We start from the raw sequence: 57671 nt of genomic DNA, 5'->3' as shown, positions 1-57671 counted from the left end.
AATTCCAAATTCCAAAATTTGTTTAAATTGGATTTCTACAAATCGGGTTTCTTACGATTTTGTTTTATTTCGGAAGTTGATGATTTGTCTTTTAATCTTTTTTCGATAACTGATTTTGGGATTTTGGTAGCTTTTCTTTCTTTTGGAATTACTAATGATTTTTCTATCAACTCGAGAAATCTTTTTATAACGATTTCTTTATTTTTAAGTTGACTTCTGTCTTCATCACAATTTAAAATTAAAATTCCATCAAGAGTTAATTTAGATTTTAATTTCTTTTGAGACCTTTCTTTTTCTTCATCGGAAAGTGATTGAGAATTGTTTAAATCAAATGTTAAAACTACTTTGGACGAAACTTTATTTACGTTTTGTCCACCAGCTCCAGAGCTTCTAACGGCTTTGAAAGAAAGTTCTGAAATGATTTTATCCTTGTCCATTTGTTGATTGATGAGAAGGTTTTAATAAATCATTTACTGTTTTGACTGGATTGAAAGTAATTAGCGGAACTTCAACAAAAATAGTAAGCCATTTTGCCATTGCTCCATTCCAAAGTCCTGGTAGTTCGAATGCTCTTAATGATTTTCCTTTGTTGTTTTTTTCAACAATAAAGCCTGAATTTTTATCTATGAACTTCATTAAATCAAACTTTTGTCCGTTGTAATCTTTTATTCCACAAACAAGGTCAACTGGATTAAAATGTGTGGCGCTTTCGAAGATTTCTTTTTGCCTTGTATCTTTTGAGTCAATTTGAGAAGATTCTATTATTTGTAAAAATGTTTTTCCTTTTTTATCGATTACCCAAAACGGTCCACCACCAGGTTCGCCTTCATTTTTAACCATTCCGCAAACACGAATTGGACGGTTTAAAATTGTTTTTAAATGATCTACTTTACTTTCTTTGGTGTATTTTGAAAAATCATCTTTTATATCAATATTCAATTTTGATTTTATATAATTTACAATTTCATTCAAATCTTCGTTAGAAACATTTTCACTATTAAGCATTTTCATATACTTAAAAATAACTTCTTGATATTGAATTAAAATTCCAGCCAAAGCTTTTTTGTAAAGTGCAATTTCTTGAATATGATTTTGAATAACATTATCAATATTCTTGATGAAAATCACATCTGCAATTAGATGGTTCAAATTTTCAATCAATGCACCATGTCCGCCTGGTCTGAAAACGATATTATCTTTTTCATCTCTAAAGGGATTTCCGTCCAAATCAACCGCGATAACATCTGTAGCTTTATTTTGGTAAGAATATTTTACATTAATTTCAGTATTGGTTTGCTTTTCAATTCTAGGTTTTACTTCGTTGATAATGGTTTCAAAATCATTTTGATGTTCCTCTGAAACTGTAAAATGAAGATTTGATAGTCCATTTGAAGTAGCATAAAAAGCACATTCATTTAAATGTTCTTCTATCGCAGTAGCAGTATGATTATCGTATTTATGAAAGGGTAAAACACCTTTTGGTTTGTTGGCAAAGTCAAAATATTTAGGCGAAAGCATCGTTTTTATAAAACCAAAATCTCTTGTGTCTTTTTCCCAAGTTGCATATTCTGGTAAAGAGGATTTTGCTGCCTCTAAAACTTCATTGTAGAAAGGAAACTTTTCTTTTGCTACTAAAAAGATAGGTAAATTTTTATCCTTTTTTCTATTAATATAAGCGTTTATACTTTCTTCACCAAGTTTAAAATCATTCAAAAATTCGTTTAAAAACTTGAACATTCTACTTGCTGCTCCAGAAGCTGGTACAAATTTTTTCAGCTTAAGATTAGTCTTTTTCTCATCAAAAAAGTTTGAAAAATACTTAGCTTCGTCATCTGTTATTCTCAAAATTCCGTCATTAATTATGGCCGGTCGTTCTAAATTTATCTTTGGAATACCGCTTTTCAATATTTGAAATTGGTCTTCAATGACATCTAAATTAGTATTTCTATTGTAGATTTTTATATAGTCAAATGAGTTTAAACCTATTTTTTTTGCTTTTTGAAAATCTGAAATGATCTTAGTTGCTTTTTTAAGACGTTCTTCTTTACTTCCAGAAAGTTTAATGAACGGTTTTTTATATTCAACTAATGCTTGCTCGAATATTGCCATTGATTCTTCTCTATCATTTGGCTTATCTCTTAAATCATCTTTTTCCCACGGAACATCAACGTCTGTTAGAAAAATCAAATCATATTTGTGCTTCTTGGCTGCTTTTGCAATTATTGTATCACAAGAATTGTAGTTAATATCAGAAAATACTTTGGTAACCAAAACATTAGTATCACAAAAAAGAATTTTATTAGCATTCTTCAACGCTTCATTCTCAAGTTGCGTTTGTCCTATTGCAATTGGAATTAAATCTTCTTTAATACAAATTTCTTGTTTCAAATTCCATTTGTCTTGAAGATAATCGCGTGCAAACTCTGGAATCCAATTGGTATTGAATTCTTCAGCTAGTTGCGATGCTAATGTGGTTTTCCCTGTTGATTCAGGTCCTACAAAAGCAATTTTGATTATTTCTGTATGTTCTTGTTTAAGATGTTCTTCCATTGAATGTAGGCTAAAATAGCTAATATTGTAAAAACTAAATACTGTAATGATAACATTCCTAAGCCTCTGTGGGCAAATAAAGGAACTGCTATTAAATCACCGATAATCCACAAGGTCCAATTTTCTATTTTCTTTAAGGCCATGTACCACATAGCGGTAAAAAATATTCCAGATGTAAAAATATCAATATAATTAGGAATTTCAAGTTTATAATCGAAAAAAAGATATACTAAATAAGTAATTATCATTGTTAAAATGAATAATCCTACACCTATTAATTTCTCTTTTGTTGAAGTTCTAGTGATTTCTAATTCGGGTTCATCGGCACTTGAAGTCCACTTATACCAACCATAAATACTCATTAATGAATAGTAAAAATTCATAGTCATATCGCCAAAATATTTTGCTTGATACAACAAATAAACCGTTATAATTGTCGAAATTAATCCTGTTGGATACACCCAAATATTTTCTTTTTTGGCAAAATAAACGCTCAATATTCCGAAGACAAATGCTAGTGACTCCAATATAATTTGAAGTGTTGTAGCGTTTTTATATTGTGATATCAGAAAATCTAACATTGATTAACGATTTTTGAATTTTGATTTAAGAATTAAAAAAATTAGTGTCATTTTCAAATGCGGTTCCGATTACAACTAAATCTGCACCTGCATTGTAAGCATTTTCGATTTCTTGTTTGGAACGAATGCCGCCACCAACGATTAACGGAACGTTTATATTTTGTGAAACCAATGTAATCATTTCTTTTGGAACAGATAATTTTGCTCCACTTCCAGCTTCGAGGTAAATTAATTTATTTCCGATGAATTCGCCTGCTTGTGCGGTTTGCAATGCGTATTCGTGGTTGGTTCTATCTAAAGGCTTGGTTTGACTTACTCTTTCAACAGCGGTTTCATTACCACTTTCTATTAAAATATATCCTGTTGAAATGACTTCTAAACTAGTTTTTTTAATAATTGGAACAGCATTTACTTGGTGTTCAATTAGATAATCTGGGTTTCTACCTGATAATAAAGTTAGGAATAAAATTCCGTCGGCTTTATCAGAAATTTGTGATGGATTTCCTGGAAACAATAGAAATGGTAAGTTGATTTTTGATTTTAATTCAATAATTAATTCATCTAAATGGGTTCCATCGAATGAACTTCCTCCAACAAAAATATGTGTTGCTGGTGATTGGTTTATTTTTTGAATCAAATCTGAAAGGTTTCCCACTGCCAACTTATCTGGATCAAGAAGAATAGCTAAGAGTTTTTCACCTTTGGTTTTTGAATTTAGAATATTTTGGTAGCTATTTGTCATTGTTTACTTTCAAAGGCGCAAACAAAGATATAATCTTCTACCGAATCAAATTGGATTTGGAACTTTTCTTCTTTGTTATTAAATTTTAATGTTGCGGTTGCTTTTTTGTCTTCAAAATTGAAATCGTCTTCAAATATATGGTTTGGAAAACTAATTCCTTTTTCGTTTTTGATTTTGAAAATGCTTTCTTTAATTCCCCAAACGATTGTTGCTTTCTTAATTTTTTCTTCTTCGGATAGATTATCCAAATGCGAAACATCCATAAATCTTTTTGCAATTCGGAGTGTTTTTTCTTTCAGTTGTTCTAAATCTAATCCGACTTTTGAATCACTAATTGCGATAGCAGAAAAATCATTGGAATGGGAAATCGAAATTTCAACATCTTTAATACTACAACCTTGTGGTTTCAAATGTGGTTTTCCAAATTCATCATAAAATAAGTCGAAATCCGAATAATCATTATGTTGTAATAACATTCTCACAGCTAAAAATCCTTTTTGATGACTTTCTGATTTCATAGTTTCCAATCGCGCTAAAGAGGAATCTTTCAATTTCACTTGACTGAAAAGCGTGTCAAAATCTTCTGTAATCTTCCAAAGATACAGTTTGGTATTGTTAGACAAATAGACTACTTTATGTAATGGCATTTAGTATTTTGTTGTTTTTCAAAAGATTAAACATTTAAACATTTCACAAATTTTAAAATAAATTATTAAAATCAAAACCTATGTTGTAATTTTGCACCAAATTTTAAAAATACAAATATACATAATAGATGAGTACACAAACATTACCATTTGTAGCTTACAAAGTTAAGGACATTAACCTTGCGGCTTGGGGAAGAAAAGAAATTGAATTGGCTGAAGCTGAAATGCCAGGATTAATGGCTTTGAGAGCTGAATATGGAGCAACTCAACCTTTAAAAGGTGCAAGAATTGCAGGATGTCTTCACATGACTATTCAAACTGCTGTTTTAATTGAAACTTTAATTGCTCTTGGTGCAGAAGTTACTTGGTCATCTTGTAACATTTTCTCAACTCAAGATCAAGCTGCTGCTGCGATTGCTGCTGCTGGAATTCAAGTTTATGCTTGGAAAGGTCTTGACGAAGAGTCTTTTGACTGGTGTATTGAGCAAACGTTATTCTTTGGTGAAGACAGACAACCATTAAACATGATTCTTGATGATGGTGGTGATTTAACAAATATGGTTTTTGACCGTTACCCAGAATTAATTCCTGGAATTAAAGGTTTATCAGAAGAAACTACAACTGGTGTTCACCGTTTGTATGAAAGAATGAAAAACGGAACTTTATTCATGCCAGCAATTAATGTAAATGATTCGGTTACTAAATCAAAATTTGACAACAAATATGGTTGTAAAGAATCGGCTGTTGATGCTGTAAGAAGAGCAACAGATATTATGTTAGCTGGAAAAAGAGTTGTTGTTTGTGGATATGGTGACGTTGGAAAAGGAACTGCGGCTTCTTTCCGTGGTGCTGGTTCTATTGTTACTGTAACTGAAATTGATCCAATTTGTGCTTTACAAGCTGCAATGGACGGATTTGAAGTGAAAAAATTAAACACAGTTGTAGCTAATGCTGATATTATCATCACAACTACAGGAAATAAAGACATCGTTCTTGGTTCTCACTTTGAGCAAATGAAAGACAAAACTATCGTTTGTAACATTGGTCACTTCGATAACGAAATTGATATGGCTTGGTTGAACAAAAACCACGGTGCGTCTAAAGTTGAAATCAAACCACAAGTTGATAAATATACTATCGCTGGAAAAGATATTCTTATCTTAGCTGAAGGTCGTTTAGTAAACTTAGGTTGTGCAACTGGTCACCCAAGTTTTGTAATGAGTAATTCATTTACAAACCAAACGTTAGCTCAAATTGAATTATGGACTAACAGCGCAGCCTACAAAAATGAAGTTTATATGTTACCTAAACATTTAGATGAAAAAGTTGCTGCTTTACACTTGGCTAAATTAGGTGTTGAATTAGAAACTTTACGTGACGATCAAGCTGCTTATATCGGTGTTGACGTTGCTGGACCATTCAAACCTGAGTATTACAGATACTAGTCAAAGTACGAAGTCTTAAAATATAAAACCCCGATTTCAATTGAAGTCGGGGTTTTTTTAATATAGTTTTTTTAAAACTGAAACTTATATCCAAAATCTGGAAACAAACCAATTTGGTCGATTCTATTTACTTGATTTGTTAAACGATTATAACGACTTACAAAAATATTATCATTGTCCGTAACATTCTGAATTTCGCAATAAAATATGTGAGATTGTTTTCGTTTTTTACTGTTAAATTTTATTCCAGTTCTTAAATCTAGTCTAAAATAAGCATCATATTGTTGGCTATACGCATTAGCTTCATCATTAATTTGAAAACCTGCACTTTGCGAAGCAACTAAATCTATTGGCATATAAAATCGTCCTCCAGAGGTTGTTACTTTACCATCGAAAGATAGAATGGTACGTTTCGATTTTCCTACTTTGAATTCCTTTCCTCCTAAAGCGTTGATGGTATATTTGTTATTAAAAGGTGAGTTTCTCTCTATTCCATCGCTTCCTTTATATTTACTTTCAAAAAATGAAGTGGTTAAAAGTGCGTGATATCCTTTGCTGAAAAATTTTTCAATAGTCAATTCAAATCCCATATTGTTTCCTTTTCCATTGCTAACCAATGATGTCTTGTCGGTTGAATAACCAAAATCAGCACCTTCTGTCAAAGAAGAATAACTACTTGAAAAATTTTCAACTGCTGCTTTGTCTATCGCTTGATAATAAATCTCAGCTTTGCCGCGCCATTTATCTGCTAATTTTACATCATAACCCAAAACGAAATGATTGCTTCTTACTAAGTCTAAATTTTTATTGGTTTGTACTAAATTTCCACCGATGTTTTCATTCTGAAATAAAATCGGTGCAGGAACATTTTGATGATGTAAACCGTATCCTAAATTTATAATATTATTGTTATTTATTTTATAGGTTACGGAAGTTCTTGGTTCTAAAACAAATTGATTGTTAACAGAAAATGATTGTCCGTGAAGTCCAGCGTTTAAAGTTAGTTTTTCAGAAAGTCTAATTTGAGCTTGGGCATAAGGTTGCAAAATAGTGTAATCTCCTTTTGTTTGGTAAATAGTATTGAAATCTTCAAATCCATCAGCATTGGCATCAGTTTGTTTGAATCGGTCTTGTAAATTAAAATCTATATCGAAATATTCAAATAAAACTCCTGCTCTAATAGTAAAATTTCTATTTATTTTTGAATTAAATAAAGAACTTACCGTAATTCTATTTTCGTTATTATCGCTTTCTGTATAACGAATTTTATTTTCGGTTGGAGTTCCAATATCAAACAATCGATCTTCTTCATAACTATTTAAAGAATTTGAAGTTCCAATTGTTGTTTTTAGAAATGAATTATTTCCAGTTGCTACTTTATGAGTTAAACCAACAGAATAAAAATCGGAATTTAATTTTTGATTGGCATCTTTTGCTGAAAACAAGTCTTCATCGGTGGCATCTTTTCCAAGAAACTCAATATTAGAAAATCCTGCAATTCCGAAAAGTGTAAAATTACCTAATTTGCTTTTTCCAAAATCAAGATTGAAAGAAACATCATTATAGTTAGGAATTGCTGCACCAGTTCCTGAACCGCCAAGATAACCTGCAATGCCGTAACGACCAGCAACCAAAAATGAACCTTGATTTTTTCCCATTGGTCCTTCGGCGACAAACTCAATACCTGGATAAGCACCAACGCCGGCAGTAAATTCGTAATTATCTTTATTTCCTTTTCTGAAACTCAAATCAAAAACACCGCTTATTGCATTTCCATATTCGGCAGGAAATGCAGAAGTTAAAAAATCGGAATTGGCTAACATATTTGGGTTTAAAGCCGAAACAGGACTTCCTGTTGTTCCTAAAGTTGAAAAATGATTTGGACTTGGCACAGGAATTCCTTCAATACGCCACAACATTCCAGCAGGCGAATTTCCTCGAACTACAATATCATTTCTGCTGTCATTTCCAGTAGAAACTCCAGCAAAATTAGCAACCAAACGAGCCACATCGCTTCTTCCACCAGCATATCGATTTACTTCTTCTACGCTAAATTGTCGCGTTGATACTGCAGCCATTTTATTGATTGCTTTTGCTTTATTATTGTCAGATTTTATAACAACTTCCTCCAATTGATTAAATTTTTCAGTTAAAGCAATGGTTAAATAAACATCTTTCCCTGAAGTTACATCAATATTTGGAACCGAACTGTTTTCATAACCTGCAAAACTAATGTCGATTACTTGCCTTCCGATTGGAACATTTTGCAAAGTAAAATTTCCATTTTCGTCAGTTTCAGAAGTGTTGTTTTCTGAATTAACTAATACAATAATTACACCTTGAAGTGGTTTTTCAGATAATTTATCGGTAATTTTTCCTTTAATAGTTCCGTTTTGAGAAAAAACGGTTAATCCAAATAACAAACACACTAGTAATAATCCATTTTTCATAGCAATTAAGTTTAAATTTCAAAACAAAATTACTTTGAGTTTATATCATAAAACGATAACATTTGTTTATGTTTTAGATATTTTAGTTTTTTTTAATCTACTTAAATGCACTGGCGAAATTCCCAAATAAGAAGCTATCATATGTTGAGGAACACGGTTGTGAATATTTGGAAATATAGATGTAATATTATCATACCGCTCTTTTGGAGTGCGATAATATTGACTATTGATTACATCGTCTTGATAAATAAAATAATATTCTGCAATTAATCTACCTAAACGATCTCCGTAGCGAATGTTTTGATAACCCCACTCTATTGAAGAGCGAGGTGTAACAACAATTTCGGTTTCTTCTAATGCCTGAATACAAATAATAGATAGTTTTTTCAAAATAAAACAAGCATAATCAGCAATAAATTGATTTTCAACTCCAAAAAAAGTAGTGTGTTCTAATCCTTTATTATCAATTAATAATGCCCTAATTATCCCTTTATTGATGAAAAAAATATCATTTGGCACTGTATTAGGAAAACTGATAATTTCATTTTTTTTGAATGTCTTTATATAACTATCTTTAAGAAAACCATCCAACTCTTCATCAGAAATAGAAATCATATCTTTAATAGCATGTCTTATTTTTTTCATTTTAATTTATTGATAGTTGTCTTACAACGTCTCCTTCAACCATTTATAAAATTCACTTTGCCATACTTGCGCGTTTTGTGGCTTTAATACCCAATGGTTTTCGTCTGGAAATAATAAAAATCTACTTTTTATTCCGCGTAATTGTGCTGCTTGGAAGGCTTCTTGTCCTTGTCCTATTGGCACACGGTAATCTTTTCCTCCTTGGATGATTAATATGGGTGTATTCCACTTATCCACCATATTGATTGGGTTAAACTTTGCGTAAGTTTTTTGTGCTACAGCATTGTCTTTTTCCCAATATGCTCCACCATGATCCCAATTGTTGAAAAATACTTCTTCGGTTGTGCCGTACATACTTTCTAAATTGAAAACACCACAATGTGAGATAAAAGTTTTAAATCTGTTGTTGTGAATTCCTGCTAATTGAAAAACAGAATAGCCACCATAACTCGCTCCAACAGCACCAATTCTGTCTTTAGCAACATAACTTTCTTTAGCCACATCATCAATTGCAGAAAGGTAATCATCCATTACTTGTCCGCCCCAATCTTTAGAAATTTGTTCATTCCATTCTTGACCGTGACCGTACATTCCACGACGGTTTGGAGCTACTACAATATAACCTTGTGAAGCCATCAAAGAGAAATTCCAACGGAACGAATAACTTTGTGTCAATGGTGATTGCGGTCCACCTTGACAATATAAAAGTGTTGGATATTTTTTAGTTTTATCAAAATTTGGAGGAAGTATTACCCAAACCAACATTTTTTTACCATCGGTTGTAGTTACATATCTTCTTTCGTATTTTGGTAAAGCCAATTTGCTGTAGGTTTCATCATTTACTTTAGTCAGTTGCAACCAAGTTTTTTTCTTTAAATTATAAGAATACACTTCTAATGCGTGATTCATGTCTGTACGATTTAAAATCGCAACATCACCTGTGATGTCAACAATATCGTGTACATCAAAATCGCCATTTGTTAATTGATTAACGGTAATTGCAATTCTTGTTACTCCAGGAAAATTTACTTCAAACAATTGCGTTGTTCCATCGACTGCTGCAACGAAATATACTTTTTTACCATCTTTACTCCATTGAAAACTATTCACAGAACCATCCCAATTGGCAGTCAAATTCATTTTCATTCCTTTAAAACTAACAATTATGTCGTTTTTATCGGCTTCATATCCATCGCGTTTCATTTGCAACCAGGTTAAATTTCCAGTTGGAGAAAACGTTGGATTGGTATCGTATCCTTTATTAGATTCTGTTAAGTTTTTGGTAGTTTTAGTTTCTAAATTGTATTCGTACAAATCGGTGTTGGTAGAAATAGCGTATTCTGTTCCGAATTTCTTTTTAGAAACATAGATAATACTTTTAGAATCTGGTGACCAAATAAAATCTTCATCGCCACCGTGAGGCTTTTGAGGTGAATCGTAAGGTTCATTTGGCATAATATCAATTGGTGTTGCCTTATCTTTGTTTTCGGCATAAAACACGTGATTATGACTGCCATCGTTGTATGTATCCCAATGACGGTAATCTAACGAGTTATAAACTTGTGCGTTTGATTTATCAAGATTTGGATAAATATCTTTACCTAAAACTTTATTTACTTTCACTTCGTGAGAAGACAAAATATATTTGCCATCTGGAGAAACATTTTTATCGGCAACTAAATCTTTGGTGTCTTTTACTTCGGTTGCATTTCCTCCATTTACTGGAATAGTATAAAATTTGGAATTCGATTTATTTTCTTCTACTGATGGAATGGCAACTTTATAAACCACCGATTTTCCATCTTTTGAAATTCCTAAAACAGAAACTCTTCCTAATTTCCAAAGTAATTCTGGAGATAAAACTTGTTGCGCTGATGCTGCTATACTCATTGTACTAACGATTATAAAAAATATTTTCTTCATTTTATGCTGAATTTAATTCAGCATCTTTCGATACTGAAATAGGTTATTTAATGATTCGTTAAAAGTAATAAAAAAAGCCGTCACGATAAACGCAACGGCTTTTAAAATTAACTGACTAAAAAATTATTGCTTAATAAAACGTTTTGATGTTGCTCCATTTGCATTAGAAACTTCAATTAAATAAGTTCCTGCAGCTAAATTACCAACATTAATACTTTCGTTTTCAATTTTACCTTTTCCTAATTCTTGTCCCATCATGTTGTAAATTCTATAGCTTGAATCTGCTTCAAGGTTATCAATATTTAAGACATCTCCTTTTACAGGATTTGGATATAAGTTAAAAGAAATTTGATTTTTAGAAACCTCTTCGTCTTGTCTTGCTGTTGAAGTAATATTTACTGTATAATCTTCTACTTGACCAAAATCGAATGTTCCACAAGGAGTTGTTGGAGTAGTGTTATATCTCATGATTACTCTCATTCTTGTAGCTCCAAGTGTTGCTGTTGTTGGAACAGTAAATGAACCTGAAACTGGAGTTGTAGTTGTTCTAGCTCTAGAATAAACGCTTTCACCTGCATCAACAAAATCTCCATCTTTATTGTAATCGATATAGACTCTATAAGCTTCACTATATACAGTACTTGTCCATGATGGTGTAATAGTAATAGTATTAGCCGTTCCTCTTACCAAGTTTGTTGATAAAGCTGTAAAGTTTTCATAACCTGCAGTTCCAGTTGATGGATTATTAATTGTTCCTAATTGAACTCTTCCTATTCTTTCATCTACTGTACTATTTGCAGAAGCAGTACAATAAGTTACTGTAGCAACAGCTAAAGTTGTTACAGAAACAGTATTACTATTTGCAGAAATATTTCCAGCAGCGTCTTTTGCTCTAACATTAAAAGTATATGTTGTAGAAGCTGTTAAACCTGTAACTGCGAAAGTTGTAGCTGTAGTTGTAGATCCAATTACAACTCCGTTTCTTAATACATCATATCCTGTTACCCCAACGTTATCAGTAGCGCCAGTCCAAGATAAATTTGTAGTAGTTTGAGTTGTTCCAGAAGCTGATAATGTTGGAGCTGTTGGAGCTGTTGTATCAATTACTGGATCTAAAGTAGTTACAGAAACTGAGTTACTATCAGCAGAAACATTTCCTGCAGCATCTTTTGCTCTTACAGTAAATGAGTAAGTAGTTGAAGCTGTTAAACCTGTAACAGCAAAAGTTGTAGAAGCTGTTGAACCTAATAAAGTAGCTCCTAAATAAACATCATAACCTGTTACAGCAACGTTATCTGTAGCACCTGACCAAGATAAATTTGTTGTAGTTTGAGTTGTTCCAGAAGCCGCTAATGTTGGAGCTGTTGGAGCAACAGTATCTGTTACACCAGAAGTAATAGTGAAGTTAGTATTAGAAACATCAAAGAAAATATGATTTGTTCCTTTTACCATGATTCTATTGGTAGTACCAGGTGTATTTGGAATTGTTACCGCTTGTGTTCCATCATTTGGAGTTGCTGCTAATAAAGTTGACCATGTTGATCCTCCATCAGTAGATAATAAAATATCTACGTTAGCACAATTAACGCCATTTGCCGTTGTTCCTGCTACAGCCCATGTTACTGTTTGAGAACTTCCTCCAACATAAGAAACTGCTGTATTTGGTGCACTTACAGAAAATGGCCCAGCTGTTCCGTTTACTGTCACAATCATATCATCAGAATTATTTGCAGAACCACCAGCTCTATTATCACGAACCGTTAATCTAAAATTCATAGTTCTTGCTACAGATGGTAAAGCTTCAACTGTAATTTCAGTTCCTGCTGTTGTAGTTGCACCAGCCAAAACTCTTGTCATATTTGGAAAATATCTTACCGGAGAAGTTGAAGAATTATAAGATCTAAAAGTTGGTCCTGAAGTTCTTGTTGCACTTGCTGCTGAACTTGCTCCTGTTGCAGTAGATGCTGCATTATCAAATTGTTCCCAGTTGTAAGTTAGTACATCTCCGTTAGCATCAGTTCCTGAACCAGTTAACATAAATGGAGTACTTTTAGGAATAGTGTAATCTAATCCAGCTAGAGCAGTTGGTACAGAATTCCCTGTTGCTGTATTCGTTTGACAAGTTTTAGTTTTAACATTATTAGTTACTTGTTGAATACTAATTGCATGAAAATAAGCATCTGAATTAGGCTGAACATCTTGACTAGTAATACCTGCATAACCCATAATTGTTGAACCTGAACCTGGTTCCATATTTGCACCTGTTCCTTCATTACTCATAGAAAAAGTATGATTTGCACCAAACTGATGTCCAAATTCGTGAGCAACATAATCAATATCAAATGTATCTCCTGATGGGATTCCATTGTTTGGAGAAGTGTAAGCACTTCCTTTAGAACCATTTACACAAACACAACCGATACAACCAGCATTTCCACCACCACCAGAAGCACCAAATAAGTGTCCTACATCATAGTTGGCTTCACCAATTACTGAAGTTAAAGTTGATTGTAATTGAGAATTCCAGTTCGATAAACTTGTAGCTGGAGAATAAGGATCTGTAGTCGCATTGGTGTAAATCACTAAATCATTATTAGCAACTAATACCATTCTTATTGCAAAATCTTTTTCAAAAACTCCATTAACACGAGTCATTGAATTGTTCATTGCCGCAAGAGCTAATGCTTTTGTTCCACCAAAATATGTTGTATACTCAGCAGTTACTGATAAAGCTAAACGAAATGTTCTTAAAGTTGAATCATCTGCATTTGGACGTAAAGCTAAATCATCAAGACTTGAAGATGCTTCTTCTACAACACTACATTCAAAAGGAGAAAATGATTGTGCTTTGTCAGCTTTCTTATAAATAGAATATGTTTTTAAATCCTGAGAAAATGGCTCAATAAAAACAGCAGATCTATCCGCTCCAAGAACCATAGATTTAAATCCAAGTGGTGACATACTGAAATAAGCAGTCAAAGTAGGATTATTAATTCCAACACCAATGTAAGATTTAATTTCTGGATATCTAGCTGCTAAAGCAGGATCCATATTGGAATTTTCATAAATTCTAAATTGTTCCATTTCACCATCAGCGTTTGGCAATGAAACAATAACAGCAGACTTTGAAGATAAATCTCTTTTTGGTGAACTTGAAAGCGTAGCTTTCATTGCGTCCACATCCAAATCTAAAAGATTTTTTTCTGGTAATTGCATTCTACTCTCAAGAAGTGGTACATTCTTGTTAGTAGAAGTTTTCCAAAATGAACCTTTTTGTTGAGCAAAAGCGAAACTCGTCATCGCTAATAATGCTACAGGAAGTAACTTTAACTTCATAATATTTAGTTTTTGGTTAAAAAATAGAATATCAAAATTATCAAGAATTTTGTCATATTTTCATGTTTCTATAAAAGTTATTAACAAATCGATGAAGTGCATGTTCTTAATTTATAAAATTCACAACTATTCTTACAATTTATAAAATTATTCGAATTCAAATGAAAATTCTAAAAAATTATTATTTTTATAAAAAATATTCGATGCATTTAAGTTATTGGGAAATAAAAAATTGGTTTTCAAATGTAGATTTTACTATCGTAGGCAGTGGGATTGTAGGTTTACATTGCGCTTTAACTCTTCGTGAACAATTTCCAAAAAGTAAAATTTTAATACTTGAAAAGGGAATTCTTCCTCAAGGTGCAAGTACAAAAAATGCCGGATTTGCTTGTTTTGGGAGTTTGTCAGAAATTATTGATGATTTAAAATCTCATTCCGAAGAAGAAGTCATTCAATTAATTCAAAAACGTTTGAATGGATTGCAAATTTTAAGAAAACGACTTGGAGATGAAGCCATTGATTTCAAACCTTATGGAGGTTATGAATTATTTTTGAAAGAAGATGAAAACACTTATAATGAATGTTTACAAAAATTACCTTTTATAAATGATATCATAAAACCACTTTTTAAATCAGATGTTTTTTCTAAAGAGTTTGATAGATTTAATTTTCAAAACATCCATGAATATTCTATTTTCAATCCCTTTGAAGGTCAGATTGATACCGGAAATATGATGCAAGCACTTCTTAAAGAAGCAATTTCTAAAGATATTTTAATTTTAAATCAAGCCGAAGTTACTTCACATATTGAAAAAAATACTTCTGTTGAAATTATAGTAAATGATTACTCGTTTGAAACAAAAAAATTGCTTTTTGCTACTAATGGTTTTGCATCTGAGCTTACAAGTAATGCTGTAAAACCTGCAAGAGCACAAGTTTTAATTACAGAACCAATTCCAAATTTAGACATTCGTGGTACTTTTCATTTAGACAAAGGATATTATTATTTTAGGAATTTTGAAGATAGAATACTACTTGGTGGTGGAAGAAATTTAGATTTTGAAGGAGAAACCACAACTGATTTATCTCAAACAGAAAAAATTCAAAATAGATTGGAAGAGTTATTAAAAAATGTAATTTTACCCAATCAAGAATTTCAAATTGCACATCGTTGGAGTGGCATTATGGGAATTGGCTCACATAAAAATCCAATTGTTTCTCAAATCTCTGAAAATGTTTATTGCGGCGTTCGACTTGGCGGAATGGGTGTAGCAATTGGAAGCTTAATAGGACAAGAATTAGCAGAATTAATATAAATGGCAACAAAAAAGAATATTTCAAAATCGACAAACAAAACTTTCTTTCAAAAGCTTAAGACATTTATCTGGAAGTCAATGCTTTGGTTTTTTGGCATTTCCATTTTATTAGTTGTTCTTTTTAAATGGATTCCTGTTCCTTTCACTCCATTAATGATTACAAGAGCAATTGAACAAAAAATGGATGGACAAGAAATGACTTGTAGCCATGATTGGGTTCCTTTAGAGGATATTTCTGTTAATCTTCAAAAAGCAGTTATTGCTAGTGAAGATGGTAATTTTCTAAAACATAATGGCTTTGATTTTAAAGCGATGCAAAAAGCTTTTAAAAACAACAATCGTGGAAAAAAACTTAAAGGAGGAAGCACCATTTCACAACAAACCGCAAAAAATGTATTTCTATGGCAAGGTAGAAGTTATATCAGAAAAGGATTGGAAGCTTATTTCACATTTTTGATTGAAATTGTCTGGGGAAAAGAACGCATTATGGAAGTTTATCTTAACTCAATAGAAATGGGCAAAGGTGTTTATGGTGCAGAAGCTGCAGCCGAACATTGGTACAGAACCGACGCAAAAAACTTAACTAAAATTCAAGCAGCTGGAATTGCAGCCATTTTACCAAATCCAAGAAAATATAAAGCCACGAATTCATCTTCTTACATTGAAAAAAGAAAAGGGAAAATTGTAAGAGTTATGAATCATATTGGCAAACTAGAATACTAAAAAAAAGCTTCCGATAAATGGAAGCTTTTTTATTTTATTGAAATAACGATTTATAATGTGTCCAATATTTATAAATTAAAATTCCATTTAAAATGGCCACTAATAGTGCTCCACCTATCCCATTCACATCTAAAAACAAATGAAATAATAGAATGTTAATTGATATTGGCGCTAATAATGTTAATGCAAAAGCAACCCACTTTTTCATAAGAAGTAAAGCTCCAATAACAATTTCTAATACTCCAACTATTTTAAGCACATAACCTGTTGCGCCTAAAGAGGTCATAAAATTGTTTGCTTGTTCAGGCAATTCTGGTAAAGGAATAAAGCCAAAAAACTTATTAGCTCCAAAAACGAGAAGTATAATCCCTAAGAGTATTCTAACAATTTTTGTAAACATTGAATTCATAAATATTTATTTTATTGGTTAGTAATATGGTAAAAATATAATTAATTTTTTATATAATAAATATTTTAAAACTTAATTTTTTAAACATTTCTGTATTTGATGTGTTTTTAGTATCTTCATTGTAACTTTTTGTTTAAATAATTATCTAATAGTAATAATCTTAAAAATTGAAATTATGCAAGCTCACGAAATAGATTACCAAATTTTTGGTGAAGAAATGCAATATGTAGAAATAGAACTTGATCCTCAAGAAATTGTCGTTGCAGAAGCTGGAAGTTTTATGATGATGGATAACGGAATCAAGATGGAAACTATCTTTGGTGATGGCTCAGGTCAAGATCAAGGTGGTGTTTTTGGAAAATTACTTTCTGCAGGAAAAAGAGTTTTGACTGGCGAAAGTCTTTTTATGACGGCATATTTAAATCAGAACAATGCTAAAAGTAAAGTTTGTTTTGCTTCTCCTTATCCCGGAAAAATTATTCCGATAGATTTACGACAATTTCAAGGGAAATTCATTTGTCAAAAAGATGCTTTTTTATGTGCTGCAAAAGGTGTTTCTGTAGGAATTGAATTTTCTAAAAAACTTGGTCGTGGTCTTTTTGGCGGTGAAGGTTTTATTATGCAAAAACTAGAAGGAGACGGAATGGCCTTTGTTCATTCGGGTGGAACTTTAGCTAAAAGAGAATTATCAGCTGGAGAAGTTTTAAAAGTTGATACTGGATGTATTGTAGGATTTACAAAAGATGTTGATTACGATATTGAATTTATCGGCGGAATTAAAAATACGATTTTCGGAGGAGAAGGAATGTTTTATGCAACACTTCGTGGACCTGGAACAGTTTATATTCAATCATTGCCTTTTAGTCGTCTTGCCGATAGAATTATCGCTTCTGCTCCTAGAACTGGCGGAAGTTCTAAAGAAGAAGGAAGTCTTCTTGGCGGAATTGGGAGATTATTAGATGGTGATAATAGATTTTAAAAAACAAAAAGGTTATTCTCATTAAAGAATAACCTTTTTAATTAAATTCGTTTATTATTTATTAGTTAACAACTAAAGGATATGTAACTTGTGCATCTGTTGCGCCACCTGCATTTGCTATATTACCTGTTGAAACTCCAGCGGCTGATTTATTCGGCAAATGTCTAAGTGTTACCGTAAGATTACCTGTTGCAGCAGAAGCAGTAACCAAAGTAAAATCTAGCCCTATAGGTTTCCCATTTGCATCAGTATCAGTATAGGTAAAAGTACCAATTGATGCAGGTGCTTGATAAAAAATTTGGTGATCTACACCTTCTTCCTCTACTTCAGTTGTAATATCATCAGCTGGATTTACTGTTTCATTCAAGAAAGCAACTGAACCTGTATAGGTAGTTCCAGCTGTTAAATTCCCTGAAACGGTTACAACAGGCGCATTTGGTCCGTCACCATCTAAATCTTTAGATAATAGTGTTATTGTTTGACCACCTCCAACTAATGTTGTTCTAACAGTTGTTATCACTTCTTCTTCATTTACAGGAGCTGGATTATCATCATCGCTACAAGAAATTAATGCAACAGCAAAAAGAGATAAGAAAAGTTTGTTTGATAATTTAAATGTTTTCATTTTTAATATTTTTAGAAATTAATTTTTACTTGAATTTGAATGTTTCTACCCAAATCATCGGCATAGAAACGTTGTCTGTTTAAATAGTCTCTGTATTTAGTATTAAATATATTAAATACTGAAAGACCAATGGTTGTAAACGAATTTTTAGATGTTTTAAAATCAACATCTGAAGAAAAATGCAAAAGATTATAGGCTTGAGGCGGTGAACTAATATTTATTTCAACTGGCACTAAATTCCCATCAACTACAATATTTGAAATAAAATTATTATTTGGAAATTGATTTTGTCTGAAAACTATTTCACTTTGAAATTCTAACTTTAGATTACTCCATTCTTTTTTGTTAAATTGAATACGATTATTAATATTTAACGGAGGCATATCTATTAGTGATTCATTATTTTTTATGTCTGCTCCATTAACAAAAGATATCATCAATTTATGTTGAAAGTATTTAGTTATTTTCCATTGTGAATTAAAATCTACACCAGTTAAAACAGCATTGGTTTGGTTGAATTCCCAAACCGGAAAAGCTCCGCGAATAGTTGTTTCAAAACCAACTGGTTTTAAAAAAATAAAATCTTCAATGTAATTAAGGAATGGTCCAATATTTACAGCAAAATTATTCCACTTTTTCTGAAGTGAAGTGCTGATTTTATTAGACTTTTCACTATCTATTCTTAAATCTCCCAATTCAATCATGCCACTAGAATGATGCAAACCATCGCTGAAAAATTCTGATGGATTAGGATTTCTAACTGCACGACTAAGATTGAAATACAAATCATAATCTGAACCAAATGAATATTGTGCTCCCAAACTAGCTGAAAGATTATGAAACAAAAATTGTGGCTTAGTCAACCATTGATTTCCAAAATCACCTATAATAAAATCATTATAATCTGGACTATAATTTCTTTCATCCCATCTTGATTTCAAATAATATTTTGTTGCTTCAATGGATGAAAAATCATAACGTGCACCAAACTCAACAGAAAAATCACTAGAAAAATGATAATCAACAATTCCATAAACTGCAGCATCAACCTTGTCATAAGTTGGGATTAAAGGCCTAACACCTGTATTTGGACTAGCCGTATTGTTTTGAAACGAACTTGAAACTCCAAGTTTGTAATCCCAATCTCCATTTACAAGTTTGTAATCTGCATTAAAAGTGTGTGTAATTAAATTCAAATCAAGAGCTGGTTTTGAATCTTGAATTCCGGTTCTCAAATCAAACTCTTTTCGATTATTAAATTGAAAAGAATATTGCAAACCCAAAACTTCATTATCATTAAAATTGAAATTATAATTCAGTTTAGCTAAATGATGCGTCACTTTTTGTTTTGGATTTTTAATTGAATAATCAAAATCATTTACAATGTAAGGTATGCTATTATTGATTGAATTATATAAATCATTTACATTACCAATATGTGATGCACTCAAAATTCCTATGGTAGCATTATACAAACTATAGAAAGCAGAAAAATCATATTTCTTTCCGATGTATTTTATATCACCAGAAAAATTGGCTTCTCTATTTCCAGTATTTGATAAATTATAACTCGGAGATTGTCTATCTCCATAATATTTGAAGCTACCTTGAACGTTCCAACTCCAATCACAAAAATTACCTTTATGCAAACTAGTTGAAATTGTTCCACCTCTACCATTACTCTCTAAAGTAGTTAAAGCTTTTCCAAATAGGGTGTCCTTTTTTACACTAATCGGTTCAATAATAACAATTCCACCTATAGCATCGCCACTATATTGTAAACCTGATGCGCCTTTTAAAACAGTTATTTTACCTGCCGAATTTATATCAAAATTTGGAGCGTGTTCAACACCCCATTGTTGATCTTCTATTCTTACATTATTGTTGTAAATTGGTACACGACTACTATGCAATCCATTAATAACTGGTTTTGCTATAGTACTACCACTTTTCAAAATTGAAACTCCTGAAACTTCTTTCAAAGCATTAGCCAAAGACTGACTACTATACTTTTCTATTACTGTCTCCTTAATTTTTTGCTCAGACACGGTATTATTGTAATAATTATCTTTGTGTTTTATTACAATTTCATTCAAACGCTCCGCTTTTTGCCTTAATTTAAAATTAATGACTTGATTTTGAGTTACAGTAATGATAGTATCAATAGATTGATAACCCACATAACTTATTAAAAATTTTGTAGGACCAAATGGAATGTCGTTTATTGAATAAACTCCATTTCTATTACTAACAGTTGATTTAGAAGAAATATGAATATGACTTTTTTCAAGTGGTTTTTCATTTTCATCTACTATTTTTCCACTTATTGTGTTTTGACCATAATTAGATGCAAAACACAATAAGCAAAAAAACATTATGATTTTTTGCATTTATTTTTCTTTGAATTGTTTACGTTAAATTAAAACGAAATAAACAATTAAAGCGGAGGTCCTCGAAGTGAATAAATGCATCCTGAGAAAAAAGAAATATTTTCAGCGGAATGAAAAAACGTTACTTTTCTAAAATAAGAATGGGCGTTTAAAAAACAATCCTCAAGTCTTAATTGAGAACTATAGTTTAATGTAAACTCACAAACAAAACAATGGTCAGAATCGTGATGACTATGACTTATTTCAGTCTTGTTAACTGCATATTTATGATTACAGTGTTTTTCTGAAAGTGCAACTTCTATGTGATGATAAGAATGCAGGGATTGTAACAATATTGCGAACAATATTGCCAAACCAAAAAACAAACTAACTACAGAGTATTTTCCTTTCATTACGGCAAATATATACTAGTAACAATGAAAAACCACTTGAATTAACAAATTTTAAGATTTGTAAACTCAAATGGTTAGTATACTTGAATTTAATTAAACTAATTTATTAGCAACTAAATATTCTGCAATTTGAATAGTATTTGTTGCAGCTCCTTTTCTTAAATTATCGGCTACAATCCACATATTTAAAGAGTTTGGCTGACTTTCATCACGACGAATTCTACCTACAAAAACCTCATCTTTTCCTTGAGCAAACAAAGGCATTGGATAAGTATAAGTATCGGTGTTATCTTGAACTACAACTCCATCGGTGTGATGAAGAATATCTCTGATTTCACTTACATTAAAATCGTTTGCGAATTCAATATTCACAGCTTCGCTATGTCCACCAACAACAGGTATTCTTATTGCTGTTGCCGTTACAGCAATTGTTTTATCCCCAATAATTTTTTGAGTTTCACGAACCAATTTCATTTCTTCTTTAGTGTAACCATTTTCTTCAAAACTGTCACATTGAGGAATTGCATTTCTGTGAATTTGATACTTATAAGCCATTTCTCCTTGAATTCCAGCGTATTCATTTTCTAATTGCTGCACTGCTTTTACACCTGTACCAGTAATAGATTGATAAGTAGAAACAATTACACGTTTGATTTTATATTTTTTATGTAAAGGCGCTAAAACCAAAACCATTTGAATTGTTGAACAGTTTGGATTGGCAATAATTTTATCTTCTTTAGTTAATTCTGAAGCATTAATTTCTGGAACAATTAATTTTTTTGTTGGATCCATTCTCCAAGCTGATGAGTTGTCGATAACTGTTGTTCCTACTTCTGCAAATTTTGGAGCCCATTCTAAAGAAGTTTCTCCTCCAGCAGAAAATAAAGCAATATCGGGACGCATTTCTACAGCAGTTTGCAAACCAACTACTTTATATTTTGCTCCTTTAAACTCAATTTCTTTACCAACAGATTTCTCTGAAGCTACAGGAATTAATTCAGTTACAGGAAAATTTCTCTCTGCTAAAACTTGAAGCATTACTTCGCCAACCATTCCGGTTGCACCAACTACAGCAACTCTCATATAAATATATTTAAAATTTGGAAGTACAAAAATAGGTAGAAAATACTTTGAAAAAAGAAAATTTTGAATATTCAACAAGGAATTTTGAATGTTGAAGTATTAAAAAAGAAAAACCGCCTCAATTAAGAAGCGGTTTAGTTAGAATATATACTGTAGCGGTTTATTATTTTTTCAATAAATCTCTAATTTGAGTAAGCAATTCTTCTTGGCTTGGACCTGCTGGAGCTGGAGCTTCTGCTGGTTTTTTCATTTTGTTGTATGCTTTTACAATCATGAACATTACAAATCCAACAGTAACTAAACTTATAATAGTATTAATCCAACTTCCATAAGCTATAACTGCTCCTCCAGCTGTTTTAGCAGCTTCAAGTGTTAAATACTCTTTTCCGTCCAAAGCAATGAATTTATTTGCAAAATCCATACCGCCAGAAAAATGACCTACAATAGGCATCATAATATCGGCAACAAATCCATTAACAACTGCACCAACTGCACCTGCCATAATTACTGCAACAGCAAACTCAATTACGTTTCCTGTCATTATAAAATTCTTAAATTCTTTTAACATGATATTTTATTTTTATTGGTTATCGGTGCAAAATTAGTTAAAATATTAACATAATATTATATTTTTTGTAGAAATATTACTACTCTTAATTATAAAAAACTTATTCTTTTATAAACTTTCTAATGATTTCGCCTTTTTCCGTTTGCAATTTAATGATGTAATTCCCTGCTTTTAAATCGGAAATATTAATGGAATTTGTTGGACTTGTTGTTATTTGAACCAATTGCCCTAACATATTATAAATTGCAATTGATTTTATATTCACCTCATCTTGAACATTCAAATTCAAAATATCTTTTGCTGGATTTGGTGACAAACTAACATAGTTGTCTAAATTGAATTGATTGTTTCCCAAAGTTTGAAAAGTACTTGTTGCTGTGTTTGTTACAATTGGAAAATTGTAGTCAAAATAAATATTTGCCAAATTACTTATGGTGTTTCCAACAACCAAAGTTGAATTTGTTTTAATTTTAAACACTATATAACCATCATTTGTTGCGTCATCAAACGGAAGATTTATGTTTTCAAAAATAAATTCTACTTTGTTTGGATTTGTAACTCTTGTAACGCAACTGTGTGAAGTGTCCGTGATTTGCAACGTTGAAATATCAAATTTTGTAGTGTCAATCATGTCTTTAACTACAACGTTTTGCGCTGGATAAGTTCCTGTATTTTCAAAACGAATTTGGTAATGAACATAGTCACCAATCATAGTAGGATTTATTGTTGTACCTTCTAAACATGTTTTATCATTTGGGTCATAAGAATTTACAACAATTTGTCGCAATGGAAAAGTATTATCAAGTTGTGTTTCGTCTGTATTTAATCCATTTATTGTAGCTGTATAGCTCAAAATATCACCTCCATTTACAGCAGGTGTTTCCATTGGAGAATTTACATTTAATGATACTACAAATTCACCACTTTGAAATGGAATAACCGTTCCAATATTCCAAGATAGTAAACCTATACTTGTAGAAGTTGGAGCTAATGATGAAGAAACATAATCTAAAACATCATCATTAAAATCAAAAACTAAAGTTGCATTTTCAGAAACTGTTCCTTTGTTTTTGTATTTTATTTTATAAGTAGCATCAAATCCAGGACGAGCAGGTTCAAGTGGAATAATAACTACTTCTAAATCATGATGAACTCCATTAGGAACAATACAAAAATCTTGAACAAAAGAGCTTGCTGTTGCAGGAAAAGTTGCAGTTGCATTTGTTGGAGAAACCGTAAAATAGCTAGGATTTTCTATTTGTGGTGTGATGATATGTGTACCAACCTGAACAGGAATTGAATAATTACCAGAAGCATTCGAAATTAAACTTCCAGAATTAGTTCCGTCAGAAATTGAGTATTTTAAATTGGGAAAAAAACCATCTGTGGCATCACAACCATTTGAATTTCCATCGAATTTATTGTTTCCTTGAATGGTATAATAAGTTCCACCAGGAGTAAAAGAACAATAGCTATTTACTTGGCATGTTGATGTATAACCAAATTCATCTATCTTAGATTGAACAAAGGTTATATCTTCTTCATCAGCACAAATATATACTAGATTTGGATTTACAGAAAAGTTTAAACCAAAAATTGTATTATAGATAGGATTGGTGATTCCACTTAAGATTAACGAAGAAAGTGAATTGTAAGAACATTCCAAAGTGGATAAATTAATTAATCCACTAACATTCAAGGTTGAAAGCTGATTGAAACTACAATTTAATTGAATTAAATTTGTTAGATCGCTTACATCTAAACTCGTTATTTGGTTATATTGACAATCAAAATATTCTAAACTTGTCAAAGAACTTAGATTTAAACCTACTAAATTGTTAAGACCACAAAAAAGACCCTCTAAACTATTTAATCCGGTAAGAGTTAATGTTGTTAATTGGTTGTCGGAACAATATACTATCTGCAAATTCGTTAGATTAGTTAAATCTAAATTGGATAATAAATTCCCAGAACAATGTAATATTTCTAAACTAGTTAAATCACTAACATCCAAGTTTGTTAATTGATTATTGTAACAATGAAAAAATTGCAAATTATTTAATCCATCAACATTTAATAAATTTAATTGATTATCTGTACAAACCAATCTTATTAAATTTGATAAACCACTTACATTTAAACTTGTCAGAGAACTATTGGTATAACAATATAATCGTTCTAAATTATATAAGCCATTTAAATTTAATTCTAATAGTTGACTATTAAATGTACAATCTAAATACTTTAAATTTATAAAACTATTTATACCTTCCATACTTGTAACATTTGAAGAAGAAATGTTTAAATATTTCACCAATAAAATCTCACTTAACTGAATTTCTCCATCATTGTTGGTATCAATTGTACTATATTGACTTACTTGATTATAATTATTAGGTATTTCATATGACGCTATCTGATTAGTAGGACTCGCGCTCAACAACAAAGCCTTAAAAACTGGATCAGGAATATTTACAATCTGCGCACTTGCAACAGAAAAGAAAAATAAAAATAATAAAGAAAAGTAATGCTTTTTCATCGTTGCAAGTAATTAAAAATCAAATATAAATAATCTTTTGTAAGAAAAAACTATTCCCTATAAAAAACCCTCTTCACGCGTTGCGAGATACTTGTCATAATTTCATAAGGAATGGTACCTAGTTGTTTTGCCATAAAACTTACTGTTGGATTGTCTCCAAAAATGGTAACTTCTGTTCCTTCTTTGCAATCAATTTCGGTGATATCAACCATTAGCATATCCATACAAACACTTCCTAAAATCGGTGCTTTTTTATTTTTTATAGTTACATAACCTACTCCATTTCCCCAATGTCTTGAAATTCCATCGGCATAACCAATTGGAATTGTGGCAACTTTTGTGGTTTGGGTTGCCATAAATCTTCGGCTGTAACCTACGCTTTCTCCTTCTTCAATAGTTCTAATTTGAGAAATTATAGATTTTAAAGTACCGACATTTTCTAATAATTTTTGTTCGTCTTCATCGTTGGAAACTCCATAAAGTCCAATTCCTAGTCGAACCATATCATATTGCGCTTGAGAATAATTAGAAATTCCTGAAGTATTCAAAATATGACGAATCGGATTTATTTGCAATTCAGTAATTAACTTGGAAGATAATTTTTCAAATAATTTAATTTGTGAAAGCGTAAAATCAACAAATTTCATGTCATCACTTGCTGACAAATGTGATAAGATACTTTTTACCTCAACCGTTTTGTTGTCTTTCAGTTTGGCAATTAATTCATCAATAGTTTCCTCTTCAAATCCTAATCGATGCATTCCGGTATCTAATTTTATATGTATTGGGAAATGCTTTAACTTTTTTTGTTCGGCAATTTTCAAGAAAGCATTCAATCCTTTTATCGAATAAATTTCGGGTTCCAATTGATGCTGAATAATAGCAGAAAAACTGGTGTTTTCAGGATTCAAAACCATAATCGGCAAATCAATTCCAGCATTTTTTAACGAAATTCCTTCATCGGCGAAAGCTACTCCAAGATAATCTACTTTATGATGCGAAAGCAATTTGGCGATTTCATAACCTCCATTTCCATATCCAAAAGCTTTTACCATAACCATCAATTTGGTCTTTGGATTTAATTTGGATTTAAAATAATTCAGGTTATGAGTAATGGCATTTAGATTGATTTCTAAAACCGTTTCATGTGTTTTTTCTTCCAATATTGAAACGATTTCTTCGAAGTGAAAATGGCGTGCACCTTTTATCAAAATGGTTTCATTTTCAAAAGAAATGGTATCGATATTTTGAAGGAATTTTTCGGTTGATTCAAATGCGATACAATTTGGAAACTTATTTTTAAAAGTTGAAATTGTTGCTCCAATAGCAATAACACGATTGATTTTGTTGGAAACAATTAAATGAGAAACTTTAGAATACAATTCTTCCAAAACCAATCCGCTTTGAAAAATATCCGACAGAATTAAGGTTTTCTTTTTGTATTGTTTCTGACTTTCAAGAAAATCTAATGCTATTTTTAACGATTGATAATCAGAACTATAACTATCATCGATTAGTGTTGTGTTATTGATTCCGTTTTTAACTTTCAAGCGCATTTCTACAGGATAAAGCAATTGCATACGATTTTGAATGGTATCTTGATCGTATTTGAAATACAAAAGCACCATCAAACATTGAATAGCATTTTCAATAGACGCCTGGTCGTTAAACGGAATTGTAATTTTAAAACAAAGTTTGTGATAGGTTATTTTGAGTTCTGTTTGATCTGGGTATTCTTTTGCAATTACAAAAACGTCTGCTTTTTTATCATCTGAACTCCAAGTAAATCGGTTTATTTTTGGATTCAAAAAAGCTTCAATCGTTTTGTTCGTATTCATTATCAAAACTTCAACTGAGGTAAAAAGTTTTAGTTTTTCTTTGATTTTTTCCCCAATATCATGAAAACCTTCATCGTGAGCCGAACCAATATTAGACAAAATTCCGATAGTTGGTTGGATAATTTTTTGAAGGTTTTCCATCTCATTTATGGTAGAAATTCCTGCTTCAAAAATTCCGAGATTGTGTTTTTCATTGATTCCTAAAACCGAAAGTGGCACTCCAACTTGGGAATTATAACTTTTGGGAGAACGAATAATATTATAATCCGGACTTAACAAAAAGTTCAACCATTCTTTGATGATGGTTTTTCCGTTACTTCCTGTGACACCAATAATTGGGAAATCGAAATTGCTTCTGTAGGCTGATGCGAAGTTTTGTAAAGCTTCAATTGTATTTTCAACCACCAAAAAATTAGCTTTATTTTCAAATTCTTTTGGAACATGATTCACCACAAAATTGGAAACACCAATTGAAATTAAATTAGAAATATAATGATGCCCGTCATGATTTGGACCAACTATAGCGAAAAATAAAGTGCTTTCAGAATTTTGAAGCGAACGACTATCAATAGAAACCGAATCGATTACAGCAATTTCATTAACGCCAACAAATTGTGCTTTAATGATTGGGATGATATTTCTTATGGAAAGTGTCAATTTAGACTATGGATTTGTGTCTTCCGACAAATGTTCTGCATCTTTTACTTCCATATTTTCGCGCATGGCTTTGTAGTAAGCTGCTCTACTTAATGGTTCGTATTCTTCCGTTTCACCAAGCAAAACTAGATTATCACTATCTGCTTTTCTAAAACTATAATGTGCTAAGTTTCCTGTACGTGTGCACACAGCATGAACTTTAGTTACATATTCCGCAGTTGCCATAAGCGCAGGCATTGGACCAAAAGGATTTCCTTTAAAATCCATATCCAAACCGGCTACGATAACGCGAATTCCTGAATTGGCTAAATCATTACAAATTTTTACAATTTCATCATCAAAAAACTGTGCTTCGTCAATACCAACCACATCACAGCCTTGTGCTAAAATAGCAATATTAGCCGCAGCAGGAACAGGCGTTGAGCGAATTTCGTTTTTGTTGTGAGAAACTACCATCTCTTCATCATATCGAGTATCGATGGCAGGTTTGAAAATCTCCACTTTTTGCTTAGCAAATTGCGCTCTTTTGAGTCTTCTGATGAGTTCTTCGGTCTTTCCTGAGAACATCGAACCGCAGATTACTTCAATCCAACCAAATTGTTCTTTATGATTTACTGTATTTTCGAGAAACATTTTGTATTTTTAGACCTTAAAAAAGGAATTGTTTTTATTACTTTGTATCGAAACAAATTTATTATAAAATAAGATAAGCTAGTCACTATAATTTCAAAAAGTTATGAAAAAAAGATTGGAAGCCGAATTAATCAGCATTGCACACCGAGTTTTGAAGCTAAAAAACAAATCGGAAATCGATCAATTGTATCATGAAACCCAAAAATTATACGAAGCATTAACGGTTTTGAAGTTTTATGGTGACAACTATGAGCAAGTAAAATCGGATATTTCTAACGAAGATATCGAAGAAAAAATCGAAAGTTTTGTTGAAAATAAAACAGTTGTTGCAACTCCAAAAGTAGTTGTTGAAGAAATTGCTAAAGAAGTTGAAGAACAAAAGGAAGAAATTGTAGCAGAAGTTGAAGAAGTTGTTGAACAAGAAATTGTTACTGCATCTGAAGAAACCGAAGTTCAAGAAGAAGCTGTTGAAGAAGAACCAGTTATTGTTGGAGAAATCACACTTGAGGAAGAAGATGAAATTGAAGAAGAAGTTCCTGTTGGTGAAGCTAAGAGCGACTTAGATTTTGAACCTATTTTTGAATTAGCTGCAGAAACTCCGGTTGAAACTGTAGAAATCGAAGAACCGAAAGTAGAAGAAGACGAGAGTCTGAATCAAGTTCAGACTAAAGCACAGCAAATTTCTTTTGAAGATTTATTAGGTCAAAATTATACCGAACCTGTTTTTGTAAAACCAAATGATGTAACACTTCCAACTTCTAAAAAAGAGGTTTTTGAAAAATCGGATGATATTATTGTAGATCGATTTGAAGGAAAAACACCTTCTTTGAATGATAAACTTTCTAAAACCATCAATATCGGATTGAATGACAGAATGGGATTTGTAAAATTCCTTTTTGCAGACAGCAACGAAGATTACAACCGCGTTTTATCACAATTAAATACGTTCAGCACTTTTAGAGAAGCAAAAGATTTTATTGACGAAATCATTAAGCCTGATTATAACAATTGGGTTGGCGCAGACGATTATGCTGATAGATTTATTGAATTGGTTGAGAAAAAGTTTTTATAAATGTCTAAACTTTATATTGTTCCAACGCCAATTGGCAATCTTGAAGACATGACTTTTAGAGCTATAAAAGTTTTAAAAGAAGCCGATTTAATCCTAGCTGAAGACACGCGCACCAGTGGAAAACTATTGAAGCATTTCGAAATTTCCACTCACATGCACAGTCATCACATGCACAACGAACACAAAACCGTTGACAATTTGATTGCTAGATTAAAAGGCGGCGAAACGATTGCTTTAATTTCTGATGCAGGAACGCCAGCCATTTCTGACCCTGGTTTTTTATTAACACGCGCTTGCGTTGAAAATAATATTGAAGTTGATTGTTTGCCTGGTGCAACTGCTTTTGTACCAGCATTAGTAAACAGCGGTTTGCCCAACGATAGATTTATATTTGAAGGTTTCTTACCCGAAAAAAAAGGAAGACAAACAAGATATTTAGCTTTAGCAGAAGAAACGCGAACGATGATTTTCTATGTTTCGCCACACAAATTGGTAAAAACTTTAGCCGAATTTGTGCAGTATTTTGGAGCCGAACGCCAAGTTTCTATCTCAAGAGAATTATCAAAACTGCATGAAGAAACCATTCGCGGAACTGCCGAAGAAGTTTTAAAACACTTTGAAGCAAAAGCTCCGAAAGGTGAAATTGTTGCGGTTGTTAGCGGAAAAATTTCAGTAAAAGACAAAAGAAAAGACGACAATGAGTAACATTGATAACTTTTTAAATAAAGTAAAACAAAATCCAGAATTAATAACTTTTCAAGAAACAATTGAAGTAATTGATTCAAATTATAACTTCACTACTACTACTTTCAAAAACGGAAATCAACTAAATAATGCCGGTGAAAATAACGGTTCTTGCAAAATTTTTGCTTTTGCTAAAATTCATCATCTAGAAAAAGACGCAACTTTATCGCTTTTTGGAAGTTATTATTTTGATGATGTTTTAAAAAATCCTGATGGAATTGACCATCAAAATATTAGAAATTTTATGACATTTGGTTGGGATGAAATTTCATTTGATGGTGAAGCTTTGGAATTAAAGTATTAAAACACTTCGAAGAAAAACGCCAAAAGGTGGATATTGTATTAAAGATAGCATTCATTTGGTTAAAACATAATTAAATCTATTTATGAAAAAATATTTCATTCTTTTGATAGTATCTTTTATCCTTTTTTCTTGTAAAAAAGAGGAGAAAGATGATAGTTATGAATTTCTTTATAATAATATTAGTGAATCAATACGTCAGAATAATTTAGAGAATCAAAATATTTATTTTAAAGGTTTACAAGAATATAAATCCGATTCTATAGAATTGAAAAATTGTGAATTCCGTTTTAAATTAACTTCAGATATTTCAAAAAAAATAAATAATTTAGATTTCTCAGACCGTGTTAAAGTGCTTAAATTCAGAGATTCAGCGTTGAAAATTCTTAATAGGGATTTTAAATACTATAAAGAATATGATAAACTAAATTTAAATGACAGTGTATTCAAAAAAATGATTCAATATAAAATGTCAATGGTTTTAAATGAATATCTTTATTTTCACATATTTAAACCTACCGCATTAAGAATAGAAGAAGATACAAATAAAAATCCGCGCTAATCCGTTAAATCTGTGTCATCTGTGTTTCAAAAATTTGCATTTCAATAAATATTTATACATTTGCCAAACATTTACATGCCAAAATCTAATATTAAAAATCTAATATCTAATATCCTATGCGTTGGACATTACAATCGAAGCCAGAAAAAGAACAAGTTCAGAAACTACAAAACGAACTTCAAGTCGATGAAATTATTGCGACTTTATTAGTACAAAGAGGCATTACAACCTACGACCAAGCCAAAACATTTTTCAGACCAACTTTAGACGATTTGCATAATCCGTATCTGATGAAAGATATGGACAAAGCCGTTTCTCGTATTGAAAAAGCTATTGCAAATGGAGAAAATATTCTAGTTTTTGGCGATTATGACGTTGATGGAACCACTGCTGTTTCGTTGGTTTCCTCCTATTTAAAAAGTTATTATCCCAATATTGCTACTTACATTCCAGATCGTTACGACGAAGGTTACGGAATTTCCTATAAAGGAATTGACTACGCCGACGACAATGGAATTTCTTTAATAATTGCGCTTGATTGCGGAATAAAATCCATCGATCATGTAGATTATGCCAATGCAAAAAACATCGATTTTATCATTTGCGATCACCATCGACCAGGAAACGAATTGCCCAATGCAGTTGCAGTTTTAGATCCAAAACGTGACGATTGCACTTATCCTTATGACGAACTTTGCGGTTGTGGTGTGGGTTTTAAATTGATTCAAGCGTTGGCAGAAAACAGAAATCAATCAATTTTTGATTTAATTCCTTACTTAGATTTGGTTGCCACAGCTATTGCAGCTGATATTGTTCCAATTACAGGTGAAAATCGAGTTTTGGCCAAATTTGGTTTGGAGGTAATAAATTCTAATCCGCGTCCTGGAATTAAGGCTTTGGTTCAAAATGTGAAGAAAAAAGTCTTGACCATAACGGATGTTGTTTTCATTATCGCACCGAGAATTAACGCTGCCGGAAGAATCAAACACGGAAACGAAGCGGTTGCTTTATTGACCGAATTTGATTTGGAACAAGCCGAAATTTTTGCTTCCGAAATTGAACAACACAATGCAGACCGAAAAGATTTAGACAAACAAATCACAGTTGAAGCGTTGGCTCAAATTGAAAACAATAACGAAAAAGACAACTTTACAACGGTGATTTATCAAGAAAACTGGCACAAAGGCGTTATCGGAATTGTAGCTTCAAGATTGACAGAAACCTATTATCGACCAACAATTGTTTTTACAAAAAGCGGTGATAAATTAGCAGCTTCAGCACGTTCGGTAAAAGATTTTGATGTTTATAATGCGTTAGAAGCTTGCGCAGAACATCTAGAACAATTCGGCGGACACATGTATGCTGCTGGAATGACTTTGAAAGAAGAGAATTACCAAAAATTCAAAGATGCATTTGAAAAAGAAGTACAAAAAACCATTCACCCAGATTTATTAATTCCTGAAATTTCGGTGGATTTGGAAATCAATTTTTCAGATATTAATCCGAAGTTGATTCGATTATTGAGTCAATTTGAACCTTTCGGACCACAAAATATGACACCTGTTTTTATGACTAAAAACGTAAATGATACAGGTTATGCAAAGCCATTAGGAAAAGATAACGAACATTTAAAGTTATTTGTAAAACAAAACAATTCGGAAGGATTTGGAGCCATTGGTTTTGGATTAGGAAATAAACTAGAATCTACTAAAAATAGAAAACCATTTGATGTCGTTTATTGCATTGATGAAAATGAATTTAATGGAACTGTGACGGTTCAATTACGTTTAAAAGATTTGAAAAATTAATACTATAAATTGTATCGTGAATTTTGTCTATTTTTGTCTACAAAATAACCTCTACTTATTATGAAACAGATTATCATCGTACTTTTAGCAGTAATCGTATTGATTTTGGGCTATAATTTATATAGTAATTACCAACGTTTTCATTCGCCAGGAAGCGATTATGTTAGTAACCAAAAGATTGATTTAAACTATTATGACGCTACTACTTTACAAAACTATTATCAAGCTATAGAAGACGCGAATAGTTATGTGAAAATGGCTTGGGCAAATGATGATGTAGATGTTAGAAATCCAGAAGATGATGATGACGATACAAAAGCGGTTGTTTCTGGTTACACTAAAAAGCTGGGAATCGTTAAATTATATGAAGAAAAGTTAGTACAATCTGCCAAAATGAAAAGCGAAGGATTGAACGACAAAGACGTAATTGCCTTTGAAGAAAGTGGTTATAAAGCAAAAGATTACAATGAATTCATCAAAAGAAAATTCCTGATGGAAACTTTTAAAAGCAATCCCGAAAAGTATAGTTTGAAGATTGGCGATTACAGTTCTTTCGTATATGAATTGCAAAAAATATTGGTTAAAAAAGGATATAACATTCCTGTTGATGGCCTTTTTAAACAAACAACTATTGAATCATTAGGTGCATTTGAACAAAAAAATGGATTATTTCCAGATGGAAAACTAGATGCTGTAACTTTAGATTATTTACTTAGATAAGTATTCGAATTTTTTCAATTCAAAATTTTCTCCGTCAAAAACGCCATAGGTAAAGTAGCCAATCCAATCGCCTAGGTTTACATATTCTGAATTTTCTCCAATTTTTAAAGTCATTGGTAAATGTCTGTGACCAAAAATTAGGTAATTATAGTGCTTGGTTTCTAATTTTTTCTTAGCGTATAAAATTAGCCATTCGTTGTCTTCGCCTAAGTATTTTACGTCTTCTGCTCCAGAAATCAATTTATTTTTTACGGAAAGATATTGGGCTAATTTCATTCCAATATCTGGATGAAGCCAACGGTACAACCATTTTGAAAACGGATGAACAAATACTTTCTTCATTCGTTTGTAACCTTTATCACCTGGTCCTTTTCCGTCACCGTGACCGATTAGAAACGTTTTATTGTTGAAAGTAAACTCTTTATTATCGTGATAAACTGGAATATTTAGTTCTTTTTGAAAATAATCATTCATCCACAAATCGTGATTTCCAACAAAGAAGTAAATCGGAATTCCACTATCTCTAATTTCGGCTAGCTTTCCTAGAACTCTTACAAATCCTTTTGGAACAACGGTTTTATATTCGAACCAAAAATCAAACAAATCACCCAATAGAAAAATGGCTTCGGCATCTTTTTTTACTTCATCTAACCATGCCACGAATTTTTGTTCACGCGGAAAACTAGCTTCAGGCGTTGGAGCTCCAAAATGTTGGTCGGATGCGAAATAGATTTTCTTGTTTGACATTTTGTAAAAGTAGTAAATTACATATTATCAGAAGCATACCATTCGGCAAACGAGCTTTCTGTTTCTTGTAATTTTAAAGAATGCAATTGAATATTGTTTGGCAATCTGTCTTGAATTTTCTTAGCAAAATCAATTACCATATTTTCACTTGTAGGTTGATAATCAACTAAAATTACATGATGACCACGATTTTTCAATTCTTCAGCTAACTCAACATGTGGTGTATTTTTATTAAAAACTGTAGCGTGATCAAAAACATCAACTATTTCTTCGCGTACAATTTTTTTCAAATCAGAAAAATCAATTACCATTCCGAATTTTACATTATTCGAATCGGATATTGGTGTTCCAATTACGGTTACTGAAAGTTTGTAACTGTGTCCATGAACATTTTTACATTTTCCATCGTAGCCATAAAGCGCATGACCTGTTTCAAAAGAAAACTGTTTGGTAATTCTGATTTTACTCATCATTTAGATTTTAGAATGCAAATTTAAGGAATTTTACTCTAAGTCTTTTCTGTTTTTTGCACGATAATACATGTAATAAGCAAGTCCTATTAGTACTACGAATGGTAAAACATAACCTATCCACACACCAATTAAATAACCATTATCTGGTGCATTTTTGATTTTATCATCAATATTGACTTGCTGAATTAAAGAAATAAATTTCATTTCGACTGTTTTAAATTATTACACAAATTTACTGAAAAACACCTTTAGGTTAATTTAAATTTTATTAATATATTTGAAAAATGGGGATGTAGCTCAGTTGGCTAGAGTGCTTGACTGGCAGTCAAGAGGTCGTGGGTTCGAGCCCCATCTTCTCCACTTTTATAACGAAAAAACGCCTTTATTTCAAGGTGTTTTTGTTTACCAAATAGTTTTTATTTAAATTTTTAGAAAAAATTAATTAAATAGTTGGTTCGAGCCCCATCTTCTCCACTTTTAAAACAAAAAACGCCTTGATATTTCAAGGCGTTTTTTATTTATTTTCCGTTTTTTAAATCGTCGGCTACTTTTTCTAGTTCTTGGTACCAATCTTCTCCAAATTTTCTAATCAAAGCTTCTTTTACAAATTTATATACAGGCACTTGCAGTTCTTTTCCAAGTGAACAAGCATCGTCGCAAATATCCCAACGATCATAATTTACCGCAGCAAATTCTGTGAAATCTTTTACACGAATTGGATATAAATGACACGACACAGGTTTTTTCCATGAAACAACACCTTGATTATAGGCTTGTTCTATTCCACACAAAGCAGTTTTACCATCAAAAATTACGTAGGCACAATCTTTATTATCAATTAAAGGTGTTTCTAAATCTTGCTCCGTTCCTTTTACCCAAGTTCCCAGTCTCTCAATAGCTTCAATTCCTTCTTTGCGTAAAAATGGTTTTACTTTTGGATAAATTTCTTCCAAAATTTTGGTTTCTTCTTCACTCAAAGGTGCGCCTGCATCTCCATCTACACAACATGCACCATGGCACGCAGAAAGATTACAAACAAAATCCTTTTCTAAAATATCTTCCGAAACTATCGTTTTTCCTAACTGAAACATATGTAAAATATTAGATATTAAATTTTAGATATTAGATATTTTCGCTTATCTAAAATTTTGGGCAAAGGTACAAATGATTTTATGGTTTTGATAAATATCCTAAAATTAACGTGTCGTTTTGATTTTAACAATTTGGAAAGAAGTAATTTTGCACTTTGAAAAATGAGGAATTATGTTTGGATTAGATTTTAAAGAAATTGTAACGATTGGAATGGTACTTTTTGCAGTAATTGATATTGTAGGAACGATTCCTATTATTGTAGAATTACGTCAAAAATTTGGTCATATTGAGTCAGAAAAAGCTTCGGTTGTTGCTGGAGTTATTATGATTGTTTTCCTTTTTGTTGGAGAAGAATTATTAAAATTAATTGGAATTGACGTTCACTCTTTTGCCGTTGCAGGTTCGTTTGTTCTTTTCTTTTTAGCATTAGAAATGATTCTCGGAATTCGAATTTATAAAGAAGAAGCTAATTCATCAGCATCGATTGTTCCTTTAGCATTTCCGTTGATTGCTGGTGCTGGAACAATGACTACGTTACTTTCATTACGTTCGCAATTTGCAACTATAAACATTATAATTGCTATCGTTTTAAACATAATTTTAGTTTATGCCGTTTTAAAATCATCAGCAAAAATTGAGAAGTTTCTGGGAAAAAACGGACTTGGTGTCATCAGAAAAACCTTTGGCGTTGTGCTTCTAGCCATTGCTGTTAAATTATTTGCAGCTAATGTTAAAGGATTATTCATTTAATCTGATTTTTACTATTTTTGTATCAAATATTTATCAATGAAAATTTTTACTACTATACTAATTTTACTTGCTGTTGGCTTAATGGTTTTCAACATCACTTTACTTGATTTTCAAAATCCATTTGAAGGTGATAGTTTGATTGCTTTAGTTGGAATTGCTGCTGCTTTTTGCGCTGTTTTAATTTTACTTATCTTCAAAATGTCTAAAAAAATTGAAGAGAAATTAAAAAATCAATAACTAATATAAATTCCAATTTATAAATTGCTACGCCAGTTCGCTAACGCTCGTGTCAAAATTCCAATTTTTTTAGTTGTATTTGGAATTTGGAGTTTAAATTTTTTAATTTTTACAATTTATGTTTGATGTTTTAATAATTGGCGGTGGCGTTTCTGGAGTTTCTTGTGCACTAGTATTGGGTTCAGCTTACAAAAAAGCCTTTGCTCAAGATAAAAAAATCGGAATTATTACACATCAAAAAACCTCTTCTTTACAAGAAGCTTTATTTAATAATGCATACGGAATTCCTGCAGGAAAATTAGGCTCTGAACTTTTAACTGAAAGTTTGGAACAACTACAAGATTTATATCCTCATGTTACGCAAATTGAAGGTGAAAAAGTTTTAAAAATTGAAGGTGATTCTCCAAATTTCAATGTAATCACAAACAAAAACTCGTATCAAACGAAGAATGTTGTTGTTGGAATTGGCTCTGCAAATACGTTTGCAATTGAAGGTTTAATGCACTTTGTAGAACCTCACAAAAAAACAATTGCTGAAAAACAACGCATCCAATTAAAAAATGATGACCACAAAGTTGCCGGAGGCATTTATGTAGCTGGAACTCTTGCAGGACACAGAAGCCAATTAGCAATCGCTGCTGGAAGTGGTGCTGCCGTAGCAACCGATATTCTAACGTTATGGAATGATGGGATTTCGAGTCAAGCACACGATTCGATTAGGAAGTAGTTTAATTTACACTTTAAGTGTAAAAAAAGTTAATTTTTACCATTCAAAACCGTTTTCACCATTTTATCTTCTTTCAAAATAATTTGGTAATATTGATTTTCTCCAAATAATTGACGAGCAAATTCTGCAGTGATGTAACGATTAACTAATGCTCTACTTTTGTTCAAACTAATGTCTAAACCAGCTTTAGAAAGGTATTTTTCGAACAAATCGATGTAAGATTCATTTTGCATCATTTTAGCTTGAAACTTTTGAAAATCATCACCTTTGAAAGCATTTCTATTTTGGTCTAATTGTTCAAAAACAAAATGTCCAACGATACCTGTTTGAAGAATGTATTCTAAACTTTCTTGACCGTGTTCTACTTCTAAAGGAACGAAAACATCTGGTACAATTCCGCCACCACCATAAACTGTTCTTCCTTTTTTAGTTTTGAATTTTAAGGAATCAGCAATTTTTATTTTGCCTTTTTCATACAATTCGCCACTTTCAAAACGCGTTTCAGATTCTTTGTAATATTCTTCAGTATGTCCTTTTACATAAGGTTTTTGAATGCTTCTTCCGCTTGGCGTGTAATATCTTGCAATAGTCAATCGCACTGCTGAACCGTCATCAAAACCCATTTCGCGTTGCACTAATCCTTTTCCAAAAGAACGTCTTCCGTAAACCAAACCTCTATCATTATCTTGAATAGCCCCAGCTAAAATCTCGCTTGCAGAAGCTGAATTTTCATCAATCAAAACAGCAACTTTTCCAGTCTCAAAATTACCTTCGTCTGTTGCAAAAGTTTTATCTATACTCCCTTTTTTGTTTTTAGTAAAAACTATTAATTCTTTATCTTTCAATAATTCGTCGGCTATTTCTACTGCCATTTCCATAAATCCGCCACCATTTTCACGTAAATCAATCACAAGTGAATTGATACCACTTTTCTTCAATTTCAGTAAAGCTGTATGAAATTCATCGGCTGTAGTTTCAGCAAAACGATTGATTTTTATATAACCAGTAGTTTTATTTAAAAGTATAGCAATATCAACACTTTTTATAGGTATGATATCGCGTATTACTTTAATTTTTAGATTTTTATTTTCAGATTTTCTGTAAATTGTCAAGGTAACTTCCGATTCTTTTTCGCCTTTTAATTTGCTGTAAAGCACTTCATTTTTTAGTTTTTTACCAAAAAGTTTGAAATTATCTGCATACAAAATTCTATCACCAGATTTGATTCCGGCTTTTTCTGCTGGACCATTTTCTATTGGTTTTATTACGGCAATTGTATCATTATAATTATAGAAATTAACCCCAATTCCAACGAAATCACCTTTCATGTTCTCAGCAACAGCAGTTTGCTCACTTGGCGGAACATAAACCGAATGAGGATCAAGATTAGCAAGAATGTTATTAACCGTTAAATCTACAATGGAGTCGGTTTTTACATCATCAACATACTCATTATCAATAAAATTAATAAGTTTATTGAGTTTTGTTTTATAATCGTTTTTAGATAAAGAAGGTTTTGTCACAGGATAATTAATCAAACCACCAATGACAATGCCAAGCGCCACGCACGAGAAAAAAAGTAATGGTAAATAGATTTTATTAATTTTCATGAAAAACAATTAATTAGCTTGTCAAAATTACAAAGCTTTATAGTATAGGAACGTTAAACATATCCTATTATTTCCTAAAACTTTATAAAACTTAATCTAACTCTTCAATTTGAGAAACTTCGATTCCAGCTTTTTCAAGGAAATCAATTCCTGAGGTGTCGCGATAACCATTTTGATAAACCACTCGTTTTATCCCTGATTGGTGAATTAGTTTACTACATTCTTTGCAAGGAGAAAGCGTAATATATAAAGTTGCGTTATCACAAGATTGTGTTGAACGAGCTACTTTTAAAATAGCATTTGCCTCGGCGTGAAGCACATACCATTGTGTTAATCCTTCGTCATCTTCGCAGCAATTTTCAAATCCTGAAGGTGTTCCGTTGTAGCCATCGGAAATTATCATTCGGTCGCGGACAATTATTGCGCCTACTTGCTTGCGCTTACAATAAGAAAGTTTACTCCATTCGGCAGCAATTCTTAGGTAAGCTTTATCGTATTTATTTTGTTTTTTGTCTTTCATATTAATGCTGAACTTGTTTCAGTATCTCTTCATTATTTATTTAAGGCACGAAGGCACAAAGTTTTTTTTATTTATTTCTGAACTCTATTCAAATGGTATCTTATTTAGCCCTGATTGTAGAGGAAATCCTTTTCTTTTTTTAAAGAAAAGATTGCAACGAAAAGCAGGAAAATGGTTTACAAATATAACTACTGATTCGCTCCTATTCTAATATTATCGTTTCCAAATTGGGCTTTCGATGATTAACGGAATTACAACTCCAATGACAAATGCTGACATGGTTAATGTAAAATCGCGTTTGCTAAATCGGAATAAGGTTTGAACGATGAATGATAAAATTAAAACCACTAAAACTACAATAATTTGCGCGGCTTCAATTCCGAGTGCGAATTCTAGTAATGGCCACAATTTGTCAGTTGGTTTTCCTGGAAGGATTTCTTTAAAATAGTTTGAAAATCCTAATCCATGAATGATTCCGAAGAATAAAGTTATGGCTCCAATGAAGGTTATACTTTCTTGTTTTGAGGATTTTCCTGCTGTAAAAAGATTGAAAAATGCTGTTATTAGAATTGTAATTGGAATCAGAAATTCAACAATATTAGCTTGAACAGTTACGATATTAAAAACAGAAAGCATCAAGGCTAGCGTGTGTCCGATGGTAAAAATGGTAACTAATAAAAGTATTCTTTTCCAATCTTTGAAAGCATAAGGAACGGTTAGCGCGATTAGAAATAAAACGTGATCGTAGCCATTGATGTCTAAAACATGGTTGAGACCAATTTTGAAATAAATCCAAAAATCTGACATAAGTTCGGTTTTTAGCAATTTTTAGGAATGTAAACTTACAATTTATTTTGAATTTGGCAGAAAAGATTATCTTAAATTCGATGAAAAACATTTTCGGTTTTTGAGGAATTTGAATTATATTTGCATAATAAAACCATTATAATTATGTCATTTTCAGATTTATTTGATAGCGAATTTAAAACGAGAAATAAAGGTCATTTTTCGGCTATTGTTCGTGTTGCCACTTCTGACGGAGATTTGAGCAAAGAAGAAAAAGAATTTTTAGATAAACTAGCTGTAAGATTAGAAATTTCGGCAGCTGAATATGAAGAAATTCTTGAAAATCCATTGAAATACCCAATCAATCCGCCGTATTCTTATGCGCACAGATTGGAGCGTTTGTATGATTTATCAAGAATGGTTTATGCAGATCACATTCTTGGACCAAAACAAAAAGAAATTTTAACTCGTTTTGCTTTGGCATTAGGATTTACTCCAGGAAATGTAAATTACATAGTTGACAAAGCATTGTCTTTATTAGTAATGGGTGTTGATTTAGACACATTTACTTTTGAAATGACTCACATGAATAAGTAATATAATTATTCTTTGAAATATAAAAAAGTCCTAAGAAATTAGGACTTTTTTAGTTTTAATACTTCATAAACCATTTCATAAATTTCTTCTTTCTTGTATGGCTTTGTAATATACCCATTAAAACCCATTGCGTCAAAAATCTCCTTTTGATTAGCAACAGGATGGCCAGAAACGCCAATAATTGGAATAGAATTAATTTCGTTTTTTATATTTTCCCTCAAAACAACTGTAGTTTGATAGCCATCCATTTGGGGCATTTCTTTATCCATAAAAATTAAATCATATGGATTTTGTTCTACCATTTCAATAGCTTGCAAACCATTATTAGCAATATTAATATTAAATCCACCATGATTTAATAACAATTTCATCAATAAAAGTTGATTAATTTCATCGTCTTCTACAATAAGTACATTAAGTTTATTGATGATTTCAATAAATTCAAATGGTTTAGTACCAACTTCACTTTCTTTAATTTCTAAAGGAATTTCAATCTCAAAAGTGGTACCTACATTTAATTCTGTTTGATAATCTATTTTACCTCCCATTAATTCTAATAGATTTGAAACAATAGAAAGTCCTAAACCAGAACCATCAATTTTTTTGGAATCGTGAAGTTTTTTGAAACTTTGAAAAACTTCGCCTTTTTCATTAGCTTTTATTCCTGTTCCTGTATCGGCAACTTTTATCAAAATTGTAGCATTATTACTTTCAATTTCTTTTACAACAACCGAAAGAATAACACTGCCTTTTTTGGTAAATTTTATGGCATTATCTAGCAAATTGATAATAATTTGTACAATTCTAGTTTTATCACCAACCACTAATTTTGGCAGGTTTTTATCTTTTACAATTTGAAAATCAAGTTTTTTGGTTCTTGCTTTTGGAGCTATAATTTTTTCAATATGGTAAAGCATTTCAATAAAATCAAATGGAGCAGTTTGAAGTTTTATTTGCCCCATTTCTATTTTTGATAAATCTAAAATATCATCTACTAGCTCTTTTATATGATTTGTTGTTTCTTTCATTAATGCAATCATTTCCTTTTGAGAAGAAGTGATTTCAGATTTTTCTAACATCCCCAAAAACCATAACGAAGCACTTAATGGTGTTTTCAAATCATGACTTACATTGGCTAAGAATTTGTTTTTAAAATTCTTCTCCGATTGTAATTGCTGGTTTTTTATTTCTGCCAAATGAAAACTGAGAACAGATTCATTTTTTTCTTGGGCAATGCTTTGAAAATTATTGTAGTGTTCTGTAAAATCAATAAAAATTAGAAACGGATTTTCATTATTTGAACCTGAATTGAAAATGACGTCAATAGTTTTTTTAATTCCTTCATAATCAATGTGAATACAGCTAAATGTAAACTCATTGTATTCTAAATCAATCAAAGAAATAATGGTCTCAAAAAAAGGATGAAAATCAGAAATCGAAGTTTGTTTCTGAATTTTATAAAGCAAATCATCGGAATGCAAAACAATTCCTTGCTTGTCTAAAACTACAATTTGAGTTTTATTATAGAGATATTTATTTCTAATTTGCTCAAACATTTTTTGCCATTTTCAGTCCAATTGTTTGAAATAAATTTTCAACTTCAATTCCTTCTTTGGCACTTGCAAAATAGTCAATTGAAATATTTTCTTGCTTTAGTAATTTTTTAAATTCCTCTATGTCAATTAAATCTGATTTATTGGCAACAGAAACAATTTTTGAAGTTGAATAGGTTGTTTTTAAAAAATCAATCTCTTCATTAAATCGTTCATAGGTTTGTGAACGCGTTGGATCGATAACATAAATAAATCCTGAAGTACCTAAAAGATAAGACGAACGTACTTTTTGAATATCGTCTTTTCCTTCAATATCCCAAATTACTAAAGTTAGATTTAGTTCTTCAATTTTAATTTCTTTTTTGAGAATATGAACACCGATAGTAACAATATAATTATCAGAAAATGTGTTTTGAACAAATCGCCTCATCAAAGAAGATTTTCCAACACCAAAATGTCCTACTAAAACAACTTTTTTCGAACTATTCATGGATGAATTCTGTTAGCTTAATGGTTATATGTTCTTTATCGACAGCATCTGTTTTAATATGAGAAGCAATATCGAATAATTTATTTTCTAATTTATTTTTAAAAGAAGCATCAAATCCTCCAGAAATTACAACTGCAAAATAATAGGAAGTAAAATTTTGAATATGAATTTCAAATAATTCATATTGAATTGATTCTAAGCTTTGTTGGTCTTTTTTGAAGGCATCTTCAACGAAACTTTTAATCGCTGTTAACATTCCAGCAATCATATCTTCATCAATACTTTCTTGTTTGGATGCACTTGAAATAATCAAACCCGAACCTTTTTCGATAACAAAAATTTGTTCGACAGAAGTTTGATTCATTTCGCTCAAAATGATTTCTTTTTCGGAAACTCCTGTGAAAATCGCTTTAACTTTTCGTTGCCAGGTTTTAATTGAAAAAGTAGTTTGAACCTGACTATTAATACTATCAGAAAGCACCTTAATTTCTTGCTGGATGTATTTCTTTATCATTTTACCAATGATTGGAAAAAGAGCTTCCACCACTTTATCCTGCGATTTGGTCAAAGCATCGGCAATAACTGGACCTAATTTTGTTGGAATTTCTTCCACAAAAGTGTCTATTTTTTTATCAATAATTGGGTTTACTTTTTCAGAAAGTTTTTCGTGCGTGTTAACCGTATCTTCAAGAGAATCTAATTTTTGTAGAATATTTTGCGCAAAATCTCTGTCCTCACTAAGAAGAAGTTCTTTGAGCTTAATTAATTTCTCTGAATCTGTCATAATAATGAATTAGTCCTTCATTATTTTTTCACCCATAGAAACTAGAAGAGTTCCAAGTAAGTTTCTATCGACTTTTTTGTGGTTTAATTCATCCGTTTTATCATTCATACTGTTCTCTAAATCAGTAATTCTGATGTTTAAATCGGTAGCTAAATTATCGATAGTACTGTTCAACTCCTTACGAGTTTCAGCAATAAAGTCTTCTAATTCCTCTTTTCTTTTTTCAATGTGATTTTTAATCGCTTGAAATTCCTGATCAATTTGCTGAATGTTTTCACCAAAAATCAGGTTTTTGATAGCTTCCAATCTTTGAGCAGATTCTAGTGGGTTTACTGCTGGAGCTTCTGTTTCTTTTGATTGATTTTTAGACATATAAGTAAGTAGTTTTTGTTGAAAAAAATGTTTGCAAATTTAGTAATTTTTCTTTCAACTAAGCTACTTTTCAGTATTTTATGTTTTTGTAGAATTTGTTCTACAAATCAGATGCTTTCATAAATTCTTCTGCCTTACTAACCATATTGTAACTTCCACAGAAAAAAGGAACTCTTTGGTGCAATTCTGTTGGTTGAATTTCCATAATTCTTCTATAACCATCAATTGCTTTTCCGCCAGCTTGCTCAGCAATAAAAGCCATTGGATTACATTCATACAACAATCTAAGTTTACCATTTGGAGCTTTTGAACTTGTTGGATAAATATAAATCCCACCTTTAATCATATTTCGATGCATATCGGAAACTAGACTTCCAATATATCTTGAAGTATAAGGTCTATCGCCTTCTTCAAGCTGACAATATTTTATATAATCTTTCACTCCTTGAGGAAAATGCACATAATTTCCTTCATTTATCGAATAAATAGTTCCATCTTTTGGATATTGCATATTTGGATGTGAAAGATAAAAAGTTCCAATAGCTGGGTTTAAAGTAAAACCATTTACACCATGACCAGTTGTATAAACCAACATCGTTGAAGTTCCATAAATAACATATCCAGCTGCAACTTGTTGTGTTCCTGGTTGTAAAAAATCTTCACTTGTTACTGGAGTTCCAACAGGAGTTTTTCTTCTAAAAACAGAAAAAATTGTTCCAACAGAAACGTTGACATCAATATTAGAAGAACCATCTAAAGGATCCATTAAAACCACATATTTATTACTGTGAGAATTATCTGAACCTGCAACTGTAATAAAATCGTCATTTTCTTCTGAAGCGATTCCACACACAATTTCACGATTGATTAACGTTTGAATAAAAACTTCATTGGCATAAACATCCAATTTTTGTTGGTCTTCACCTTGAACATTTTGTTCTCCTGCTGCTCCAACAATATCAACCAATCCAGCTTTATTTACTTTGTAGTTAACAACTTTTGCTGCTAGTCGAATTGAGTTTATAATTCTTGATAATTCTCCTGAGGAATACTGAAAAGCATTTTGATTTTCAATGATAAATTCACCTAAGGTTTTATTGCGTTCTTCCATTACGAAATCGTTGTAGTTATTTGTGCAAATATCGTTTATTTTATTAAATTTCAAATCAATTAAACGAATTAATACTACAAATTTATTATCAAACTTATTTTATCTTTGTTCTTCAATTTATTAAATCATAATACAATGAAAATCAAATCATTTTTTACAATTGCCTTATTAGTTATTTTAAATATTTCTAAAGCAAATGCTCAAATTAACTTGGGAGAAAAAGCTCTTGGTGCTTTACAAAATGGAGTTGCAAGCTTTACATTTTCTAATGAAGATGCTGCAAAATTATCTAAAGAAGCTGTTAGAAAAATGGATTCAACTAATGTTGTAGCTGGACCAAAAGATGGTTATACACTTAGACTAAACAGAATTTTTGGAAAACATGCAAGCGAAAACGGATTAGCATTAAACTACAAAGTATATCTAACAAAAGAGGTAAATGCATTTGCAACTGCAGATGGTAGTGTTCGTGTTTATTCAGGTTTAATGGATATTATGGATGACAATCAATTGCTTGCCGTTATTGGTCACGAAATTGGTCACGTTGCTAATGAAGACACGAAAGACGCTATGAAAGCTGCGTTAAGAAAAGCTGCATTGATTGATGCTGTTTCATCACAATCTGATAAAGTTGCCAAACTAACAGACAGCCAATTAGGTCAAATTGGAAACGCAATGTTAGACAGCAAACACAGCAGAAAACAAGAATCTGAAGCGGATACCTATTCTTATGATTTTATGAAGAAACATGGTTATGATGTAAACGCAGTTGAATCAGCTTTTAATTTATTAGCTTCTCAAAGTGGTGGTGCATCAGCCGATTTTCTATCTAGAATGATGAGTTCACATCCTGACCCAAAAGACAGAGCTGAAACTGCTAAACAGAGAGCAATTGCTGATGGACTATACAAAGCATACGTTCAAAAACCAATCAATAACAAAGTCGTTGTTACCAAAACTACTACCAAAAAAACTACTACCAAGAAAAAGAAAAAATAAATTTTTTAGACCCCAATTTTTTTTAATTCCAAATCCCTCAATTTCCATTGGGATTTGGAATTTGTTTTTTTGTTTATTGACAAAGCAATTTGTAATTTTGGAAATTAATTTTTTTTAAATGATTATAAGAAAAGGAACTCCAAACGACATGCCATCTGTTTTAGAGTTGATAAAAGAATTAGCAATTTTCGAAAAAGAACCAGATGCCGTTGTTATAACTGTCGACGATTTAATTCGTGATGGTTTTGCAGAAAACCCTTTGTTTCATACTTTTGTAGCTGAAGTCGATGACCAAATCATCGGAATTGCACTTTATTATTACAGATATTCTACTTGGAAAGGAAAAACTATTCACCTTGAAGATTTAATTGTAAAAGAAGATAAACGCGGAACCGGAGCAGGATTTTCACTTTACAGCGAAATCATAGCTCAAGGAAAACGCGATAATGTGAGAAGAATTGAATGGAATGTTCTAGATTGGAACACTCCAGCCATTGAATTTTACAAAAAAAGTGGCGCAAAAATTCTTGATGATTGGGATGTTGTTCAAATGGATGAAAATGGAATTAATGAATTTCTAAAAAAATAAATAATATAGAATTGATTTCTATTTAGACTAAAAATCTGAAATCTGAAATCTGAAATCTGAAATTAAAATGAGAATATTTAAATTTGGTGGCGCATCAGTGAAAGATGCTGATGGTGTAAAAAATGTTTTTGATGTTTTACAAAAAACAGGTCATGAAGATGTCTTAATCGTAATTTCCGCAATGGGAAAAACAACCAATGCTTTGGAAATTGTAATCAAAAATTATTTTGAAAAATCTAACGAATTTCATGCATCTTTACAAGAAGTTAGAAAATACCACAACCAAATTTTATTAGACTTATTCGATGATGAAGAACATGATGTTTTCTTTGCTGTAAATAGTCATTTTGCCGATTTAGAATATTTCTTGAGAAGTAATAAATCTCCAAATTACAACTTCGTTTACGACCAAGTAATTAGTTATGGAGAAATTGTTTCAACTACTATCGTAAGCTATTATTTCAATCATCAAGGATTAAAAAACAATTGGATTGATGTTAGAAATTTCATCAAAACCGATGCCACTTACCGTGATGCCAATGTAGATTGGGAGCAAACTCAAAAATTAATTTCTAAAGGAATTAAGAAAAAAGCATTAAACATTACACAAGGGTTTTTAGGTTCAGACGAAAATAATTTTACTACAACTTTAGGTCGTGAAGGTTCCGATTATACAGCTGCAATTTTTGCTTATTGCTTGAGTGCGGAAAGCGTAACTATTTGGAAAGACGTTCCTGGAGTAATGAATGCCGATCCAAGATATTTTGAAAATGCTATTTTGTTGAATCAAATTTCTTATCGTGAAGCAATAGAATTAGCATTTTATGGAGCTTCTGTAATTCATCCAAAAACGTTGCAACCTTTACAGAAAAAAGAAATTCCGCTTTTTGTAAAATCCTTTATAAATCCTTTATTACCTGGAACTTCGGTTTCTAAAGGTGCTGATTTGGAGCCAAAAACTTCTTGTTTCATTGTAAAGAAAAACCAGTTATTAATTTCTCTTTCCTCCATAGATTTCTCTTTTATTATGGAAGAAAATATCAGTGAAATTTTTGCACTTTTACATAAGTATAAAATCAAAGTAAGTTTGATTCAAAACACAGCCATCAGTTTTTCTATTTGTATTGAAGATAAATTTGAAAATTTCAACGAATTGAAAACTATTCTTTCTAAGAAATTCAAAGTTTCTTACAACGAAAATGTTTCACTTTACACCATTCGTCACTTCTCTAAAGAAGCAGCAGAAATGGTAGAAAAAGACAAAACCGTTTTAGTAAAACAAATTTCAAGAGAAACGATGCAGATTGTTACTAAGGAGTAAGTTTTTCGATTTTGTCATTCTGAGGCTCAAAGAATCACACTAGAAAATCAAACAAAGCGTTATGGTAGTATCTAATGTGATATTTACTTCGTCAACAGGATAAAACAATCAACTTTTTCCAATAATAAATACTACTTTTGACATTTATGAGTTATCTTATTTATGTTAAAAAATAGTTTTTTATGGATGCTATTGTTCTGTTTTTCGGGCATTTTTGCTCAGGAAATAGAGACGCCGTATAAAAACAAAAAAATAGCTTTTTCTAAAGACACCATCGCTATTGATAACGTTAGCATCAATAAATCATTCTTTAAAATTCTTAACAAACAAGGAATCGAAATCGACTCTTCCTATTATAAAGTAGATTTTCAAAACTCAAAATTGATTTTCAAAAACAATTACGTTTCTCAAGATTCATTGACCATTCGTTATTTAAAGTTTCCTGAATTTCTTACCAAAACCTATTCTATTTATGACGATAAACGAGTGGTTTCTAATGAAGCCGGAAATTTATACACCATAAAAAGAGACAATCTAAAAACCTTCAAACCTTTTGACGGATTAAATACTTCGGGAAGTATAACTCGTGGAATTACAGTTGGTAACAATCAAAATTCAACAGTAAATTCTAATCTTGATTTGCAAATTACAGGTAAAATTTCCAATAAAGTTTCGCTTCGTGCTTCTATACAAGATAGTAATATTCCTTTGCAAGCAGGCGGATATTCTCAAACCTTAGACGAATTTGACCAAATATTTATCGAATTATTTTCAGACAAATGGAGTATTCGAGCTGGTGATTTATTTCTTGAAAACAGACAATCTAAGTTTTTAAATTTTAACAAAAAAGTTCAAGGATTATCTTCAAAATTCACTTTTGGAACACCTCAAAATAAAACTGAAGTCTTTGCCTCTGGAGCAGTTGTTCGTGGTCAATATGCAAAAAGCAACTTTACTGGACAAGAAGGAAATCAAGGTCCATATAAATTGCGTGGTGCTAATGGAGAATTATTTGTTTTAGTAATTTCAGGTTCAGAACGCGTTTTTGTAAATGGAATTTTATTAAAGAGAGGTGAAAACAACGATTACATAATCGATTATAATGCAGGAGAAATAATCTTTACTTCGCTGTTTCCTATCACTTCCGAAATGCGAATTGTGATTGAATACCAATATTCTGATAGAAATTTTACTCGATTTGTAACCTATGGTGGCGCGAATCATCAAACAAAAAAATGGTCTATTGGCGGATTTTTATATTCTGAAAATGATGTAAAAAATCAACCATTGCAACAAAATTTATCTGGTGAACAAGTTGAAGTACTCAAAAATGCTGGAGATGATTCCAATTTAATGACTGCTCCATCAGCTTACGAAGATTCTTATTCTGAAAATAAAGTTTTGTATGAAAAAGTCATTATTGGTGGTGTTGAAGTTTTTCAATATTCAAATGATGCAAATGATACCTTATATAATGTACGATTTTCATTGGTTGGAAATAACTTAGGAAATTACGTTTTAGCAAACAACAATGCCGTTGGGAAAATCTACGAATATGTTGCTCCAATTGCCGGAATTCCACAAGGAAATTATGAACCGATAACACGATTGATTGCTCCAACAAAAATTCAAATCGCTACAATTTTAGGAAGTTATAAACCAAATGAAAAAACCGCAATTGATTTTGAACTCGGAGTTAGCAACAACGATTTGAATCTTTATTCAACCATTGATGACAATAACAACAGAGGGATTGCAGCAAAAATCAATGGAAAACAGAGACTTTATTCAGGAAAATATAATCTTGATGCATTTGCTAATTATCAGTTAGTGCAACAAAATTTCAAGACTATTGAACGATTATTCAATATAGAATTCAATCGGGATTGGAATTTAACCACTATTTCAGGTAATCAAAGTTTGTTGGTTTCAGGTTTGAATTTTGATTTTAAAACCAAAGGATTTGCTAAATATCAACTTGAAAAACTAGATTTTACCGATAATTTTTCAGGAACACGACATATTGTTCAAGGAAGTTTTAAACATAAAAAATTAGTTGTTCAGCAAAATTCTAGTTTCATGAAAAGCTCCGGGACTATTTCAAATACTGACTTTATCCGAAATCAAACAAGAGCAAAATTACATTTTAAAAAGAATTGGATTGGTGGAAGCTTTAACCTTGAAGACAATCAGGAACAATTGGTTGCCACAAATCAATTCACCACTTTAAGTCAACGTTTTTCTGAATATGGAGCGTTTATTGGTCGTGGTGATAGTACAAAAGTTTACGCTGAAATTGGTTATTTGAATCGAAAAAACGACAGTTTGCAATTAGGAATTTTGCAACGAGTAAATACTTCTGATTCTTATTATTTGAAATCAAAATTAATTCAAAATAAGAAAACTAACTTATCGCTTTTTGTAAATTATCGAAGATTAAAATATACCGATGCAACGATTCCAACAGAACCATCATTGAATTCTAGATTGCTTTACAATGATAATTTTTTCAATCAGTTAATTCAAACCACAGTTGCCTACGAAACTGCTTCAGGAACCATTGCTCAACAGGAATTCACTTATTTAGAAGTCAATCCTGGACAAGGAGTTTACATGTGGAATGATTACAACAACAACGGAATTCAAGAGCTACAAGAGTTTGAAATAGCTGCTTTTCCTGATCAAGCCAAGTATGTTCGTGTTTTTCTTCCAAATCAAATTTTTGTAAAAACACATCAAAATAAATTTTCACAATCGGTAACTTTAAGTCCATCTAAATGGATTAACAATAAAGGTTTCAAGAAACTACTCTCCTATTTTTATAACCAAACTTCATTTTCATTAGACAGAAAAATCCAACGCGATACTGATAATTTTAATCTAAATCCGTTTTCAACTAGCGAAGATAATTTACTTGGACTCAACACCAATTTTAGAAATAGTTTGTTTTATAATCGAGGCAAGCAACGTCACTCATTAACATACACTCATTTAAATGGACGAGTAAAAACGTTGTTGTCTATCGGTTCACAAGAAAACACAACACAATCCAATCAGTTGCAATATGCACATTTAGTGAAAAAAAGTTGGTTATTTAATTTGGATTCTTCTGTTTCAAACTCCGAAAGTATTTCAGATAATTATGCCACACGAAACTTTGAATTGAATTCTTATGCTTTAGAACCCAAAATCTCCTATTTATTTTCGAACAATAAAAGTTTGTCGCTTTTTTATGAATACAAAAACAAAGAAAACATCATAAACTTACTTGAATCTTTAAAACAACAACGCTTCGGAATTTCGTTTAATTATTCAAGCGACAATAAATTTACAGCCAATGGAGAATTCTCGCTTTATAACAATGAGTTCATTGGAAACGCACTTTCACCTGTTGCTTTTCAAATGCTTGAAGGTTTGCAACCCGGAAAAAATAGTACTTGGCGCTTACTTTTGCAGAAAAATCTAACCCAATATTTGGACATCAACATTAACTATCAAGGACGAAAATCTGATACTAGCAATGCTATTCATACTGGAAATGTTCAATTGAGAGCATTCTTTTAGTGTAAACATAGTTCTACATCAAAAAAATAATATTGGAATAATTGTTGTTTAGAATTAATTCGTTAATTTTAAACTTTAATAACCTAATTAAGAATTCACAATGAAAAAACTAATTTTATTATGCTTAGTGTTTATTTTCTCGAACACAACTTTTGCACAAGATGTAAAAGAAAAAGCATCAAAAACTAAAGCTAAAACTGAAAAAGCAGTAAAAGCTAAAAAAGAAAAAGCTGATAAACTAAAAGAAGAGAAAGCTAAAGCTAAGAAAGATGCAGAAAAAGCAGCTAAAAAAACAGAAAAAGATGCTAAAGCAAAAACTTCTAAAGCTAAAAAAGAAGTAGAAGAAAAAGCAACTAAAACTACAAAAGACGCAAAAGCTAAAACTTCAAAAGCTAAAAAAGAAACAGAAGAAAAAGCTACAAAACTTAAAAAAGACGGAACTGTAGACAAACGTTTCAAAGATGCTGAGTCAAAAGCTAAAGAAACTAAAGCTTCTGCAACTGGAAAAGCGAAAGCTACTGAAGGAAAAGCAAAAGCTACTGCAAATAAAACTGCAGCTAAAGTTAAAAAAACTGCAGCTGAAGAAAAAGAAGATATGAAAGAAACTGCAGCTTCTAAAACTGCAGAGAAAAAAGTTGCTGATAAAGTAACTGGAAAATATAAAGGTAAAAAAGTATTCACTGGACCAAGAGGTGGAAAATATTACATCAATAAAAACGGAAACAAAACGTATATTGATGCTGAGCAAGAAGAGTAAATCTTTCTATTCTTAGAAAATTTAAAAATGCAACTTTCAACCTATCGAAAGTTGCATTTTTTGTTTAATTTTTTACTTAAAATTTCCTTTCAAAAACATTACGAAAACTTATCGTAAAAATTTATAAATCCCTTATTTTTAGGGGTTTTTTCATTTTTTGACGTTTGTAAACTATTGTTAAACAAATAGTTATGAAAAAGTAAAAATTAGTAGTATTCCTACACATTGTTAAAAACTAAAGCCGATTGTGAATAAGTTTGGCTTTCATTTTCATTTAAAATTGACAATCTTTGTAACAGACGAAATAAGTTAAAAAAACCTTAAAAAAATATCAAAATTATGTCTTTCATAGAGCCAATTCTTCAAGAAAATAAAGATCGTTTCGTAATTTTCCCTATCAAGCACCAAGATATTTGGGAATGGTATAAAAAGCAAGAAGCGTGTATTTGGACTGCAGAAGAAATTGATTTGCATACCGATTTGAACGACTGGAACAATAAATTGAATGCTGATGAAAAGTACTTTATCAAACACATTCTTGCGTTCTTCGCAGCATCTGATGGAATTGTAAACGAAAACCTTGCAGAAAACTTTGTAAGCGAAGTACAATATCCTGAAGCAAAATTTTTCTACGGATTTCAAATCATGATGGAAAACATTCACAGCGAAACTTATTCGTTATTGATAGATACTTATGTAAAAGATGAAGCAGAAAAACACGAACTTTTTCATGCCATCGAAACTTTTCCTGCCATTAAAGACAAAGCAGAATGGGCTTTAAAATGGATAGAGTCAGATTCTTTTGCAGAAAGATTGATTGCTTTTGCAGCTGTAGAAGGAATTTTCTTCTCAGGTTCTTTTTGTTCAATTTTCTGGTTGAAAAAACGTGGTTTAATGCCAGGTTTGACTTTTTCTAACGAATTAATTTCTCGTGACGAAGGAATGCATTGTGATTTTGCTGTGCATTTACACAACCATCATTTAGTAAATAAAGTTCCTAAAGCAAGAATCACAGAAATTTTAACTGACGCTTTAAACATCGAAAGAAAATTCATCACCGAATCACTTCCTGCAAGTTTGATTGGAATGAACGCTACTTTGATGACACAATATTTAGAATTTGTTACCGATAGATTATTAGTAGAATTAGGTTGCGATAGAGTTTATAACTCTTCCAACCCATTCGATTTTATGGATATGATTTCACTTCAAGGAAAAACTAATTTCTTTGAAAAACGTGTAGCTGAATACCAAAAAGCAGGTGTAATGAATTCTGATTCTGAATCAAGTAAAATTAGTTTCGACGCTGATTTTTAATTATAAGTCACGGAAAAATTAGCCACAAAGACGCCAAGACACAAAGAAAATTAAGGATTTGTAGAGTCTATAATTATATTCTTTTAAAAAACTAAAAAAACTTTGTGACTTAGCGACTTCGTGGCAAAACAAAAAACGATTACAAATAACCCGAAATAGCGAAGGGATTTTCTATTTCACAAAAACTTAAAACTTATGTACGTAGTAAAAAGAGATGGCCACAAAGAGCCGGTAATGTTTGATAAAATCACCGATAGAATTAAAAAACTATGTTATGGTTTAAATGACAGAGTAGATGCTGTAAAAGTAGCCATGCGTGTGATTGAAGGATTGTATGATGGAGTAACTACGTCAGAATTAGATAATCTTGCAGCAGAAACAGCAGCGTCAATGACGATTTCGCATCCTGATTACGCTCAATTAGCAGCAAGAATCGCAATATCAAATTTACATAAAAACACCAACAAATCATTCTCTGAAACGATGAATGAAATGTATCATTATGTAAATCCAAGAACCAATCAAGAAGCGCCATTGCTTTCGGAAGAAGTTCACAATGTAATTCAAGAAAATTCAGAATTTTTAAATTCTCACATTATATATAACCGTGATTTCAACTACGATTACTTTGGTTTCAAAACTCTAGAGCGTTCGTATTTGTTAAAAATCAATGGAAAAATTGTCGAAAGACCACAACACATGTTGATGCGTGTTTCTGTTGGAATTCACTTAAACGACCTTGAATCAGTTATTGAAACTTACGATTTGATGTCGAAAAAATTCTTTACGCACGCAACGCCTACATTGTTTAATGCAGGAACTCCAAAACCTCAAATGTCATCATGTTTCTTATTAACTATGAAAGATGATAGCATTGATGGAATTTACGATACGTTGAAACAAACGGCAAAAATTTCGCAATCAGCTGGTGGAATTGGATTAGCTATTCACAATGTTCGTGCAACTGGTTCTTATATTCGTGGTACAAATGGAACTTCAAACGGAATTGTTCCGATGTTGAGAGTATTCAATGATACTGCACGTTATGTAGATCAAGGTGGAGGAAAACGTAAAGGAAGTTTTGCGATTTACCTAGAAACTTGGCATGCCGATATTTTCGATTTCTTGGATTTGAAAAAAAATACAGGAAAAGAAGAAATGCGTGCTAGAGATTTATTCTTCGCAATGTGGACATCAGATTTGTTCATGAAACGTGTAGAAGCAGATTCAACTTGGACTTTAATGTGTCCAAACGAATGTCCAGGATTAGACAATGTTTATGGTGACGAATTTGAAGCATTATATACTTCGTATGAAGCACAAGGAAAAGGAAGAAAAACAGTAAAAGCGCGTGAACTTTGGGAAAAAATCTTAGAATCACAAATTGAAACTGGAACACCATATATGTTGTACAAGGATGCAGCGAACAGAAAATCGAACCAAAAGAATTTGGGAACTATTCGTTCGTCTAACTTATGTACTGAAATTATGGAATATACTTCTGCAGATGAAGTTGCAGTTTGTAACTTGGCTTCTATTTCATTACCAATGTTTGTTGAAAACGGAAAATTCAATCACGAGTTACTTTTCAATGTAACTAAACGTGTAACAAGAAACTTAAATAAAGTAATCGACAGAAATTACTATCCAGTAATAGAAGCTGAAAACTCTAACATGCGCCATCGTCCTGTTGGCCTTGGTGTTCAAGGTTTGGCAGATGCTTTTATCATGATGAGAATGCCATTTACAAGTGACGAAGCAAAACAATTGAATCAAGATATTTTTGAAACATTATACTTTGCAGCAGTAACTGCTTCTATGGAATTAGCTAAACAAGAAGGACCTTATTCTTCTTATGAAGGTTCGCCGATTTCTAAAGGTGAATTCCAACATAATTTATGGAATATTAAAGACGAAGAACTTTCTGGAAGATGGGATTGGGCAGGTTTGAGAAAAGAAGTTTTAGCAAATGGTGTTAGAAACTCATTGTTAGTAGCGCCAATGCCAACGGCTTCAACATCTCAAATTCTTGGAAACAACGAAGCTTTTGAACCTTACACTTCTAATATTTATACAAGAAGAGTACTTTCTGGAGAATTCATTGTGGTAAATAAACATTTACTAAACGATTTAGTAGAAAGAGGATTGTGGAACGAAACCTTGAAGCAAGAAATTATGCGTCACAATGGTTCGGTTCAAAATATAGAATCTGTACCACAAGATTTGAAAGAACTTTACAAAACCGTTTGGGAAATGTCTATGAAAGACATCATCGATATGAGCCGTCAAAGAGGTTACTTTATTGACCAATCGCAATCGTTGAACTTGTTTATGCAAGATGCTAATTATGCTAAATTGACTTCGATGCATTTCTACGCATGGAAATCAGGTTTAAAAACAGGAATGTATTACTTAAGAACAAAAGCTGCGGTTGATGCCATCAAGTTTACATTAAATAATGATAAAAAAGCAGAACCAATTGAAGTTCAAGAGCAACCTGCAGCTGAAATAAAAGCTATCACAGAACCATTACAACCTATTGCTGTACTAAACGAACCGGTTGAAATGACTGCCGAAGAATACAGAGCTATGATTGAAATGGCAAAAAATGCTGGTCCGGACGATTGTGAAATGTGTGGTTCGTAAAAAACAAGTAAATGAAAAAAATCACAATTATATTATTCTTGTTTTTCAGTCTAATTTCGGAAGCTCAAGAAAAAAGGCTTTGGGCTAAATCGTTTCAAGATAAAAAAGCACCAGCTTTTGTCGTTGAAGAGTGGATTTCTGATAAACCTGAAATGAAAGGGAAATTTGTATTAATAGATTTTTGGGCAACTTGGTGTGGACCTTGTAAAAAAGCAATTCCTGAACTAAACGCATTTCAAAAAGAATTTGAAAAAGATTTAATTGTGATAGGAATAAGTGACGAAACTAAAGAAAAGGTCTTAACACAAATCAATCCTAAAATTGAATATTACAGCGCAATTGACACTAGCAAAAGATTAAATAATAGTTATGTAGTAAAAGGAATTCCTCATTGTGTTTTAATTGATCCAGATGGAATTGTCAGATGGGAAGGTTGGCCACAACAAAAAGGATACGAGTTAACAAGCGAAGTAATTAAAGAAATTATAGCTAAATATAAAAAATAATTTTAATTAATAAACTTAAACAGTCATCAACTCGATGGCTGTTTTGTTTTTTAATTATCTTTGAAATCAAATAAAAATACCATGTCAAAAGAAAAAGGAGTTTACACAGGAATTATAGAAAAAGACGAAAACGGAAACTACTTCTGTGGCGAATATTTATTAGATTATCAAATGGTTGTAAAGGATTTTAAATTAGGAGACGAAATCAATATCAAATCGGTTATTGCTAATCCGAGTGATAAAAGTTACAATCAATATCCAAAAAAATCGCGTCATTTCTTTTTGGCTAATGATAAAAAATAATTGCAATGCTTACCATCAAAAGAACAACCTCTGATAATCCCGATTTTGAAAAACTTGTTGTTCAATTGGATGCTTATTTAGCAGTTTTAGATGGTGAAGATCATGCTTTTTATGCACAATTTAATAAGTCAAGTTTGTTGAA

53 protein-coding genes and 1 tRNA gene (1 of these 54 only partly in view) are annotated in these 57671 nt (G+C 31.5%); 25 read left to right on the top strand and 29 right to left on the bottom strand.

The window, feature by feature from the left end; translation table 11 throughout:
- Window positions 1-35: 35 nt before the first annotated feature.
- The 5 genes from arfB to ACIQ06_RS00520 are packed head-to-tail and all read right to left on the bottom strand — an operon-like array spanning window position 36 to window position 4520.
- Window positions 36-437 carry an alternative ribosome rescue aminoacyl-tRNA hydrolase ArfB gene (arfB, locus tag ACIQ06_RS00540; protein WP_344815585.1) on the bottom strand — a complete coding sequence of 134 codons (402 nt, stop codon included), beginning with the start codon at window positions 435-437 and terminating at the stop codon, window positions 36-38.
- Complete coding sequence (locus ACIQ06_RS00535; protein ID WP_396142911.1) at window positions 424-2550, bottom strand: DUF4301 family protein; 2127 nt, start codon at window positions 2548-2550, stop codon at window positions 424-426. Before ACIQ06_RS00535 ends, arfB begins: the two co-directional genes overlap by 14 nt.
- Window positions 2514-3131, bottom strand: a complete 618-nt coding sequence (pnuC, locus tag ACIQ06_RS00530; RefSeq protein WP_396142909.1) for a nicotinamide riboside transporter PnuC — start codon at window positions 3129-3131, stop codon at window positions 2514-2516. Before pnuC ends, ACIQ06_RS00535 begins: the two co-directional genes overlap by 37 nt.
- Before the next feature lie 25 nt (window positions 3132-3156).
- Window positions 3157-3873 (bottom strand): geranylgeranylglyceryl/heptaprenylglyceryl phosphate synthase, encoded by a 717-nt coding sequence (locus tag ACIQ06_RS00525; RefSeq protein ID WP_396142907.1) that lies wholly within the window; start codon window positions 3871-3873, stop codon window positions 3157-3159.
- Window positions 3870-4520, bottom strand: coding sequence for a 4'-phosphopantetheinyl transferase family protein (locus tag ACIQ06_RS00520; protein ID WP_396142905.1), 651 nt, complete (start codon window positions 4518-4520; stop codon window positions 3870-3872). The genes ACIQ06_RS00525 and ACIQ06_RS00520 overlap by 4 nt, the downstream gene beginning before the upstream one ends.
- 128 nt (window positions 4521-4648) lie before the next feature.
- Here ACIQ06_RS00520 and ahcY point away from each other — a divergent pair, with 128 nt between their 5' ends.
- Window positions 4649-5965, top strand: a complete 1317-nt coding sequence (gene ahcY, locus ACIQ06_RS00515) for an adenosylhomocysteinase (RefSeq protein ID WP_396142903.1) — start codon at window positions 4649-4651, stop codon at window positions 5963-5965.
- A 71-nt stretch (window positions 5966-6036) separates the two neighbouring features.
- On the opposite strand, the gene ACIQ06_RS00510 is transcribed toward ahcY, so the two are convergent.
- From ACIQ06_RS00510 to ACIQ06_RS00495, 4 genes are all read right to left on the bottom strand, one after another.
- Window positions 6037-8415 (bottom strand): carboxypeptidase-like regulatory domain-containing protein, encoded by a 2379-nt coding sequence (locus ACIQ06_RS00510; RefSeq protein WP_396142901.1) that lies wholly within the window; start codon window positions 8413-8415, stop codon window positions 6037-6039.
- A 66-nt stretch (window positions 8416-8481) separates the two neighbouring features.
- Window positions 8482-9060: a Crp/Fnr family transcriptional regulator gene (locus ACIQ06_RS00505; RefSeq protein WP_396142898.1), complete on the bottom strand. Its 579-nt coding sequence runs from the start codon at window positions 9058-9060 to the stop codon at window positions 8482-8484.
- Window positions 9061-9081: 21 nt separating this feature from the next.
- Window positions 9082-10983 (bottom strand): S9 family peptidase, encoded by a 1902-nt coding sequence (locus tag ACIQ06_RS00500; RefSeq protein ID WP_396142896.1) that lies wholly within the window; start codon window positions 10981-10983, stop codon window positions 9082-9084.
- A gap of 123 nt (window positions 10984-11106) precedes the next feature.
- Window positions 11107-14319, bottom strand: coding sequence for a reprolysin-like metallopeptidase (locus tag ACIQ06_RS00495; protein ID WP_396142894.1), 3213 nt, complete (start codon window positions 14317-14319; stop codon window positions 11107-11109).
- Between the two features lie 203 nt (window positions 14320-14522).
- Here ACIQ06_RS00495 and ACIQ06_RS00490 point away from each other — a divergent pair, with 203 nt between their 5' ends.
- Together ACIQ06_RS00490 and mtgA are read left to right on the top strand one after the other, a co-directional pair.
- On the top strand, window positions 14523-15635 hold the full coding sequence (locus ACIQ06_RS00490) for an NAD(P)/FAD-dependent oxidoreductase (protein WP_396143148.1): 1113 nt from the start codon (window positions 14523-14525) through the stop codon (window positions 15633-15635).
- Entirely contained in the window at window positions 15636-16358 is a 723-nt protein-coding gene (mtgA, locus tag ACIQ06_RS00485; RefSeq protein ID WP_396142892.1) for a monofunctional biosynthetic peptidoglycan transglycosylase, read from the top strand.
- A gap of 34 nt (window positions 16359-16392) precedes the next feature.
- Here mtgA and ACIQ06_RS00480 read toward each other — a convergent pair whose 3' ends face one another.
- Complete coding sequence (locus ACIQ06_RS00480) at window positions 16393-16767, bottom strand: DoxX family membrane protein (protein ID WP_344815595.1); 375 nt, start codon at window positions 16765-16767, stop codon at window positions 16393-16395.
- A 175-nt stretch (window positions 16768-16942) separates the two neighbouring features.
- On the opposite strand from ACIQ06_RS00480, the gene ACIQ06_RS00475 reads away from it, so the two are divergent.
- Entirely contained in the window at window positions 16943-17746 is an 804-nt protein-coding gene (locus tag ACIQ06_RS00475; protein WP_396142889.1) for a TIGR00266 family protein, read from the top strand.
- Between the two features lie 61 nt (window positions 17747-17807).
- On the opposite strand, the gene ACIQ06_RS00470 is transcribed toward ACIQ06_RS00475, so the two are convergent.
- From ACIQ06_RS00470 to ACIQ06_RS00440, 7 genes are all read right to left on the bottom strand, one after another.
- A complete protein-coding gene (locus ACIQ06_RS00470) occupies window positions 17808-18371 on the bottom strand; it encodes a type 1 periplasmic binding fold superfamily protein (RefSeq protein ID WP_396142887.1) in 564 nt (187 codons plus the stop codon).
- An 11-nt stretch (window positions 18372-18382) separates the two neighbouring features.
- Window positions 18383-20761 (bottom strand): TonB-dependent receptor, encoded by a 2379-nt coding sequence (locus tag ACIQ06_RS00465; protein WP_396142885.1) that lies wholly within the window; start codon window positions 20759-20761, stop codon window positions 18383-18385.
- 485 nt (window positions 20762-21246) lie between these two features.
- Entirely contained in the window at window positions 21247-22236 is a 990-nt protein-coding gene (locus ACIQ06_RS00460) for an aspartate-semialdehyde dehydrogenase (RefSeq protein WP_396142883.1), read from the bottom strand.
- A gap of 163 nt (window positions 22237-22399) precedes the next feature.
- Window positions 22400-22804, bottom strand: a complete 405-nt coding sequence (gene mscL, locus ACIQ06_RS00455; RefSeq protein WP_396142881.1) for a large conductance mechanosensitive channel protein MscL — start codon at window positions 22802-22804, stop codon at window positions 22400-22402.
- A 100-nt stretch (window positions 22805-22904) separates the two neighbouring features.
- Window positions 22905-25343, bottom strand: coding sequence for a leucine-rich repeat domain-containing protein (locus tag ACIQ06_RS00450; RefSeq protein ID WP_396142879.1), 2439 nt, complete (start codon window positions 25341-25343; stop codon window positions 22905-22907).
- A 50-nt stretch (window positions 25344-25393) separates the two neighbouring features.
- Entirely contained in the window at window positions 25394-27838 is a 2445-nt protein-coding gene (locus ACIQ06_RS00445; RefSeq protein WP_396142877.1) for a bifunctional UDP-N-acetylmuramoyl-tripeptide:D-alanyl-D-alanine ligase/alanine racemase, read from the bottom strand.
- Between the two features lie 6 nt (window positions 27839-27844).
- Window positions 27845-28471, bottom strand: a complete 627-nt coding sequence (locus ACIQ06_RS00440; protein ID WP_298116606.1) for a thymidine kinase — start codon at window positions 28469-28471, stop codon at window positions 27845-27847.
- A 103-nt stretch (window positions 28472-28574) separates the two neighbouring features.
- Between ACIQ06_RS00440 and ACIQ06_RS00435 the strand changes: the two genes are divergently transcribed.
- The 6 genes from ACIQ06_RS00435 (at window position 28575) to ACIQ06_RS00410 (ending at window position 33678) form a co-directional block, all read left to right on the top strand.
- On the top strand, window positions 28575-29543 hold the full coding sequence (locus ACIQ06_RS00435) for a hypothetical protein (RefSeq protein ID WP_396142874.1): 969 nt from the start codon (window positions 28575-28577) through the stop codon (window positions 29541-29543).
- A complete protein-coding gene (rsmI, locus tag ACIQ06_RS00430; RefSeq protein WP_396142872.1) occupies window positions 29544-30248 on the top strand; it encodes a 16S rRNA (cytidine(1402)-2'-O)-methyltransferase in 705 nt (234 codons plus the stop codon).
- Window positions 30241-30591, top strand: a complete 351-nt coding sequence (locus tag ACIQ06_RS00425; RefSeq protein ID WP_396142870.1) for a HopJ type III effector protein — start codon at window positions 30241-30243, stop codon at window positions 30589-30591. Before rsmI ends, ACIQ06_RS00425 begins: the two co-directional genes overlap by 8 nt.
- Window positions 30592-30673: 82 nt before the next feature.
- Complete coding sequence (locus ACIQ06_RS00420) at window positions 30674-31150, top strand: hypothetical protein (RefSeq protein ID WP_396142868.1); 477 nt, start codon at window positions 30674-30676, stop codon at window positions 31148-31150.
- 116 nt (window positions 31151-31266) lie between these two features.
- Window positions 31267-32958: a single-stranded-DNA-specific exonuclease RecJ gene (gene recJ, locus ACIQ06_RS00415; protein ID WP_396142865.1), complete on the top strand. Its 1692-nt coding sequence runs from the start codon at window positions 31267-31269 to the stop codon at window positions 32956-32958.
- Between the two features lie 60 nt (window positions 32959-33018).
- A complete protein-coding gene (locus ACIQ06_RS00410) occupies window positions 33019-33678 on the top strand; it encodes a peptidoglycan-binding protein (RefSeq protein WP_396142862.1) in 660 nt (219 codons plus the stop codon).
- Here the strand turns inward: ACIQ06_RS00410 and ACIQ06_RS00405 are convergent.
- Genes ACIQ06_RS00405 through ACIQ06_RS00395 form a run of 3 tightly spaced genes read right to left on the bottom strand, consistent with a single transcriptional unit; the run spans window position 33667 to window position 35102 of the window.
- Window positions 33667-34425 (bottom strand): UDP-2,3-diacylglucosamine diphosphatase, encoded by a 759-nt coding sequence (locus ACIQ06_RS00405; protein ID WP_396142859.1) that lies wholly within the window; start codon window positions 34423-34425, stop codon window positions 33667-33669. The genes ACIQ06_RS00410 and ACIQ06_RS00405 overlap by 12 nt on opposite strands.
- A gap of 17 nt (window positions 34426-34442) precedes the next feature.
- On the bottom strand, window positions 34443-34895 hold the full coding sequence (locus ACIQ06_RS00400; RefSeq protein WP_396142857.1) for a 6-pyruvoyl trahydropterin synthase family protein: 453 nt from the start codon (window positions 34893-34895) through the stop codon (window positions 34443-34445).
- A gap of 33 nt (window positions 34896-34928) precedes the next feature.
- Window positions 34929-35102 carry a hypothetical protein gene (locus ACIQ06_RS00395; RefSeq protein ID WP_345095114.1) on the bottom strand — a complete coding sequence of 58 codons (174 nt, stop codon included), beginning with the start codon at window positions 35100-35102 and terminating at the stop codon, window positions 34929-34931.
- 82 nt (window positions 35103-35184) lie between these two features.
- On the opposite strand from ACIQ06_RS00395, the gene ACIQ06_RS00390 reads away from it, so the two are divergent.
- Window positions 35185-35258: transfer RNA gene (locus ACIQ06_RS00390), tRNA-Ala, on the top strand.
- Between the two features lie 158 nt (window positions 35259-35416).
- Here ACIQ06_RS00390 and ACIQ06_RS00385 read toward each other — a convergent pair.
- A complete protein-coding gene (locus ACIQ06_RS00385; protein WP_396142854.1) occupies window positions 35417-35989 on the bottom strand; it encodes a DUF3109 family protein in 573 nt (190 codons plus the stop codon).
- A gap of 172 nt (window positions 35990-36161) precedes the next feature.
- Between ACIQ06_RS00385 and ACIQ06_RS00380 the strand changes: the two genes are divergently transcribed.
- The 3 genes from ACIQ06_RS00380 to ACIQ06_RS00370 all read left to right on the top strand — a co-directional run bounded on the left by ACIQ06_RS00380 (window position 36162) and on the right by ACIQ06_RS00370 (window position 37704).
- The gene (locus ACIQ06_RS00380; RefSeq protein WP_396142852.1) at window positions 36162-36740 is read left to right on the top strand and encodes a MarC family protein; all 579 of its coding nucleotides are present in this window, start codon (window positions 36162-36164) and stop codon (window positions 36738-36740) included.
- Window positions 36741-36776: 36 nt separating this feature from the next.
- Window positions 36777-36977 carry a hypothetical protein gene (locus ACIQ06_RS00375; RefSeq protein WP_298308911.1) on the top strand — a complete coding sequence of 67 codons (201 nt, stop codon included), beginning with the start codon at window positions 36777-36779 and terminating at the stop codon, window positions 36975-36977.
- A 118-nt stretch (window positions 36978-37095) separates the two neighbouring features.
- Window positions 37096-37704 (top strand): FAD-dependent oxidoreductase, encoded by a 609-nt coding sequence (locus tag ACIQ06_RS00370; protein ID WP_396142850.1) that lies wholly within the window; start codon window positions 37096-37098, stop codon window positions 37702-37704.
- A gap of 29 nt (window positions 37705-37733) precedes the next feature.
- Here ACIQ06_RS00370 and ACIQ06_RS00365 read toward each other — a convergent pair whose 3' ends face one another.
- From ACIQ06_RS00365 to ACIQ06_RS00355, 3 genes are all read right to left on the bottom strand, one after another.
- On the bottom strand, window positions 37734-39314 hold the full coding sequence (locus tag ACIQ06_RS00365) for a S41 family peptidase (RefSeq protein ID WP_396142847.1): 1581 nt from the start codon (window positions 39312-39314) through the stop codon (window positions 37734-37736).
- Between the two features lie 91 nt (window positions 39315-39405).
- Window positions 39406-39834 (bottom strand): deoxycytidylate deaminase, encoded by a 429-nt coding sequence (locus tag ACIQ06_RS00360; protein WP_396142845.1) that lies wholly within the window; start codon window positions 39832-39834, stop codon window positions 39406-39408.
- A gap of 213 nt (window positions 39835-40047) precedes the next feature.
- Window positions 40048-40641, bottom strand: coding sequence for a HupE/UreJ family protein (locus ACIQ06_RS00355; RefSeq protein ID WP_396142843.1), 594 nt, complete (start codon window positions 40639-40641; stop codon window positions 40048-40050).
- A 144-nt stretch (window positions 40642-40785) separates the two neighbouring features.
- Here ACIQ06_RS00355 and ACIQ06_RS00350 point away from each other — a divergent pair, with 144 nt between their 5' ends.
- Complete coding sequence (locus ACIQ06_RS00350) at window positions 40786-41217, top strand: TerB family tellurite resistance protein (RefSeq protein ID WP_396142841.1); 432 nt, start codon at window positions 40786-40788, stop codon at window positions 41215-41217.
- A 38-nt stretch (window positions 41218-41255) separates the two neighbouring features.
- On the opposite strand, the gene ACIQ06_RS00345 is transcribed toward ACIQ06_RS00350, so the two are convergent.
- From ACIQ06_RS00345 to fbp, 5 genes are all read right to left on the bottom strand, one after another.
- Complete coding sequence (locus tag ACIQ06_RS00345) at window positions 41256-42773, bottom strand: hybrid sensor histidine kinase/response regulator (RefSeq protein ID WP_396142837.1); 1518 nt, start codon at window positions 42771-42773, stop codon at window positions 41256-41258.
- Window positions 42766-43260, bottom strand: coding sequence for a Rab family GTPase (locus ACIQ06_RS00340; RefSeq protein ID WP_396142834.1), 495 nt, complete (start codon window positions 43258-43260; stop codon window positions 42766-42768). The genes ACIQ06_RS00345 and ACIQ06_RS00340 overlap by 8 nt, the downstream gene beginning before the upstream one ends.
- Window positions 43253-44044, bottom strand: a complete 792-nt coding sequence (locus ACIQ06_RS00335; RefSeq protein ID WP_396142831.1) for a cell envelope biogenesis protein OmpA — start codon at window positions 44042-44044, stop codon at window positions 43253-43255. The genes ACIQ06_RS00340 and ACIQ06_RS00335 overlap by 8 nt, the downstream gene beginning before the upstream one ends.
- A gap of 9 nt (window positions 44045-44053) precedes the next feature.
- Window positions 44054-44416, bottom strand: coding sequence for a fructose 1,6-bisphosphatase (locus ACIQ06_RS00330; protein WP_298116569.1), 363 nt, complete (start codon window positions 44414-44416; stop codon window positions 44054-44056).
- A 100-nt stretch (window positions 44417-44516) separates the two neighbouring features.
- The gene (gene fbp, locus ACIQ06_RS00325; RefSeq protein ID WP_396143145.1) at window positions 44517-45527 is read right to left on the bottom strand and encodes a class 1 fructose-bisphosphatase; all 1011 of its coding nucleotides are present in this window, start codon (window positions 45525-45527) and stop codon (window positions 44517-44519) included.
- A gap of 135 nt (window positions 45528-45662) precedes the next feature.
- On the opposite strand from fbp, the gene ACIQ06_RS00320 reads away from it, so the two are divergent.
- The 10 genes from ACIQ06_RS00320 to ACIQ06_RS00275 all read left to right on the top strand — a co-directional run.
- Window positions 45663-46526, top strand: a complete 864-nt coding sequence (locus ACIQ06_RS00320; protein WP_396142828.1) for a M48 family metalloprotease — start codon at window positions 45663-45665, stop codon at window positions 46524-46526.
- Window positions 46527-46644: 118 nt separating this feature from the next.
- A complete protein-coding gene (locus tag ACIQ06_RS00315) occupies window positions 46645-47115 on the top strand; it encodes a GNAT family N-acetyltransferase (RefSeq protein WP_396142826.1) in 471 nt (156 codons plus the stop codon).
- Window positions 47116-47182: 67 nt separating this feature from the next.
- Entirely contained in the window at window positions 47183-48436 is a 1254-nt protein-coding gene (locus tag ACIQ06_RS00310; protein WP_396142824.1) for an aspartate kinase, read from the top strand.
- 162 nt (window positions 48437-48598) lie between these two features.
- Entirely contained in the window at window positions 48599-52000 is a 3402-nt protein-coding gene (locus ACIQ06_RS00305; RefSeq protein ID WP_396142821.1) for a hypothetical protein, read from the top strand.
- Window positions 52001-52100: 100 nt separating this feature from the next.
- The gene (locus tag ACIQ06_RS00300) at window positions 52101-52757 is read left to right on the top strand and encodes a hypothetical protein (RefSeq protein WP_396142818.1); all 657 of its coding nucleotides are present in this window, start codon (window positions 52101-52103) and stop codon (window positions 52755-52757) included.
- Between the two features lie 339 nt (window positions 52758-53096).
- Window positions 53097-54074, top strand: coding sequence for a ribonucleotide-diphosphate reductase subunit beta (locus tag ACIQ06_RS00295; protein ID WP_396142815.1), 978 nt, complete (start codon window positions 53097-53099; stop codon window positions 54072-54074).
- A gap of 195 nt (window positions 54075-54269) precedes the next feature.
- A complete protein-coding gene (locus ACIQ06_RS00290) occupies window positions 54270-56720 on the top strand; it encodes a ribonucleoside-diphosphate reductase subunit alpha (protein ID WP_396142813.1) in 2451 nt (816 codons plus the stop codon).
- 11 nt (window positions 56721-56731) lie between these two features.
- Window positions 56732-57226 carry a TlpA family protein disulfide reductase gene (locus ACIQ06_RS00285; protein WP_396142811.1) on the top strand — a complete coding sequence of 165 codons (495 nt, stop codon included), beginning with the start codon at window positions 56732-56734 and terminating at the stop codon, window positions 57224-57226.
- An 81-nt stretch (window positions 57227-57307) separates the two neighbouring features.
- Entirely contained in the window at window positions 57308-57529 is a 222-nt protein-coding gene (locus ACIQ06_RS00280) for a hypothetical protein (protein WP_396142808.1), read from the top strand.
- A 5-nt stretch (window positions 57530-57534) separates the two neighbouring features.
- Window positions 57535-57671: the start of a GNAT family N-acetyltransferase gene (locus ACIQ06_RS00275; protein ID WP_396142806.1), read on the top strand. It continues 313 nt past the right edge of the window; only the first 137 of its 450 coding nucleotides appear in the window; its start codon is at window positions 57535-57537; the stop codon falls past the right edge of the window.

Origin of the sequence: Flavobacterium sp. (assembly GCF_044341265.1) — a bacterium.
Taxonomy (GTDB): domain Bacteria; phylum Bacteroidota; class Bacteroidia; order Flavobacteriales; family Flavobacteriaceae; genus Flavobacterium.
The sequence above is the reverse complement of the archived record's forward strand: the minus strand, read 5'-3'. Positions and strand labels throughout refer to the sequence as shown.

Excerpts from the sequence above, each read along its gene's own strand:
- arfB (WP_344815585.1), bottom strand. The coding sequence starts at position 437 with ATGGACAAGGATAAAATCATTTCAGAACTTTCTTTCAAAGCCGTTAGA.
- ACIQ06_RS00535 (WP_396142911.1), bottom strand. The coding sequence starts at position 2,550 with ATGGAAGAACATCTTAAACAAGAACATACAGAAATAATCAAAATTGCT.
- pnuC (WP_396142909.1), bottom strand. The coding sequence starts at position 3,131 with ATGTTAGATTTTCTGATATCACAATATAAAAACGCTACAACACTTCAA.
- ACIQ06_RS00525 (WP_396142907.1), bottom strand. The coding sequence starts at position 3,873 with ATGACAAATAGCTACCAAAATATTCTAAATTCAAAAACCAAAGGTGAA.
- ACIQ06_RS00520 (WP_396142905.1), bottom strand. The coding sequence starts at position 4,520 with ATGCCATTACATAAAGTAGTCTATTTGTCTAACAATACCAAACTGTAT.
- ahcY (WP_396142903.1), top strand. The coding sequence starts at position 4,649 with ATGAGTACACAAACATTACCATTTGTAGCTTACAAAGTTAAGGACATT.
- ACIQ06_RS00510 (WP_396142901.1), bottom strand. The coding sequence starts at position 8,415 with ATGAAAAATGGATTATTACTAGTGTGTTTGTTATTTGGATTAACCGTT.
- ACIQ06_RS00505 (WP_396142898.1), bottom strand. The coding sequence starts at position 9,060 with ATGAAAAAAATAAGACATGCTATTAAAGATATGATTTCTATTTCTGAT.
- ACIQ06_RS00500 (WP_396142896.1), bottom strand. The coding sequence starts at position 10,983 with ATGAAGAAAATATTTTTTATAATCGTTAGTACAATGAGTATAGCAGCA.
- ACIQ06_RS00495 (WP_396142894.1), bottom strand. The coding sequence starts at position 14,319 with ATGAAGTTAAAGTTACTTCCTGTAGCATTATTAGCGATGACGAGTTTC.
- ACIQ06_RS00490 (WP_396143148.1), top strand. The coding sequence starts at position 14,523 with ATGCATTTAAGTTATTGGGAAATAAAAAATTGGTTTTCAAATGTAGAT.
- mtgA (WP_396142892.1), top strand. The coding sequence starts at position 15,636 with ATGGCAACAAAAAAGAATATTTCAAAATCGACAAACAAAACTTTCTTT.
- ACIQ06_RS00480 (WP_344815595.1), bottom strand. The coding sequence starts at position 16,767 with ATGAATTCAATGTTTACAAAAATTGTTAGAATACTCTTAGGGATTATA.
- ACIQ06_RS00475 (WP_396142889.1), top strand. The coding sequence starts at position 16,943 with ATGCAAGCTCACGAAATAGATTACCAAATTTTTGGTGAAGAAATGCAA.
- ACIQ06_RS00470 (WP_396142887.1), bottom strand. The coding sequence starts at position 18,371 with ATGAAAACATTTAAATTATCAAACAAACTTTTCTTATCTCTTTTTGCT.
- ACIQ06_RS00465 (WP_396142885.1), bottom strand. The coding sequence starts at position 20,761 with ATGCAAAAAATCATAATGTTTTTTTGCTTATTGTGTTTTGCATCTAAT.
- ACIQ06_RS00460 (WP_396142883.1), bottom strand. The coding sequence starts at position 22,236 with ATGAGAGTTGCTGTAGTTGGTGCAACCGGAATGGTTGGCGAAGTAATG.
- mscL (WP_396142881.1), bottom strand. The coding sequence starts at position 22,804 with ATGTTAAAAGAATTTAAGAATTTTATAATGACAGGAAACGTAATTGAG.
- ACIQ06_RS00450 (WP_396142879.1), bottom strand. The coding sequence starts at position 25,343 with ATGAAAAAGCATTACTTTTCTTTATTATTTTTATTTTTCTTTTCTGTT.
- ACIQ06_RS00440 (WP_298116606.1), bottom strand. The coding sequence starts at position 28,471 with ATGTTTCTCGAAAATACAGTAAATCATAAAGAACAATTTGGTTGGATT.
- ACIQ06_RS00435 (WP_396142874.1), top strand. The coding sequence starts at position 28,575 with ATGAAAAAAAGATTGGAAGCCGAATTAATCAGCATTGCACACCGAGTT.
- rsmI (WP_396142872.1), top strand. The coding sequence starts at position 29,544 with ATGTCTAAACTTTATATTGTTCCAACGCCAATTGGCAATCTTGAAGAC.
- ACIQ06_RS00425 (WP_396142870.1), top strand. The coding sequence starts at position 30,241 with ATGAGTAACATTGATAACTTTTTAAATAAAGTAAAACAAAATCCAGAA.
- ACIQ06_RS00420 (WP_396142868.1), top strand. The coding sequence starts at position 30,674 with ATGAAAAAATATTTCATTCTTTTGATAGTATCTTTTATCCTTTTTTCT.
- recJ (WP_396142865.1), top strand. The coding sequence starts at position 31,267 with ATGCGTTGGACATTACAATCGAAGCCAGAAAAAGAACAAGTTCAGAAA.
- ACIQ06_RS00410 (WP_396142862.1), top strand. The coding sequence starts at position 33,019 with ATGAAACAGATTATCATCGTACTTTTAGCAGTAATCGTATTGATTTTG.
- ACIQ06_RS00405 (WP_396142859.1), bottom strand. The coding sequence starts at position 34,425 with ATGTCAAACAAGAAAATCTATTTCGCATCCGACCAACATTTTGGAGCT.
- ACIQ06_RS00400 (WP_396142857.1), bottom strand. The coding sequence starts at position 34,895 with ATGAGTAAAATCAGAATTACCAAACAGTTTTCTTTTGAAACAGGTCAT.
- ACIQ06_RS00395 (WP_345095114.1), bottom strand. The coding sequence starts at position 35,102 with ATGAAATTTATTTCTTTAATTCAGCAAGTCAATATTGATGATAAAATC.
- ACIQ06_RS00385 (WP_396142854.1), bottom strand. The coding sequence starts at position 35,989 with ATGTTTCAGTTAGGAAAAACGATAGTTTCGGAAGATATTTTAGAAAAG.
- ACIQ06_RS00380 (WP_396142852.1), top strand. The coding sequence starts at position 36,162 with ATGTTTGGATTAGATTTTAAAGAAATTGTAACGATTGGAATGGTACTT.
- ACIQ06_RS00375 (WP_298308911.1), top strand. The coding sequence starts at position 36,777 with ATGAAAATTTTTACTACTATACTAATTTTACTTGCTGTTGGCTTAATG.
- ACIQ06_RS00370 (WP_396142850.1), top strand. The coding sequence starts at position 37,096 with ATGTTTGATGTTTTAATAATTGGCGGTGGCGTTTCTGGAGTTTCTTGT.
- ACIQ06_RS00365 (WP_396142847.1), bottom strand. The coding sequence starts at position 39,314 with ATGAAAATTAATAAAATCTATTTACCATTACTTTTTTTCTCGTGCGTG.
- ACIQ06_RS00360 (WP_396142845.1), bottom strand. The coding sequence starts at position 39,834 with ATGAAAGACAAAAAACAAAATAAATACGATAAAGCTTACCTAAGAATT.
- ACIQ06_RS00355 (WP_396142843.1), bottom strand. The coding sequence starts at position 40,641 with ATGTCAGATTTTTGGATTTATTTCAAAATTGGTCTCAACCATGTTTTA.
- ACIQ06_RS00350 (WP_396142841.1), top strand. The coding sequence starts at position 40,786 with ATGTCATTTTCAGATTTATTTGATAGCGAATTTAAAACGAGAAATAAA.
- ACIQ06_RS00345 (WP_396142837.1), bottom strand. The coding sequence starts at position 42,773 with ATGTTTGAGCAAATTAGAAATAAATATCTCTATAATAAAACTCAAATT.
- ACIQ06_RS00340 (WP_396142834.1), bottom strand. The coding sequence starts at position 43,260 with ATGAATAGTTCGAAAAAAGTTGTTTTAGTAGGACATTTTGGTGTTGGA.
- ACIQ06_RS00335 (WP_396142831.1), bottom strand. The coding sequence starts at position 44,044 with ATGACAGATTCAGAGAAATTAATTAAGCTCAAAGAACTTCTTCTTAGT.
- ACIQ06_RS00330 (WP_298116569.1), bottom strand. The coding sequence starts at position 44,416 with ATGTCTAAAAATCAATCAAAAGAAACAGAAGCTCCAGCAGTAAACCCA.
- fbp (WP_396143145.1), bottom strand. The coding sequence starts at position 45,527 with ATGGAAGAACGCAATAAAACCTTAGGTGAATTTATCATTGAAAATCAA.
- ACIQ06_RS00320 (WP_396142828.1), top strand. The coding sequence starts at position 45,663 with ATGAAAATCAAATCATTTTTTACAATTGCCTTATTAGTTATTTTAAAT.
- ACIQ06_RS00315 (WP_396142826.1), top strand. The coding sequence starts at position 46,645 with ATGATTATAAGAAAAGGAACTCCAAACGACATGCCATCTGTTTTAGAG.
- ACIQ06_RS00310 (WP_396142824.1), top strand. The coding sequence starts at position 47,183 with ATGAGAATATTTAAATTTGGTGGCGCATCAGTGAAAGATGCTGATGGT.
- ACIQ06_RS00305 (WP_396142821.1), top strand. The coding sequence starts at position 48,599 with ATGTTAAAAAATAGTTTTTTATGGATGCTATTGTTCTGTTTTTCGGGC.
- ACIQ06_RS00300 (WP_396142818.1), top strand. The coding sequence starts at position 52,101 with ATGAAAAAACTAATTTTATTATGCTTAGTGTTTATTTTCTCGAACACA.
- ACIQ06_RS00295 (WP_396142815.1), top strand. The coding sequence starts at position 53,097 with ATGTCTTTCATAGAGCCAATTCTTCAAGAAAATAAAGATCGTTTCGTA.
- ACIQ06_RS00290 (WP_396142813.1), top strand. The coding sequence starts at position 54,270 with ATGTACGTAGTAAAAAGAGATGGCCACAAAGAGCCGGTAATGTTTGAT.
- ACIQ06_RS00285 (WP_396142811.1), top strand. The coding sequence starts at position 56,732 with ATGAAAAAAATCACAATTATATTATTCTTGTTTTTCAGTCTAATTTCG.
- ACIQ06_RS00280 (WP_396142808.1), top strand. The coding sequence starts at position 57,308 with ATGTCAAAAGAAAAAGGAGTTTACACAGGAATTATAGAAAAAGACGAA.